Origin of the sequence: Mucilaginibacter litoreus (genome assembly GCF_042676805.1) — a bacterium.
Taxonomy (GTDB): Bacteria; Bacteroidota; Bacteroidia; order Sphingobacteriales; family Sphingobacteriaceae; genus Mucilaginibacter; species Mucilaginibacter litoreus.
Genome location: NZ_JBHTHZ010000001.1, coordinates 173,014 through 228,548 on the forward strand (window position 1 = coordinate 173,014; position 55,535 = coordinate 228,548).

General features: G+C 41.4%; 63 protein-coding genes (1 of these 63 running past the window's edge). 31 read left to right on the plus strand and 32 right to left on the minus strand.

From position 1 onward, the window contains the following. The 5 genes in view from ACFQZX_RS00785 to ACFQZX_RS00805 are tightly spaced (at most 21 nt apart) and all read right to left on the minus strand, a layout consistent with a single transcriptional unit that may run on beyond the window. Positions 1–944 carry the 5' portion of a YihY/virulence factor BrkB family protein gene (locus ACFQZX_RS00785; RefSeq protein WP_377110838.1) on the minus strand. It extends 37 nt beyond the left edge of the window, so only the first 944 of its 981 coding nucleotides appear in the window; its start codon is at positions 942–944; the stop codon falls past the left edge of the window. An 11-nt stretch (positions 945–955) separates the two neighbouring features. Then, a complete protein-coding gene (locus tag ACFQZX_RS00790) occupies positions 956–1,363 on the minus strand; it encodes an acyl-CoA thioesterase (protein ID WP_377110839.1) in 408 nt (135 codons plus the stop codon). Further along, positions 1,363–2,382: an endolytic transglycosylase MltG gene (gene mltG / locus ACFQZX_RS00795; RefSeq protein ID WP_377110840.1), complete on the minus strand. Its 1,020-nt coding sequence runs from the start codon at positions 2,380–2,382 to the stop codon at positions 1,363–1,365. The genes ACFQZX_RS00790 and mltG overlap by 1 nt, the downstream gene beginning before the upstream one ends. Before the next feature lie 21 nt (positions 2,383–2,403). Beyond that, entirely contained in the window at positions 2,404–2,709 is a 306-nt protein-coding gene (locus ACFQZX_RS00800) for a rhodanese-like domain-containing protein (protein ID WP_377110841.1), read from the minus strand. Then, positions 2,696–3,487 (minus strand): PASTA domain-containing protein, encoded by a 792-nt coding sequence (locus tag ACFQZX_RS00805; protein WP_377110842.1) that lies wholly within the window; start codon positions 3,485–3,487, stop codon positions 2,696–2,698. The genes ACFQZX_RS00800 and ACFQZX_RS00805 overlap by 14 nt, the downstream gene beginning before the upstream one ends. 202 nt (positions 3,488–3,689) lie before the next feature. On the opposite strand from ACFQZX_RS00805, the gene ACFQZX_RS00810 reads away from it, so the two are divergent. The 3 genes from ACFQZX_RS00810 to ACFQZX_RS00820 all read left to right on the plus strand — a co-directional run bounded on the left by ACFQZX_RS00810 (position 3,690) and on the right by ACFQZX_RS00820 (position 6,552). Further along, entirely contained in the window at positions 3,690–4,673 is a 984-nt protein-coding gene (locus ACFQZX_RS00810; protein WP_377110843.1) for a D-alanine--D-alanine ligase, read from the plus strand. Positions 4,674–4,722: 49 nt separating this feature from the next. Next, entirely contained in the window at positions 4,723–5,625 is a 903-nt protein-coding gene (locus ACFQZX_RS00815) for a helix-turn-helix domain-containing protein (RefSeq protein ID WP_377110844.1), read from the plus strand. Between the two features lie 75 nt (positions 5,626–5,700). Beyond that, positions 5,701–6,552 carry an oxidoreductase gene (locus tag ACFQZX_RS00820; RefSeq protein WP_377110845.1) on the plus strand — a complete coding sequence of 284 codons (852 nt, stop codon included), beginning with the start codon at positions 5,701–5,703 and terminating at the stop codon, positions 6,550–6,552. A 96-nt stretch (positions 6,553–6,648) separates the two neighbouring features. On the opposite strand, the gene uxuA is transcribed toward ACFQZX_RS00820, so the two are convergent. From uxuA to ACFQZX_RS00835, 3 genes are all read right to left on the minus strand, one after another. After that, complete coding sequence (gene uxuA, locus ACFQZX_RS00825) at positions 6,649–7,836, minus strand: mannonate dehydratase (protein ID WP_377110846.1); 1,188 nt, start codon at positions 7,834–7,836, stop codon at positions 6,649–6,651. Between the two features lie 108 nt (positions 7,837–7,944). Further along, positions 7,945–8,280 carry a YhcH/YjgK/YiaL family protein gene (locus tag ACFQZX_RS00830; RefSeq protein ID WP_377111276.1) on the minus strand — a complete coding sequence of 112 codons (336 nt, stop codon included), beginning with the start codon at positions 8,278–8,280 and terminating at the stop codon, positions 7,945–7,947. Then, entirely contained in the window at positions 8,270–8,566 is a 297-nt protein-coding gene (locus ACFQZX_RS00835; RefSeq protein ID WP_377110847.1) for a hypothetical protein, read from the minus strand. Before ACFQZX_RS00835 ends, ACFQZX_RS00830 begins: the two co-directional genes overlap by 11 nt. A gap of 247 nt (positions 8,567–8,813) precedes the next feature. Between ACFQZX_RS00835 and kduI the strand changes: the two genes are divergently transcribed. The 7 genes from kduI to ACFQZX_RS00870 are packed head-to-tail and all read left to right on the plus strand — an operon-like array spanning position 8,814 to position 14,527. After that, on the plus strand, positions 8,814–9,644 hold the full coding sequence (gene kduI / locus ACFQZX_RS00840; protein ID WP_377110848.1) for a 5-dehydro-4-deoxy-D-glucuronate isomerase: 831 nt from the start codon (positions 8,814–8,816) through the stop codon (positions 9,642–9,644). A 7-nt stretch (positions 9,645–9,651) separates the two neighbouring features. After that, positions 9,652–10,467, plus strand: coding sequence for an SDR family oxidoreductase (locus ACFQZX_RS00845; RefSeq protein WP_377110849.1), 816 nt, complete (start codon positions 9,652–9,654; stop codon positions 10,465–10,467). 16 nt (positions 10,468–10,483) lie between these two features. Next, on the plus strand, positions 10,484–11,512 hold the full coding sequence (locus ACFQZX_RS00850; RefSeq protein WP_377110850.1) for a PfkB family carbohydrate kinase: 1,029 nt from the start codon (positions 10,484–10,486) through the stop codon (positions 11,510–11,512). Beyond that, complete coding sequence (locus ACFQZX_RS00855) at positions 11,502–12,167, plus strand: bifunctional 4-hydroxy-2-oxoglutarate aldolase/2-dehydro-3-deoxy-phosphogluconate aldolase (RefSeq protein WP_377110851.1); 666 nt, start codon at positions 11,502–11,504, stop codon at positions 12,165–12,167. The genes ACFQZX_RS00850 and ACFQZX_RS00855 overlap by 11 nt, the downstream gene beginning before the upstream one ends. A 6-nt stretch (positions 12,168–12,173) precedes the next feature. After that, a complete protein-coding gene (locus ACFQZX_RS00860; protein WP_377110852.1) occupies positions 12,174–13,472 on the plus strand; it encodes an MFS transporter in 1,299 nt (432 codons plus the stop codon). Between the two features lie 15 nt (positions 13,473–13,487). Continuing rightward, the gene (locus ACFQZX_RS00865) at positions 13,488–14,273 is read left to right on the plus strand and encodes a DUF4350 domain-containing protein (RefSeq protein WP_377110853.1); all 786 of its coding nucleotides are present in this window, start codon (positions 13,488–13,490) and stop codon (positions 14,271–14,273) included. Between the two features lie 53 nt (positions 14,274–14,326). Then, positions 14,327–14,527, plus strand: coding sequence for a KTSC domain-containing protein (locus ACFQZX_RS00870; protein ID WP_377110854.1), 201 nt, complete (start codon positions 14,327–14,329; stop codon positions 14,525–14,527). A 1-nt stretch (position 14,528) separates the two neighbouring features. On the opposite strand, the gene ACFQZX_RS00875 is transcribed toward ACFQZX_RS00870, so the two are convergent. Continuing rightward, on the minus strand, positions 14,529–16,685 hold the full coding sequence (locus ACFQZX_RS00875) for a GH92 family glycosyl hydrolase (RefSeq protein ID WP_377110855.1): 2,157 nt from the start codon (positions 16,683–16,685) through the stop codon (positions 14,529–14,531). A 79-nt stretch (positions 16,686–16,764) separates the two neighbouring features. Here ACFQZX_RS00875 and ACFQZX_RS00880 point away from each other — a divergent pair, with 79 nt between their 5' ends. Both ACFQZX_RS00880 and ACFQZX_RS00885 read left to right on the plus strand, forming a co-directional pair. Beyond that, positions 16,765–16,947 carry a hypothetical protein gene (locus ACFQZX_RS00880; RefSeq protein WP_377110856.1) on the plus strand — a complete coding sequence of 61 codons (183 nt, stop codon included), beginning with the start codon at positions 16,765–16,767 and terminating at the stop codon, positions 16,945–16,947. Between the two features lie 220 nt (positions 16,948–17,167). After that, positions 17,168–18,307 carry a hypothetical protein gene (locus tag ACFQZX_RS00885; RefSeq protein WP_377110857.1) on the plus strand — a complete coding sequence of 380 codons (1,140 nt, stop codon included), beginning with the start codon at positions 17,168–17,170 and terminating at the stop codon, positions 18,305–18,307. A 2-nt stretch (positions 18,308–18,309) separates the two neighbouring features. Here the strand turns inward: ACFQZX_RS00885 and ACFQZX_RS00890 are convergent, their stop codons facing one another. From ACFQZX_RS00890 to ACFQZX_RS00925, 8 genes are all read right to left on the minus strand, one after another. Further along, positions 18,310–19,065: a ThuA domain-containing protein gene (locus ACFQZX_RS00890; protein ID WP_377110858.1), complete on the minus strand. Its 756-nt coding sequence runs from the start codon at positions 19,063–19,065 to the stop codon at positions 18,310–18,312. A gap of 29 nt (positions 19,066–19,094) precedes the next feature. After that, complete coding sequence (locus tag ACFQZX_RS00895; RefSeq protein ID WP_377110859.1) at positions 19,095–20,510, minus strand: serine/threonine protein kinase; 1,416 nt, start codon at positions 20,508–20,510, stop codon at positions 19,095–19,097. Beyond that, the gene (locus ACFQZX_RS00900; RefSeq protein WP_377110860.1) at positions 20,511–21,290 is read right to left on the minus strand and encodes an FHA domain-containing protein; all 780 of its coding nucleotides are present in this window, start codon (positions 21,288–21,290) and stop codon (positions 20,511–20,513) included. It abuts the gene before it with no gap. 54 nt (positions 21,291–21,344) lie between these two features. After that, positions 21,345–25,424, minus strand: coding sequence for an FtsW/RodA/SpoVE family cell cycle protein (locus ACFQZX_RS00905; protein ID WP_377110861.1), 4,080 nt, complete (start codon positions 25,422–25,424; stop codon positions 21,345–21,347). Beyond that, a complete protein-coding gene (locus ACFQZX_RS00910) occupies positions 25,411–26,874 on the minus strand; it encodes a PP2C family protein-serine/threonine phosphatase (protein ID WP_377110862.1) in 1,464 nt (487 codons plus the stop codon). The genes ACFQZX_RS00905 and ACFQZX_RS00910 overlap by 14 nt, the downstream gene beginning before the upstream one ends. A gap of 95 nt (positions 26,875–26,969) precedes the next feature. Next, the gene (locus tag ACFQZX_RS00915) at positions 26,970–27,917 is read right to left on the minus strand and encodes a hypothetical protein (protein WP_377110863.1); all 948 of its coding nucleotides are present in this window, start codon (positions 27,915–27,917) and stop codon (positions 26,970–26,972) included. 63 nt (positions 27,918–27,980) lie between these two features. Beyond that, positions 27,981–29,375 (minus strand): serine/threonine protein kinase, encoded by a 1,395-nt coding sequence (locus ACFQZX_RS00920; RefSeq protein WP_377110864.1) that lies wholly within the window; start codon positions 29,373–29,375, stop codon positions 27,981–27,983. A gap of 158 nt (positions 29,376–29,533) precedes the next feature. Further along, positions 29,534–30,565: an LLM class flavin-dependent oxidoreductase gene (locus ACFQZX_RS00925; RefSeq protein WP_377110865.1), complete on the minus strand. Its 1,032-nt coding sequence runs from the start codon at positions 30,563–30,565 to the stop codon at positions 29,534–29,536. A 213-nt stretch (positions 30,566–30,778) separates the two neighbouring features. On the opposite strand from ACFQZX_RS00925, the gene ACFQZX_RS00930 reads away from it, so the two are divergent. Together ACFQZX_RS00930 and ACFQZX_RS00935 are read left to right on the plus strand one after the other, a co-directional pair. Further along, positions 30,779–31,366, plus strand: a complete 588-nt coding sequence (locus tag ACFQZX_RS00930; protein ID WP_377110866.1) for an HD domain-containing protein — start codon at positions 30,779–30,781, stop codon at positions 31,364–31,366. Continuing rightward, positions 31,363–32,238 (plus strand): YitT family protein, encoded by an 876-nt coding sequence (locus tag ACFQZX_RS00935; protein ID WP_377110867.1) that lies wholly within the window; start codon positions 31,363–31,365, stop codon positions 32,236–32,238. Before ACFQZX_RS00930 ends, ACFQZX_RS00935 begins: the two co-directional genes overlap by 4 nt. A 150-nt stretch (positions 32,239–32,388) precedes the next feature. Here the strand turns inward: ACFQZX_RS00935 and ACFQZX_RS00940 are convergent, their stop codons facing one another. The 11 genes from ACFQZX_RS00940 to ACFQZX_RS00990 form a co-directional block, all read right to left on the minus strand. Continuing rightward, positions 32,389–33,435: an adenylate/guanylate cyclase domain-containing protein gene (locus ACFQZX_RS00940; RefSeq protein ID WP_377110868.1), complete on the minus strand. Its 1,047-nt coding sequence runs from the start codon at positions 33,433–33,435 to the stop codon at positions 32,389–32,391. Next, positions 33,435–33,818 (minus strand): response regulator, encoded by a 384-nt coding sequence (locus ACFQZX_RS00945; RefSeq protein WP_377110869.1) that lies wholly within the window; start codon positions 33,816–33,818, stop codon positions 33,435–33,437. The genes ACFQZX_RS00940 and ACFQZX_RS00945 overlap by 1 nt, the downstream gene beginning before the upstream one ends. Positions 33,819–33,871: 53 nt before the next feature. Further along, positions 33,872–35,200: a sensor histidine kinase gene (locus ACFQZX_RS00950; protein ID WP_377110870.1), complete on the minus strand. Its 1,329-nt coding sequence runs from the start codon at positions 35,198–35,200 to the stop codon at positions 33,872–33,874. Between the two features lie 66 nt (positions 35,201–35,266). Continuing rightward, positions 35,267–35,713: a phosphatidylglycerophosphatase A family protein gene (locus ACFQZX_RS00955; protein WP_377110871.1), complete on the minus strand. Its 447-nt coding sequence runs from the start codon at positions 35,711–35,713 to the stop codon at positions 35,267–35,269. Beyond that, on the minus strand, positions 35,710–36,492 hold the full coding sequence (locus ACFQZX_RS00960; RefSeq protein WP_377110872.1) for a TerC family protein: 783 nt from the start codon (positions 36,490–36,492) through the stop codon (positions 35,710–35,712). Before ACFQZX_RS00960 ends, ACFQZX_RS00955 begins: the two co-directional genes overlap by 4 nt. A 44-nt stretch (positions 36,493–36,536) precedes the next feature. Next, the gene (locus ACFQZX_RS00965) at positions 36,537–37,316 is read right to left on the minus strand and encodes an N-acetylmuramoyl-L-alanine amidase family protein (protein ID WP_377110873.1); all 780 of its coding nucleotides are present in this window, start codon (positions 37,314–37,316) and stop codon (positions 36,537–36,539) included. 177 nt (positions 37,317–37,493) lie between these two features. Next, a complete protein-coding gene (locus ACFQZX_RS00970; RefSeq protein ID WP_377110874.1) occupies positions 37,494–37,943 on the minus strand; it encodes a Fur family transcriptional regulator in 450 nt (149 codons plus the stop codon). A 34-nt stretch (positions 37,944–37,977) separates the two neighbouring features. After that, positions 37,978–38,409 carry a MerC domain-containing protein gene (locus ACFQZX_RS00975; protein ID WP_377110875.1) on the minus strand — a complete coding sequence of 144 codons (432 nt, stop codon included), beginning with the start codon at positions 38,407–38,409 and terminating at the stop codon, positions 37,978–37,980. 56 nt (positions 38,410–38,465) lie between these two features. Further along, complete coding sequence (locus ACFQZX_RS00980) at positions 38,466–38,948, minus strand: inorganic diphosphatase (RefSeq protein ID WP_377110876.1); 483 nt, start codon at positions 38,946–38,948, stop codon at positions 38,466–38,468. Between the two features lie 3 nt (positions 38,949–38,951). Beyond that, entirely contained in the window at positions 38,952–39,431 is a 480-nt protein-coding gene (locus ACFQZX_RS00985; protein WP_377110877.1) for a CinA family protein, read from the minus strand. Continuing rightward, entirely contained in the window at positions 39,421–39,687 is a 267-nt protein-coding gene (locus ACFQZX_RS00990) for a hypothetical protein (protein WP_377110878.1), read from the minus strand. The genes ACFQZX_RS00985 and ACFQZX_RS00990 overlap by 11 nt, the downstream gene beginning before the upstream one ends. Positions 39,688–39,836: 149 nt before the next feature. Between ACFQZX_RS00990 and ACFQZX_RS00995 the strand changes: the two genes are divergently transcribed. From ACFQZX_RS00995 to ACFQZX_RS01005, 3 genes are all read left to right on the plus strand, one after another. Then, complete coding sequence (locus ACFQZX_RS00995; protein ID WP_377110879.1) at positions 39,837–42,119, plus strand: ATP-dependent helicase; 2,283 nt, start codon at positions 39,837–39,839, stop codon at positions 42,117–42,119. 162 nt (positions 42,120–42,281) lie between these two features. Next, the gene (locus ACFQZX_RS01000; protein ID WP_377110880.1) at positions 42,282–42,656 is read left to right on the plus strand and encodes a helix-turn-helix domain-containing protein; all 375 of its coding nucleotides are present in this window, start codon (positions 42,282–42,284) and stop codon (positions 42,654–42,656) included. Positions 42,657–42,888: 232 nt separating this feature from the next. After that, positions 42,889–43,164: a hypothetical protein gene (locus ACFQZX_RS01005; RefSeq protein ID WP_377110881.1), complete on the plus strand. Its 276-nt coding sequence runs from the start codon at positions 42,889–42,891 to the stop codon at positions 43,162–43,164. Here the strand turns inward: ACFQZX_RS01005 and ACFQZX_RS01010 are convergent. Next, positions 43,161–44,597 (minus strand): tetratricopeptide repeat protein, encoded by a 1,437-nt coding sequence (locus ACFQZX_RS01010; RefSeq protein ID WP_377110882.1) that lies wholly within the window; start codon positions 44,595–44,597, stop codon positions 43,161–43,163. The genes ACFQZX_RS01005 and ACFQZX_RS01010 overlap by 4 nt on opposite strands. Before the next feature lie 305 nt (positions 44,598–44,902). Here ACFQZX_RS01010 and ACFQZX_RS01015 point away from each other — a divergent pair, with 305 nt between their 5' ends. From ACFQZX_RS01015 to ACFQZX_RS01045, 7 genes are all read left to right on the plus strand, one after another. Beyond that, entirely contained in the window at positions 44,903–45,049 is a 147-nt protein-coding gene (locus ACFQZX_RS01015; RefSeq protein WP_377110883.1) for a hypothetical protein, read from the plus strand. A gap of 119 nt (positions 45,050–45,168) precedes the next feature. After that, positions 45,169–45,312: a hypothetical protein gene (locus ACFQZX_RS01020; RefSeq protein ID WP_377110884.1), complete on the plus strand. Its 144-nt coding sequence runs from the start codon at positions 45,169–45,171 to the stop codon at positions 45,310–45,312. 52 nt (positions 45,313–45,364) lie between these two features. Next, a complete protein-coding gene (locus ACFQZX_RS01025; protein WP_377110885.1) occupies positions 45,365–45,553 on the plus strand; it encodes a hypothetical protein in 189 nt (62 codons plus the stop codon). A 48-nt stretch (positions 45,554–45,601) separates the two neighbouring features. Further along, complete coding sequence (locus ACFQZX_RS01030) at positions 45,602–45,811, plus strand: hypothetical protein (protein WP_377110886.1); 210 nt, start codon at positions 45,602–45,604, stop codon at positions 45,809–45,811. Between the two features lie 56 nt (positions 45,812–45,867). After that, positions 45,868–46,077: a hypothetical protein gene (locus ACFQZX_RS01035; protein WP_377110886.1), complete on the plus strand. Its 210-nt coding sequence runs from the start codon at positions 45,868–45,870 to the stop codon at positions 46,075–46,077. Positions 46,078–46,132: 55 nt separating this feature from the next. After that, a complete protein-coding gene (locus tag ACFQZX_RS01040; protein ID WP_377110887.1) occupies positions 46,133–46,339 on the plus strand; it encodes a hypothetical protein in 207 nt (68 codons plus the stop codon). A gap of 55 nt (positions 46,340–46,394) precedes the next feature. Then, the gene (locus tag ACFQZX_RS01045; RefSeq protein ID WP_377110888.1) at positions 46,395–46,604 is read left to right on the plus strand and encodes a hypothetical protein; all 210 of its coding nucleotides are present in this window, start codon (positions 46,395–46,397) and stop codon (positions 46,602–46,604) included. Between the two features lie 55 nt (positions 46,605–46,659). On the opposite strand, the gene ACFQZX_RS01050 is transcribed toward ACFQZX_RS01045, so the two are convergent. Further along, positions 46,660–47,166, minus strand: coding sequence for a hypothetical protein (locus tag ACFQZX_RS01050; protein ID WP_377110889.1), 507 nt, complete (start codon positions 47,164–47,166; stop codon positions 46,660–46,662). A gap of 265 nt (positions 47,167–47,431) precedes the next feature. Between ACFQZX_RS01050 and ACFQZX_RS01055 the strand changes: the two genes are divergently transcribed. Then, a complete protein-coding gene (locus ACFQZX_RS01055) occupies positions 47,432–47,650 on the plus strand; it encodes a hypothetical protein (protein WP_377110890.1) in 219 nt (72 codons plus the stop codon). A 51-nt stretch (positions 47,651–47,701) separates the two neighbouring features. Here ACFQZX_RS01055 and ACFQZX_RS01060 read toward each other — a convergent pair whose 3' ends face one another. Further along, complete coding sequence (locus ACFQZX_RS01060; RefSeq protein WP_377110891.1) at positions 47,702–48,172, minus strand: CYTH domain-containing protein; 471 nt, start codon at positions 48,170–48,172, stop codon at positions 47,702–47,704. Positions 48,173–48,348: 176 nt separating this feature from the next. On the opposite strand from ACFQZX_RS01060, the gene ACFQZX_RS01065 reads away from it, so the two are divergent. The 3 genes from ACFQZX_RS01065 to ACFQZX_RS01075 all read left to right on the plus strand — a co-directional run bounded on the left by ACFQZX_RS01065 (position 48,349) and on the right by ACFQZX_RS01075 (position 52,534). Further along, on the plus strand, positions 48,349–51,069 hold the full coding sequence (locus ACFQZX_RS01065; protein ID WP_377110892.1) for a carboxypeptidase regulatory-like domain-containing protein: 2,721 nt from the start codon (positions 48,349–48,351) through the stop codon (positions 51,067–51,069). A 152-nt stretch (positions 51,070–51,221) separates the two neighbouring features. Next, entirely contained in the window at positions 51,222–52,091 is an 870-nt protein-coding gene (locus ACFQZX_RS01070) for an aldo/keto reductase (RefSeq protein WP_377110893.1), read from the plus strand. A 53-nt stretch (positions 52,092–52,144) separates the two neighbouring features. Then, a complete protein-coding gene (locus ACFQZX_RS01075) occupies positions 52,145–52,534 on the plus strand; it encodes a hypothetical protein (RefSeq protein ID WP_377110894.1) in 390 nt (129 codons plus the stop codon). Positions 52,535–52,538: 4 nt separating this feature from the next. Here the strand turns inward: ACFQZX_RS01075 and ACFQZX_RS01080 are convergent, their stop codons facing one another. Beyond that, positions 52,539–52,829 (minus strand): YciI family protein, encoded by a 291-nt coding sequence (locus ACFQZX_RS01080; RefSeq protein ID WP_377110895.1) that lies wholly within the window; start codon positions 52,827–52,829, stop codon positions 52,539–52,541. A 133-nt stretch (positions 52,830–52,962) separates the two neighbouring features. On the opposite strand from ACFQZX_RS01080, the gene ACFQZX_RS01085 reads away from it, so the two are divergent. The 3 genes from ACFQZX_RS01085 (at position 52,963) to ACFQZX_RS01095 (ending at position 55,428) form a co-directional block, all read left to right on the plus strand. Further along, positions 52,963–54,132: a galactokinase gene (locus tag ACFQZX_RS01085; RefSeq protein WP_377110896.1), complete on the plus strand. Its 1,170-nt coding sequence runs from the start codon at positions 52,963–52,965 to the stop codon at positions 54,130–54,132. Between the two features lie 23 nt (positions 54,133–54,155). After that, positions 54,156–54,689, plus strand: coding sequence for an RNA methyltransferase (locus ACFQZX_RS01090; RefSeq protein WP_377110897.1), 534 nt, complete (start codon positions 54,156–54,158; stop codon positions 54,687–54,689). Between the two features lie 70 nt (positions 54,690–54,759). Beyond that, the gene (locus tag ACFQZX_RS01095) at positions 54,760–55,428 is read left to right on the plus strand and encodes a YdeI/OmpD-associated family protein (RefSeq protein ID WP_377110898.1); all 669 of its coding nucleotides are present in this window, start codon (positions 54,760–54,762) and stop codon (positions 55,426–55,428) included. Positions 55,429–55,535: the final 107 nt, after the last annotated feature.

Here is a 55,535-nt window from a genome sequence, read left to right on the forward strand (position 1 = left end):
GTATTAAATCGGGGTTTTTCTATTCTAATCGTACGCTTTGAAAGGTCAACACTGGCGTTTAATTCAAACCCAATCAGCAAAATCAGAGAGTTTAGGTAAAGCCAGATCATCACAACTATCAGTGTACCTATGGCGCCATATACGTTGTTATAGGATGAAAAGTTATTAGTGTAATAAGTAAATCCTATAGAAGTAATAATAGCCAGGGATGTAGCCAGTATAGAGCCAGGGTTCACAAACTTCCACTTTTGCTTATTAGCCGGCCCATAACGGTATAAAATAGCAATGCTTACAAAAAAAATAATCAGTATGATCAGCCAGCGGGATAGCGCTATCAGGAAAAACCAAAAATAAGCATCGCTATGTAGTTTATGTTGTATATAATGTATTACCCCCTGCCCTGCTATCATTATTACAATAGCTATTAGTAATGCCAAGCTTATTACTATAGTTAAAACAAGCGCTACCAGGCGCCTTTTAAACCATGTACGCGTTTCCAGTATCAGCGATGATTTATTGAAGGCCTGCATCAGGTTACTTACGCCGTTTGTAGCAAAATACAACGCGGATATGACGCCAATGGATAGTAACTGGCCGTGCTGTATTTTAATAATGTCTACTAAGGTTGTTTCAAAAGCCTCAAACGCGTTATGCGGCAGTATCAAAGCTATCAGGCTTAATAAGTAGTCTTGAAAATCTTTTACCGGTATATAGGCTATAAGCGTAAATAAAAAAATTATTGCCGGGAATAGCGCCAGCATAAAGTTATATGCCAGTGCAGCCGCACGGTTGGTTAACGAAGATTTTTGTATCTCCTCAATAAAAAATACAATAACCGTATAAAGTGGAAGCGGCCTGAAACCGGGAATATACACCGTTTTGGCCCAGTCGGTTATATACTGGTAAAACCTAAAATGAAGCAAAAAACGGTGTATCCATTTCATTATGGATAAAATTACTCAAAAAAAGGCTTCAGTTTTTCAATAAAATCCTGCGGGGGCAGGCACGGGCGATTGGTTTTCATGTTCACAAAGGCCAGCAGTGTTTCGCCAATGTGTATCAGTTCCTGCCGCTCGTTAAATAACTCATATCTGAAGTGAATTTTCACGCCCGGCATTTTATCCATCATTACATTGATAGTAATCTCCTCGTCATACCGTGCGGGCTTCAGGTACTTACATTTCATTTCCAGCACGGGCATCATTACGCCCTGCGCTTCCATCCCGCTGTAAGTAAGCCCCAGGCTACGCAGCATCTCTACACGGCCTACTTCAAAAAACTCGGCATAATTGCCATAGTACATATAACCCATCTGGTCGGTTTCGCCGTACCGCACCCTTAGTTTTGTCGCGTTCTGAAACATCAGCGTTTTATATTCCTTTCATTAAGCGCTTGCTGAAACTTGCGGGCGTTTATTTTATGCTCTGCCTCGTTATTGGCAAAGTTATGATAACCGCTAAAATCTTCCTTAGCGCACATATAAAGGTAATCGCTTTGTTTGGAGTTCAAAACCGCATCGATGGCAGCTACTGATGGCATCATTATAGGGCCGGGCGGCAAGCCAGTGTATAAGTAGGTATTGTATGGCGAATTAGTGACCAGGTAACGGTTAAGCACACGTTTTATGGTAAAATCTTTTACTGCAAATATAACCGTTGGGTCGGCCTGCAATTTCATCCCCCTTTTTAACCTGTTTAAGTATAGGCCCGCTATAGAAGGCATTTCATCGTCGTGCAAAGCCTCTGCATCAACAATAGATGCCAGGATAGAAACCTCCTGAGGTGACAGATTTAAAGCTTTTGCTTTTTCTTTTCGCCCGGGCGACCAAAATTTTTCATAATTGGCATACATTCGTTTAAAAAGTTTTTCGGGCGAGGTGTTCCAATACAATTGGTAAGTATTGGGGATGAACACGGTATAAATATTATCTGTAGTCAAACCGTATTGCTCTGCAAACTTAGCCGAATCAAGCAGGCGCAGCATCGATACCGAATCGGGTTCCAGTTTTTTGGCTACAAACCCCGCAAACTGCTCTTTGAGCCGGATATTATGAAACGAGAAATTAACCGGCTCCTGGTTACCGGCCTTCAACATGTTAATAAAGTTGCGGTTGCTCATGCCAGATGTAAGGCGGTATTTGCCCGGCTTGACATTGCGGTACTTCATGCTTTGTGCTGCATGTAAAAATGAGGTAGTATCCTTTACAATACCCTGTGAGGTGATGATTCTATATACATCATCAATGTTTGACCCCGTTTTAATATACAGGTATTGCTGCTTATCAGTAACGTTAGGGCCAAAAAAGCGCAGATAATAAAATACGCCTGTACCTATAAGTGATAGTACGATAATAACTACCAGCGCTATCAAAAATTTCTTCATATATCTATAGGAGGATGTCTTTTAAATTAAACCTTGTTTTTGCAGAGCTATCAAACCGCCTTTAAGGTTAAGTACATTCTTAAAACCATTTTCAAGTAATATCGCCTGAGCTGTTTTGCTTCTGATACCTGCACTGCAAATAACGATTATCTCATCTGTTTTGTTATAAGCTATATCGTCAATGTTCTGTTGTAATCTGTTTACCGGGATATTCAGCCCACCTATATTATACGTGTGATATTCGATGGCTTCGCGTACATCCAGAATATCTAACCGTTCGTCACGTTGAAGCCGCTGATATAATTCAGAAGCGTTAATACTGCACATCTGATGCCTTACCCTGTGAAACTGTTAAATTAATACGAGTGCCAATACTGGTTGTACTCAGCGAATCGCTTTTCATTGGCGATTGAGATACGACTACAACATTTGTAGAATCGGTAATGGTACCTTCATATGTAATTGTTCCTACCGTTAGTTTAGCTCCGCGGATAGCAAATTTAGCAGCATCCAGATCCAGGTTTACCAATTCGGGGATCTCTACCTCGCTTGCACCCTCGCCATTACCCAATACCAAATCCACTTTTGAACCTTTTGGTAATTTTGCGCCGGGCTTAATTACCTGCCCGCCAAACCGTACTTCCAGTACCCTGTCGCGGGCAATATCAGATACATAAGTAGTATCACCTATTTTTAGACCATAATTAGATAAAGTAGCCACCGCCTCCCGGTAAATGTTTTGTTCCGTAATTACATCGGGCAGGGCAACATCCGGCGCCTGCTGGGTCACCATTGTAAGATATATGGTACGGTTCTCCTTTACATTTGTACCGGCGTCCGGGTCCTGCTCTACAATGGTACCCGGGGCTTGGTCGGCAATAAACACAGAGTCGATTTTATAGCTAAAGCCTTGTTCCTTTAATAGCTCCATGGCTTTATCAACATTAAGGCCCTTTAAACGCGGCACAGGTATACCTTTGCCGTGGCGTGTATAATAGCTAAGACTAAAAAAAGCGATCAGCACAATGCTGATAGTAGTAGCTATTATTAATAGAACCGTGTTTCTGAAATGTCTTGTTTTTAAATAAGCCAAAAAATTGCTCATGTCGGTTAATAAGAAATTTACCTTTCAAACATAGTGAATTGCGGGCGCAAATATAGCCTTTGTTACTAATTTAGATACGGAGCACAATTTCTATAAACGTATACAATCCTTATTTAGCCCTACCACCAATCATATATGCCAATGATTTTTTTCCATTTGTCCACCTTTTCCACCTCAACCTAATCACCTATCTTTGGCTATCATGAAACCCATTACAGTAGCGCTCCTGGCCGGCGGTTATACCGGTGAATATGAAGTATCCATAAACAGTGCAAAAAACATTGCGAATAACCTGGATGCTTCAAAATATAAAGTTTACACCATACTTATTAACCGCGACTCTTGGGTTTATGAAGATAACGGCAACGCGGTAGAAATTGATAAAAACGATTTTAGCCTGCCACTGGGTAACGAAAAGATTAAATTTGATTTTGCCTTTATCACAGTACACGGCACCCCGGGTGAGGATGGAAAGCTACAGGGCTATCTGGATATGATAGGTATACCTTACAACACCTGTGATGCAACAACCTCAGCCATCACCATGAACAAGGCTTATACCAAAGCCATTGTTAACGGCATACATGGCTTAAACACGGCAAAATCTGTCCAGTTGCATCAGAAAGATGAGCATGATACGGCTACCATCGCAGCAAATTTAAGGTTCCCGCTTTTTGTAAAGCCAAACAATGGCGGCAGCAGCGTGGGCATGAGCAAGGTTTACAATGTAAGCGGTCTGCACGATGCCATCGAGAAGGCTTTTAAGGAAGACGACCAGATCTTGATAGAAGAGTTTATAAAAGGCCGCGAATTTAGTATAGGTATAGCACGCCTTAACGGTAAGCTGATAGTTTTACCTGCTACAGAGATCATCAGTTCTAAAGACTTTTTTGATTATGACGCTAAATATACACCTGGCGTGACCAATGAAGTTACTCCTGCCGATTTACCTGAAGAAAAGAACCGCGAAATAGCAGAGATTGTAAAGCAGGTTTACCTACGCCTTAATTGCCGCGGAATGGCACGGCTGGACTTTATACTTTTAGAAGGCACCAACGACTTTTATTTCATAGAGATCAACACAACACCAGGGCAGTCGGCTAATAGTTTAGTGCCTCAGCAGGTACGTGCCGCCGGCATGAACGTGGGCGAATTTTACGGACAACTGATAGATGGCGCATTATAGAGAGGCGCTGCTTCACATAAAATTAGTTTGAATTATGTAACTTTGCCTTATGGCAGGTACAGAAACACTCGAAGATTTTTATCAGAATAAATTCAACTGGCTTCCGGATAATTTAGGTAACGACATCGGGCACTTCAATGTATTCGACCTGGAAGAATGTCGTAAACCGGATGCCGCGCCTATTAAATACAGCCGCCGCGATTTTTACAAGATCAGCCTTACCCGCGGCAGGCACATTATTCATTACGCCGATAAAAGCATCGAGATCAAAGGTTCTACACTACTCTTCTTCAACCCGAATGTAGCCTATACCATTGAACATCTGGATTATAGTAACACAGGATACTTTTGCATCTTCAGAGAGGCATTTTTTCAGGAGACACTCAGGGGCAGTATTCATGAATTGCCTATGTTTTCTATTAACGGGACACCCTCTTATTCACTTACTGCAGAACAGGATGATGAGATAGCAAAGATTTTTGTAAAAATGGTTGGCGAGATCAAAACCGAATACCGCTACAAGTATGATCTGCTGCGCAATTACGTGACGGAGCTGATTCACTATGCCTTAAAAATGCAGCCCAACGAAACGCTGTACCACCACACAGATGCCAACTCGCGTATCACAGCCATATTTACAGAGTTACTTGAACGTCAGTTCCCAATTGAAACGCCTGCGCAGCGGTTCAGTATGCGTTCGGCAAGTGATTTTGCCAATCACCTGGCAGTACACGTCAATCATTTAAACCGTGCTGTAAGGCAAACTACGGGTAAAACAACTACTCACCATATTACCGACAGGTTGGTGAGCGAAGCAAAAGCCCTGCTTAAACATACTAACTGGAATGTATCAGAAATTGGCTACAGCTTAGGTTTTGATGAACCCGCTCATTTCAATAACTTTTTCAAAAAACAAACCACACTCACTCCCACCAGCTTCAGAATTGTTTGAATTTTGTAAGTATTGGTTTGATAAACGCAACCGCTTGCCCTGGCTGCTTCCCTAATTTTGTACCATTAAATTACGATGGCAAAGATTATGGAAAACAAGAAAACATGGTTTATAACAGGCGCCTCTAAGGGGTTTGGGCTCGCACTGGTTAAGCAATTGCTGGCCGCAGGCGAAAATGTAGCTGCCACGTCGAGAACGATCAAAGCTTTACAGGATGCGGTTGATACAACTTCTCAGAACTTTTTACCGCTTGAAGTGGATCTTACCGATGAATGCAGTGTTGAAGATGCATTGATGCTGGCCCATCAAACATTTAACCGTATTGATGTAGTAATAAATAATGCCGGTTATGGCATAGGTGGTAGTATTGAAGAATTAACTGACCGTGAAGTGCGTGATAGCTTTGATGTAAACGTTTTCGGCATGTTAAACGTGATACGCAGAGTAATGCCCTACCTACGCAAGCAACAATCCGGGCATATCATCAATATCTCATCTATAGCAGGTATTACAGGTGTTACCGGCTGGGCGGTTTATGCGGCCACAAAATTTTCGGTGATAGGATTATCAGAAGTATTGGCCGATGACGTACGCGATTTTGGTGTTAAAGTTACTGTAGTAGCACCGGGAGCTTTCCGTACCAGCTTTCTTACAGATGAATCATTAGTATTAGCAAAAAAACCGATGGAAGAATACAAAAATGTACGCGAAACACACCAGCGTTTCCAAAACATGAATGGAAATCAGGCTGGCGATCCTGAGAAGGCAGCCAAAGCTATAATTGATGTAGCAAACAGCGAAAACCCGCCTTTATACCTATTGCTTGGTGCTGATGCCTATGAGCGGGCAATGAGCAAACTGGATAAACTGGAGAAAGAATTCAAACTGAACGAAGCAATCAGCAAGGCAATGGCTTACGGCGCCTGATAAAATCAAAAGCCGGACATGTAACCTGTCTGGCTTTTTACACTGCTATGCATCTTAACCCAATCAGCACAGCATTAAAATGTAAGGCCTTCCGTTTTAATAATCAAAAGCTCTTCTTATACCTAACTCCAGTCCGCGCAGTTCGGCTAAGCCTCGTAACCGGCCTATGGCCGAATAGCCGGGGTTGGTTTTCTTATACAAGTCATCCAGCATTTTATGGCCATGATCTGGCCGGAAAGGCATACTTATATCTGTTCTGCCTTCGGCAATACGTTGCCTTTTTTCTTCCAGCAATGCTTTCATAACAGCGTACATATCTACGTCGCCCGCCAGATGGTCGGCTTCATGGAAGTTTCCAAGTTCATCCCGCTTGGTACTGCGCAGATGAATGAAATGTATCCGGTCGCCGAGCCGTTTAACCATGCCGGGCAAATCATTACTTTTAATAACGCCGAATGATCCGGTACAAAAGGTAAGGCCATTATTGGGGCTGTCAACAGCGTCATAAATATCAATTATATCCTGCTCATTACTAACCACCCGGGGCAAACCCAGTATAGGGTAAGGCGGGTCATCCGGATGAATGCACATCAGTACGCCTGCCTGCTCTGCTGCCGGGATAACCTGCTGCAGAAAATAAGCCAGGTTATTTTTAAGGGCTTTTGCATCAATATCATGATATGATGCAAGCACTTGTAAAAACTCATTGAGGCTATAACCCTCTTCGGCGCCTGGTAAACCGGCAATAATGTTCAGTGTAAGCTGTTGTTTCGCCTCATCGCTTAAGCTTTCATAATACGCTTTTGCGGCCCGGCTTATATTGTCTGGATAACTGGCTTCAGCATTAGGACGTTTAAGAATATGAATATCAAAAGCGGCAAAAGCGCCCATGTCAAAACGCAGTGCGGTTGAGCCATCGGGCATAGGGTAATTAAGATCGGTCCGTGTCCAGTCGAGCACCGGCATAAAATTATAACAAACAATATTAACACCGCATTTCCCAAGATTAAGCAACGATTGTTTGTAATTTTCTATGTATAGCTCATAATTACCGGTCTGTTTCTTGATATCCTCATGTACCGGCACACTCTCCACCACAGACCAGGTTAGCCCTGCATCCTCGATAATTCTTTTCCGTTCGATAATATCATCGACCGGCCAGATCTCGCCGTTGGGTATATGATGTAAGGCGGTTACAACACCCGTAGCGCCCGCCTGTTTAATATCACTCAAAGATACCGGATCTTTAGGCCCGAACCATCGCCATGTTTGCTCCAAACTCATGCATTTGATTTTTTATGATAAATTAAGCGTTATAGTGTATAATTGTCAATCTTTGTTTATAAAATCCAGACGATACCAGTATTGGTTTTACACAACGCCTACATATGCTTATCTTGCGGTCTTTATTTTAATCACCATTTTTTTCACCACATCATATCCAGCCACTTTGATATTGGGGCGATGTGCATCCTGAGGAAAGAACAGAAAAAAGATACCCGGTTCCGCGGTATAGTATTTACCTTCTGCTCTATAGTTAGCTACATCTTTTGCCGCATCATACGGTTTGGTTACAGTTGCCGTAGCTATATCTGCAACGCCAATCTGTTCTTTGCCGTTAATTACATACTGCAAATCAATATAATTTTTATGCGACTCCCAATTGGCATTATCCAGTTCTTTAGAGGGCGACCGGGTAATGTTTGCATAGGCATTTTCACCATCTATCTATAGGATATTTGCCCGGCGCAAGGGTATTCAGATCCTGCTCTTTAATAAATTGGAAAACCTTATCCCATACAGTTCTGTTGGCGTGGTATTGCCTGTAAAACTCAATTGTATTAGTTGATTGGTGCAGCTTCAGATCGGTGCCTCCACTCCAACTTTTTGCTTTAGCCCATTCGGTGGCCATTTCTTGAGTGACATTATCTTTTACCTGTGCATAGATAACTGGCGTAATGCCTTGCAGGATAAAACATATGGCAAACAACCGGATTAAATACTTAGTTGTCATTATAGTTAATTTTTGGTAAACGGCAAACCGTCTATATTAATCATTACATACCGATCAATTATCAATTATACGATGTAATGCGATATATTATTCAAATTTTAACTAACTATTTCCACGATAAATTTTAGTAAGTGTCAAAAAAGATCAAGACAACACTTGCGTAAAAATTGCACCATATTTCTTTTGAATAAAAATGCATTGTATTAAAATTGCCCTACCTTTACAATAAACCATATTTTACTAAGCTTTGAGAGTAATACACAGTGTCCATCCTGAGGATTTCAGGACATACCAAACCGAAAAAATACGCGAGCGCTTCCTGATAGAAGATCTGGTGCAGCCCGATAAACTGAACTGTGTATATACACATTACGACAGGATGATCATAGGCGCAGCCAGCCCGGTTAACCAGACCCTTAAACTGGAGACCTATCCCAACCTGCGTGCAGAATATTTTTTGAAACGTCGTGAAATTGGTATCATCAATGTAGCAGGAAATGGTAAAATTGTGGCCGACGGACAGGAATATGCTATCAAAAAGCTGAATTGCCTGTACATTGGTAAAGGCATTAAAGAGGTAACTTTTTCAAGCGACGACCCGGGCCAACCTGCTGTATTTTATTTGCTCTCCGCACCTGCGCATATTACCTACCCAACTACGCTGATGACCATTGAAAAAGCATCAAAGGTACAAGCGGGTGATGCCAGTACTGCCAATAACCGCACCATTAACAAATACATACATGCCGATGGTATACAGAGCTGCCAGTTGGTGATGGGCCTTACCATTTTGCATGGCGGCAGCGTATGGAACACCATGCCGCCCCACGTGCACGATAGGCGCATGGAAGCTTATTTTTATTTTGATATACCACAGGGGCAGCGCGTATTCCATTATATGGGCGAAGGACAGGAAACAAGACATATTCTAATTGATAATTATGGCGCTGTAGCATCCCCGCCGTGGAGTATTCATGCTGGTGTGGGGACTGCTGCATACAGTTTTATCTGGGGTATGGCAGGCGAAAACCTGGATTATACCGATATGGATGCCATTAAAATTGAAGACATCAGATAATAATTAAATGGACAATATATATTCCTTAGAGGGAAAAGTAATAATTGTTACCGGTGGCACCGGTATTTTAGGCAATTCGTTTATAAACGGAATTGTTGAAGCCGGTGGTGCCGTAGGTATCCTTGGCCGCAACAAACAGATTGCCGAAGACCGTGCCGCGGCTATAAATGCAAAAGGCGGACAGGCCATCGCCCTGATTGCTGATGCGCTTGATGAGACTGCATTACAGGAAGCAAAAGCCAAAACCTTAGACCGCTTTGGCCGTATCGACGGCTTAGTTAACGGTGCTGGCGGCAATATGCCAGAAGGTGTTTTACAACCCGAAGACGATATTTTTAAAATGAATTTGGAGGGCATGAAAAAGGTTCTGGATATAAACCTTTGGGGTACCATTCTGCCTACACAGGTATTTGGAGAAGCCATTGCTAAAACCGGTAAAGGCAGTATCGTTAATATATCCTCCATGAACTCAAAACAGGCTGTTACCAAAGTTTTGGGCTATAACATAGGCAAAGCCGCGGTTGACTGTTATAACGAGTGGTTTGCAGTTGAACTGGCAAACCGTTATGGTGACGCTATACGCATGAATGCATTGGCTCCAGGATTTTTCCTGACCGAGCAAAACCGAAATTTGCTTACTACGCCTGACGGCGGCTATACCCAACGCGGCGAATCGGTTATCCGTAAAACTCCCTTTAAACGCTTTGGCCACCCCGATGAACTGATAGGTGCCCTGGTTTGGCTGCTAAGCGATGCGTCAGCATTTGTAACAGGATCAATGATATGCGTTGATGGCGGTTTTTCGATATTCAGCGGTGTTTAAGTAAGTTAGTGTAACAATGGCAATCAATACAGGTAAAGTTTTAACATTTGGCGAGTTGCTGCTTAGGTTTTGCCCTGATGCAGGTGGCACATGGCTCGGCAGGAATGTAATGCCCTTTCATGTTGGTGGCGCCGAACTCAATGTTGCTACTGCCCTTGCCTTGTGGGGTATACCAACCAAATATTTTACCGCCCTGCCTGATAATGGTATATCAGAACAAATAATAGCGTATCTTGATAAAAGAAATCTCGATACTTCGGCCATTGTTAAAAGTGATGGCCGTTTAGGTACCTTTTATCTAACCAAAGGCCGTGACATGAAGCATGACGCGGTTATTTACGACCGTGCAGGATCGGCCTTTGCCCAACTTAAATTCGGAATTGTAGATTGGGACAGTGTGCTGCATAATGTAAGCTGGTTTCATTTTAGCGCCATTTGCCCGGCTTTAAGCAACGAGGCAGCCGGGTTATGTGAAGAAGCATTAAAAGCTGCTTCTGAACGGGGTATATTCATATCAGTAGATTTAAATTACCGGGCTAAATTATGGCAGTATGGCAAAGAGCCTAAACAGATAATGCCCGGGCTTGCCCAATATTGCGATTTAATAATGGGTAACGTCTGGGCCGCTGAAAAGCTGCTGGATATCCCTGTTTTAGGCGACATACATGAATCCGGACAAAAAAGCATTTATCTTAAAGAGGCTTTACGATCGTCGGAAGAGATCCTTAAGAAATTTCCTAAATGCAAGGCTGTGGCCAATACCTTTAGGTTTGACGAGGATGAGGGTATAAAATACTACACTTCAATTTTCACCGATGATCAGTTCCATTCATCGGCAGAGTATAGGGCTGATCATGTAATTGATAAGGTAGGAAGTGGTGATTGCTTTATGGGCGGCCTGATTTACGGCTTTTATCATCAGCTTTCTGTTACAGAAACACTTGATTTTGCTACCGCCGCCGCTTTTGAAAAATTATTTATTGAGGGCGATGCCACAAAAAGCACTGTAGACGATATTTTAAATGCCATCCGCTATGAAAACTAAACAGCATATAACCGACAGCATCATCAGCCAGGGTATGTTACCGCTTTTTTTTCATGCGGATACGCAGGTAAGCCTGGATGTGGTACGGGCGCTGTATCGTGCGGGCATAAGGGTTATAGAATACACTAATCGCGGCGAGGCGGCGCTTGAAAATTTTAAAGCGCTTAAGCAATTACAGCAAACAGAATTAACCGACCTCCTATTAGGTATCGGCACCATAAAAACTTTACAGCAGGCTAACGACTATGTAGCAGCCGGGGCCGATTTTATTATTTCGCCGATTGTAAACCCACAGGTTGCACAGGCAGCTGCTGAAAATGGACTGATGTGGATACCCGGCTGCATGACCCCTACCGAGATACACCAGGCAACAGAATACGGAGCTTCTTTTGTGAAACTTTTCCCCGCTAATGTGTTGGGGCCGGGTTTTGTGTCGGCTGTAAAGGAGTTATTCTTCGGGATAAAAATGATGCCGACAGGTGGTGTGGATATGGATGCACAGAATATAGCATCCTGGTTTACTGCAGGTGTTGCAGCTGTTGGGATGGGCAGCAAGCTGATAACACGTAACGTGCTCGATAACAAAGATTATAACCAATTATATACCGATACCCTGCTTACCTTACAACTGGTGAAACAAGCAAGGAACCGATAACCAATTATGATGAGCGAATCAAAAAAAACCAACTACCGCTGGACGGTGGTTGTGCTGCTGTTTTTTGCTACTACCATTAATTATCTCGACAGGCAAGTGATTGGCCTGCTAAAACCCACTCTCGAAAAACAATTTAACTGGACCGAAAAAGACTATAGCGATATTGTAATGGCCTTTCAGGCAGCTTACGCTGTAGGATTGATGGCATTTGGCAGGTTTATTGATCGCCTTGGCACAAAATTAGGTTATACCATTTCTCTTATTTTATGGAGCCTTGCAGCAGCACTACATGCTGCCGTAAAAACAACGTTTGGCTTTGCAGCAGTAAGGGCCGGTTTGGGCTTAGGTGAAAGCGGTAACTTCCCCGCCGCAATAAAAGTAGTTGCAGAGTGGTTCCCAAAAAAGGAACGTGCCCTGGCAACCGGCATATTTAATTCAGGCGCTAACATTGGAGCCGTAGTGGCCCCTATAATGGTACCCTGGATTCTTGGCGTTTACGGCTGGCAAATGGCCTTTATTATCACCGGGGCAATAGGCTTTGTATGGCTGATATTCTGGTGGATTTATTATGAAATACCTGCGAGGCATAAAAAGATTAATAACGCGGAACTTGTACATATAGAGAGCGATGTTGAGGACGAACCTGCTGTCACGGACGCTGCAGCATCAAAAGTGAAATGGTCAAAACTCTTCAGCTTCAGGCAAACATGGGCATTTGTGGTTGGTAAATTATTAACCGACCCGATGTGGTATTTTTTCCTGTTCTGGCTTCCCTCCTATTTTTCCAGCACCTTTAACCTCGATCTGAAAAAACCCACCCTGCCCCTAATCCTTATTTATACGGCTACTACAATAGGCAGTATTGGCGGCGGTTATCTGTCATCCTGGTTTATTAAAAGAGGTATGCCTATATTCAGAGCCCGCAAAACCGCTATGTTCATTTTCGCGCTTTGCGTAATGCCCATATTTGCAGCAAGATATGCAACAAATATATGGCAGGCTGTGGCCCTCATTGCCCTTGCAGCGGCTGCCCACCAGGCATGGAGCGCTAACATTTTTACCTCAGCATCTGATATTTTTCCTAAACGCGCTATAAGCTCGGTTGTAGGTATAGGCGGCATGGCAGGTTCTGTTGGTGGCATAGCCTTTCCGTTCTTTATCGGCTGGATACTGGATTCAGCAAAGGCATCCGGAGATATCACTGCCGGTTATAATATACTGTTCATTGTTTGCTCATGCGCCTATATATTGGCCTGGTTTATTATGCACCTGCTTGTGCCGCGTAAAAGAGCTGTGAATTTGTAAACAAAATTTAAATTTATGCGATATACAATCGGCTTCATATTCATCATTATACTTTCAAGCCTGAGCACCGCCCTAAAAGCACAAACTGTCGCGCTCGACTATTATTTTAACCACGAGAGCCGTAAAGCAGAAAACGGCGCCATAGAGCGTTTCCATTATACCTGGGAAGATGAAACCAATACAGGCTTTTCGTTATGGAGTGATGAGTTTAAAAAGCTCGGCGCAAAACTAACAGCAATTGAAAGCAAACCTACCGCACAAAACCTTTCAAATGTTGATGTTTACATCATAACAGACCCCGATTCAAAAAAGGAAAATCCTAATCCTAACTATATCAGCTCTACCGATGCAAATGTGATAACAGAATGGGTAAAAAATGGCGGCGTTTTGATACTGATGGCTAATGACAGCGCTAATACGGAGCTTAAGCATTTCAACATTCTCGCCGAAAAATTCGGGATGCATTTTAACGATGACCTGCAAAATCATGTAATTGATGACGCCCACTTTGATGACGGCGCTGTCGCTTTAAAAGATAACATGGTATTTACTACCGCCAGAAAGATATTTATGAAAGATGTTTGCAGCATTGGTTTACAGGGCAACGCCAAGCCTTTAATCAGAGCAGTAAACGGCTCTGTTATTGCGGCAATCGCTCAATATGGCAAAGGCACTGTTATAGCCGTTGGCGACCCCTGGTTGTACAATGAATATGTAAATGGCCGCTTGCCTGCCGGATTTGAAAACGATAAGGCAATGAGCGATTTGTCGAAATATGCTATCTCACTGAAAACAAGATAATAGCGCAAAAAAAATCAGTATGCAGTGGCTATTAACCCTATAAACAGCCCGTTATGCCATCAACGGTTATTAAGGATATAAACTACAATAAGGAGCGTAATGAGCTTACAATAAATTACGTTTCCGGGCAAGTGTATGTATATAAACACGTGCCCGAAAACGTTTATAAAGAGCTTAAAGCATCACGGGTAAAAGGCAGGTATTTGCACTTTTTTGTTAAGGATAAGTATAAGTTTGAAAAAATAGCGGGTTAGGCTATTTTGTGATCACTTCAATTGTACCACCATTGGTAAACAAGCTGTGCGGCACAAAGTATCCTTTAATTGCTTTTCCATTTACTTTTATAGCAGTAAGATTACGGCCCTTGCCCGGTTTTTTAATGGTCAGCGTTTTGCCGGTGCTGGTATGCCAAGTAACCTCATCAAATAACGGTACTGTTACCAGGTATTGCGGATCAGTAGCCGAAAATGTATACAAGCCCAGCGCGGTGAAGGTGTACCATGCAGACATCTCACCTGCATCATCCATACCGCTTAACTCTAAGCCTTGCTTGCCTATACCATACAGGTTGTTCATGATATAATCTAACTTTTGCTGAGATTTCTCAGGTTTGCCGATGAAGTAATAAGAGAATGGTGCCTCATGATCGGGCTGGTTACCCTGGCAATACTGGCCTACCATGGTCTCTACGTTACGAGCTATATAGGTAGGATTCCATGGAACGGTGAATAGCGAGTCGAGTTTGACTTCAAATTTTTGTTTACCACCATAAAGCTCTATTAATCCCGGCATATCATGCGGTGCATAAAAAGAAACCTGCCATGCGTTGGCCTCCCTGAACATATATTCGTAATATGGATACTGTGGATTAAAATTTTTGATCCACTCGCCATTTGGCTGTCTGCCGCGCATAAAATTTACAGATTTATCAAACACATTACGATAATTTTTAGAGCGGGCCATTAGTACCCGGTAATTAGCCGTATCGCCTAAAGCTTTGGCAAGCTGAGCTACAGAATAATCGTCATAAGAGTATTCTAAAGTTTTTGATACCGAAGCTTTACCTTTTGTTTCAACATTTGGGTTTTCCTTTTCTGGCTCGGCAATGTAGCCGTTTTTGATATACTCTGATATATATGGACGGGTACCTCCTTCAACATTTGCGTTCTTTAATAAAAGCTCGTAAGTACCTTTTACATCAAACTGGTTGATACCACGCAGATAAGCTCCTGTTATAGAAGAAGCCGCATGGTCACCATGGAAAAACGTAGGTATAAATCCTGTTTTATCGCCTACATCTTTAAGCGATTTAATAACATTCAAGGTAACGTTTGGAAAGATCAACCCTAAAAATACATCTTTGTTACGGTAAGTATCCCATAAAGATGGCTCGGTATAATAATCAAAGCCTGGCTTTACAACCTGCTTTTTAGCATCAGTAAATTCGCCGTTAACATCACTGCGCAGGCAAGGCCATAATAATGAACGGTAAAAGCATGAATAAAATAATTGCTTTTGCTTTTCTGTACCGCCTTTGATCTGTATTTTTTCTAAAGTGTTTTCCCAAAGCTGGTTGGCAGCGCTACGTACCTGTTCAAATGACTTGCTCCCTATCTCCTGCTGCAGGTTTAACTTTGCATTCTCGGCGCTTACAAAAGACAGTGCTATTTTAACCTCTACAGGGCCTTTGCTGTTGTTGTTGATGTGTAATAGGGCGTAACCCTGCCTTTTGCCTTCGTCCTTTTTCTCAAGACTGTCTATTTTGGCATTAACGGTTGCATAAAAATATATCTGATCGCCACCTACACGCTGATATCCCTGTATGGTATTGCCAACCTGCTCAATCTTCCAATCCGACACCCGGTTGTTGGCCTTTGCCAGGTCGAAAAGTACCGCCTTGTTTGTATTGTTTTCAAACTCATAACGATGGTAGCCGCAACGTAAAGTTGATGTAAGGCTTACCTTTACTTTATAATCATCCAGGTAAACCTGGTAAAAACCCGGTGAGGCAGTTTCCTTTGTATGCGAAAAACGCGAACCGAACTTTCCGGCAGCGTTTGAAACAGGCAACAATGGTACATTACAAAGGTTCCAGTGACCTTTGTTGGTATGCGTAAAACCGTATATCATATCGTCCTCATACTCATATCCCGCGCCAGATCCATATTCGGTTATCGGGCTAAGCTGTACCATTGCATTTGGCAAAGCACTTCCGGGAAAGGTTAAACCAGCCCATGAGCGCCAACCTTCGGGCAATTCATACCCTAATATTTTAGGGTCGGTCATGGGTGCTGTCCCAAGAAAGGTATTAACGTAGCCGGTAAGTTTTTTTGCCTGCTGGGCTTTTGTAATGCTATATGAGCAAAGCAGCAGCAAAGCCACCGCAATAAAAGAAGTAGATTTAATTTTCATTATAGAGGTTTATATGTGTAAGATGTTTTTAAGAGGCTTAACCCCTAAAACTTTTTATAAAAATGGCTATTATATCTATATGAGTAAGCAACATAACACTATTCCTAACGAGCCGGAAGAAATGCCGGAAAGGAATGATAAGCCAGAAATAAACAAGCCCGCTGACCCAAGTATGCCTGAAATCCCAAAAGAAGCGCCTGATGATATACCGCCGGAAATTACTCCGGATCAAAATGACGAAGGCGCCGTTCATCCGGGATGAAAGCGATTAGCATAAGTTGATATTTAACAGTTACTATCCCTTTTTAAAGTAAATATTTTACCAAATGTCAAATTCTTATGACATCCTTGCGCCTGCATGATTAGTTAGTATATTTATTGCACATGTTTAGCTACATACTCAGGCTTTAACATTAAGTATTGTCATTGCTGTAAAGGGCTTTGCTTTAAGCGTTTTATTTAATCAGTTACAATATAGGTATATGAAAAAATCTACCCGTCTTTCGTTATCAATGCCGATTTTTGTTGTTTTACTTTTCACAGGTATCAATACCCGGGCACAGCTTTCTGCGGCTTTGGCTTACAAACCAGAAAGGACTGATACGCTGCTTAACTACCCCTTTGCAAATAATAAATTTACGGCTTTTACAACACCTGATGCCAAAGCCTTAAGTGTATATGACCAGGAAGACGAACTGGAATTACAAAAAACGGTGGCAACGAATCTTTCAAAAACCGAAGAAAGAAAGCAGTTGATGGAATATCTTAAACAACTGGAGCTTGGAAATCAGACACAAAGCAACGAATCGAAAAATAAAACGCTGTTTAAGTTTGCCAATTTATTTGCAAGGTTAAAGTTATATCCGCTTGCCATGAAATGTTTTTTTAAAACACTGCAGAACGGTAAAAAAAACGCTCATGTTAATGCTACAGATAGTACTTATAATACCTACGATGATTTTAACTACGATCTTCCGATAACAACAAAGGATGATTCTCTTACATTCATACAAAGCCAGCAGGTAAAAAACGAAAAATCAGAACGTACTACTTATGAACATATAGCCGGTACCTTTAATGATGGCAAAACTGCCATTGCTTATGCATTGCTTTTTCATATTAAGCAGCCGGTACCGGGTAAACGCAAAATATTTGTTTTAAGCAATACCGGGCATGCTTACATTACATTGATAAAGTATAATACTGATTCTACTTATGTATCCTGCTCGTTCGGCTTTTACCCTAAAAAGGATCATTTATTTTCCGGAACGCCGTGGTTTCCGTCCAGTTCATCTCAGTTAAAAAACGATGGAGGGCATGCCTGGGACGAGGTAATAGGCAAATTTATTTCGAAAAAGAAATTTGATAAAATACTTACCCTCACTAAAAAATATGGCGATGTTCAGTACCACCTGAATAAAAATAATTGTACAGATTTTTCTTTAAATGCGGCTATGCTTGCAGGTATAAGTATATCAAACACTACGGGCAGTTGGCCACTGGGCCATGGTAATAATCCTGGTGTTACCGGCCAGAGCCTTATAAATGGCAATTACAGCAATACTGATGGCCATGCGGCAACAACCTTGTTTAAGAGCATAAATACCTCTGTGGCACAATAATGTTACTTACCTGCCGCCCAAAAAATGGCATTGGCAAATAGTTTGGTATATATGGGGTTATTAAACAGGTCTGGAGAATGCCCCATAAAGATGTAAACATTACGTGCTTTATAATCAGGATTTGTCCATACTACAGGATGATCTCCCATTTTGATATTACTGTGCGGATGGTAGGTAGCTTCTCTTACAGATGCTAAAACATGCACATTTTTTCGGGGACTTTTATCATAAGTATACCACTCTTCCTTTTTTATCTTGAAATCCTTAGGTATACCTTTCATTACAGGATGCATCCTGTCTTCGGTTTTCACACTGGCATCGGCAAAAGTGGCAATATAATTTTTAAATTTTATCTGGCCCATAAACTGCCAAAACCAGTTCCATATTGGATAACCATCAAACTCGCCTAATAAAGTTGCATGATGAAAGCCAATCCAGCCACCACGCCCTTCGTTGATATATTGCTCAAACGCTTTTACTGCTTTATCTTTCCAACCGTAAGGAGGATAATCAAGCTGGATGAACAACTGGTAGTTTGATAGGAAAGCCGAATCAATGCTGTCGGTGTTTTGCAGGTAATCAATACTGAAATTTCTTTCTTTTGCAAGGCTATCCAGCCATACTATTGCCCTTTTTGAATACTCCAGATGGTGTCCGCCATTTTCATATAATGCCAGTACATGAAATTGCGAAGATATTTGGCTATAACAATTAAGGCCTGAAAAGGCCAAAACCAAAATATAAAAGAGGGTTTTCATTCTGGATGTAATAGTTTATGCTAAACTACTTAAAATATCCCCAGAAACTTTTTACGCTTTTTCTTTTTAGCTTTCTCTTCCTGCTTTCCTTTAGCAGGAGCTACTGTAGCGGCCTTTTTAGGTTTCAGGGCAGCTTTTTTCTTTAAAATTGCGGCTTGTTGAGCTTTGATAACGCTATCATAATTGTAAGCCCTGCCCATAAAAGGCGGTTTCATAAAATCTGCCGGCTTTACATATACTGGTACAATACTTTCAGGTGCAGACTTTTTACAAAAAAAAGAATATGAAAACAAAGCCATAAACACTAATGCTGCAATTACAACGGTGGTGAATGTACCCCTTGATATCAGCATTAAAGATTTGGGGCGCACATACATGCCTTTTTGAGGATCATAGTAGGCGGCAGTTTGTTGAGTAAGGTTTTGAAATGCTGTTAGCTCTTTGTTTTTTTCAGCTTCACTTTTCTCAAGTTTATCAACAAGCGTTTGCAGCCTTTCATTTTCTGCCAGCAAAGCAGCGTTATTTACTTTAGTATCTGCCGCAAAACTATTGCTTACAATATCCTCGTATAATTCAACTCCGCTCGGGTACCGGTTTTCCGGGCGTTTCTGAAGGCATTTATTAATCACAGCTAACAACCAATGTGGCACTTGCATTTCCTGCTCGCGCTTCTCATTGTTCCAGTTGGCAGGCATAGCGTTAGCCCTTGCGATACGCAAATCAGGTACCGGCGATTCGATATGTGCCAGCCTTACGTTGTTACGTGCCGTTTCGCCATTGCCAGTAAGTGGGAAAGGTACGTTGCCGGTAAGCATTTCATATAAAATAATGCCATAACTATACACGTCCGATTGGGGCAGCATTAGGCCATCATGTTGCTCGGGCGCCATAAATTCTATCGCACCTGCATGACGGATACTTGTGCGTCGCTCCTCATCAGTAAGTACGGCAAGCCCGAAATCTATCAGAATGTAATTACCTGTCCCTGCATTATATTTTACATTATTGCTTTTAATGTCGCCATGCTTTACGCCAACTTTATGGCAATGGGCAAGTGCCCCGGCCAATTGGTAGGCCAGTCGAATCACTTCTTTCAAAGTAAATACTTTGTCATTCGGCTGCTGTAGCAGGTCGCACAGGTCGGGCCCATCGATATACTCCATCTCGATGTAGGGAAGCGAACCGCTTTCTGTGATGCCTGAACTTAAAATCTTTACAACATTAGGGTTAGGTTCTTCATTTACCTTTCGCAGTTTGACAACTTCATTTCTGAAATTAAGGTAGTTTTTATCCTCTTCGCTTTCGGCGTATATTGGTGTGGGCAACAGCTTTACTGCAGTAAGCATTGGCCCCATCCTGCGGCCTTTATAAACAGACCCCTGCCCGCCCGTTCGTAATGCGCCCAGATTTTCTAAACCCTCGGTTATGGTAAAAACTTTACTCATTTATTGTTGCTGATAGCTAAACTCCAATACTGCAGACTCACCCAGGATAATCTGATCGCCTTCCTGTAACTGATGCCCGATGTGTGTAGAACTTAACTTTATAATATCATCACTTTTTTCTGAACGTATTTTGATCTTGTTGCGCGGCGGGATGCCACCTTCATCGGCATAAATATAAAATCTCCCTGCTTCATCGCTCCACTCGATATGCGCGTGTTGGCGGCTTACATATTTGTTGCCCTCGTTTGTACTATCACTTGGGAAAGCGATGTGATTGGTACGGAAAAAACCATTATCGCCCTGTGCTTTTTTATCGCGGCCAATATTTATTTTATCCTTACCTGATTGTATATGATATTCCTGCTGATCTGTTTCTCCATTCAAAACACGTATATAAGCCGATGCCGATTGCCTGATGAAATTACTTGCTGTTTTAATAAAAAATGCCGCATCTACCTTGTCTGCTTTAACTGCTTCATCAGGAAAGGCCAAGTCAAAAACCACATCCAGTTGCCATGCCTGGGGCAAATTTACCGCGTAATCATCTGCAATACGTTGTACTTCATCTTTAAATATTTCCGGGCTTTCCATATATACCGCCGCCTCATACAAAGGCTTATCAGCAGCAGATGTATTTAGGTAGAGTGTAAGCCCACGTATATTGCCGCCTTCGCCCCCTTCAGCCCTTTGCAATTCGTGTTTAATAAACTGGAGCAACTCATAACGTATGCCTTTTACGTCGGTTGGTCGGTTGGCTTTATCTCTAAAAAAATCAAACATTGGCGGCTCGTACTAATATTTATAAAGAATTTAATTAATTTGTTAACCCTTGCTTTACAGAGTTGTTTTTTCGGTAATGCTTTTAATGTAACCTTTTTCCTTTAAAAACGGAATAACATGTTTACCAGCCAGCTTAACGGCATCTGAAGATCCTTTGGTTGATTCGATACGCACACAAACCACCATATTACCCGGGCCATTTGCCTTAGGCGCAAAAAAAACATACCAACCGTCATTAATTTGCTGGCCTTTCCATATACGCTCCGGGGTACCCGTTTTACCGGCAACAGCAAGGCCAAGTGTCCACTCTTTTGGCGCACTTTGTTCTATCATGTAACGCCGCATCAGTTCGGCATATTTTACATCGTTTGTCAATTTTATTCCGTTGCCTATGGCAGTAGTAGAATCGCTTACTTTCAATACGTACCTGTTTTGCGGTATTACCCCGCCATTGGCTATACCTGCAGCCATACGTGCAACAGCACCTGGTGTAGCTATCAGCTCGCCCTGGCCCCAGGCCATGCCCGATATACCCTTGGCCCTGGTTTTACGGATGTTATTAGGATTGTATCTTGGCTTGGTTTTAAACTCGGTTTTGCGCCATAATTCACGCCATTTTTCTTCCTGGGCGGCGTTTTCTTTTCCTCTGTTATAGTAGTAACCGCCCACACCATGCAAAAACATACCGGTTTTAAGGTACACTGTCGCCATCTCTTCCTGAAGATGCTCTTCGTTAGCCAGTTTAATAAAATAAACGTTATTTGATTTGGCAACTGCTCGTTCCAGGGTGATTAATCCTGTTTCGTCTGGCTCCAATCCTTTGGTACGGATCCGTTCTGCGCTTGAAACGTAAAATTTACGGTTTGCCGCAGCAAGGCCCAGTTTATTGAACGAGGCAATTGAAGTAGCAAGCTTTGCAGTTGAACCAGGTTGTGTTGCCAGGGTAAAACCAAGGTCTTGCGTGGTCATCCAACCCGCCAGTTGATTTTGGTCGGGGTAAGTCATGGTAAGTTTTTCCCAGTCGTGCACAGGCGGCAGCGGGTACACCGCAGAGGTCAGCACATCACCGGTGTTTGATTCCATTATTACAACCGATACACGGTTATCCAAAAGCGAGGTGTCCTGCGCAATTGAGTTTTGTATCTCGGTTTGCAGTTGAGCATCCATTGTTAATTTTACATCGCGGTTGCGCTTTTTGAAGGCTTCTACCTCTTTGCTATTAATGCCAGCAATTAGTAGTGGCGCTATCTCGCTGTAATCGCGCTTTACAACGGCCATTTCTTTTACACCCTGCGCCAGGAACCTGTCCTCACGGTACCGGTGAGCAGTAACATTGTATTTCTCGGTTGGCATTTTAAAGCCGCGCAACTCTGCCGCATGTTCATATTCTGCAAAGTAACCGTTCGGGCTTCCGTTGAACACGCCGGTATTGGCATCGCCTGTCCAAAAGAACATCTGTTCATCAAACGGGTAGTATCTGTCCAGTCTTTTGTGCATGGCCGAATCAATATTATAGCTAATAGCACCTGCAAGCACCAACTTGCGGTGTTGTTTTTTTACGAGGTTAGGGTCGCTGGTAGCCAGTAGCACGCCATCCCTGTCGTAAAGGTTACCCGCCTCCAGTTTATTCATGAGGATGGATATGCGCGGGTTATAACTAAACATCCTGGCCCCGCTCCTGTCTGCAACCAGCGAAGGCTTTACCACCCATTTTTTGTTGTTGAAAGAGTAGCGCGAAACACTGAATGACAACAGTACTACCCCGGCCAAAGCAGCCATGAGTGCAGGCACCAGATTCTTATCCTGCTGGCGAGATATATAATTCATTTGCACCGGTGTACCCTTTACTCTTGATACGGACAACAAAAAGCCCGAAGCAAACAGGTTGGCCACCAGCGATGAGCCGCCATAGCTTTGAAATGGCAATGAAACGCCAGAAAGTGGTAATGCTCCCGTAGAGCCACCTGCTATCAACAGGAACTGTACAAATGTTGATACGCCAATGCCCGCACATAAATAAAACAGAAATGGTGCCCCCGTTCGCCGGCCTATGATGATGGAACGATGCAGATAAAGCAAAAATAGAATGAAAATACAGGTCATGCCTGTCCAGCCAAACTCTTCGCCCATGGAGGGTAAGATCATGTCGGTATGTGCCTCGGGGATGGTTTTGGAAAAGCCCTCGCCTACTCCCTGGCCAGACAGGCCACCGCCAGACATAGCCCAAAGACCATTAGCTACCTGGTCGCCGCCGTATACTTCGTTGTTCCAGGCATCTTGCCAAATAGCCTTGCGATCCACCAATCGCTGCACCGGCCCCGGAAACAGTTTACCTAAATAAGGTATTTGGTCAATAGTGACAAAGGCAGCCATAATCACCAATACCATAACTGCCGACTCGCTTAATGAACGACGCTTAAACAGCATTACCAGTGCGACAACGGCAGCAGTTATTAACGCAGATAGCCAAACGTTATTTACAAACCAGCTTACCAGCACATACAATACTACTGCTCCGGCCATAAACATAAAATCGCCACGCGAAAATGAGAACAATACAATAAATGTAAAGCACACAACCATTGCGGGGCCTAAATCGCCTAATAAAAGGAACAGTAACAGCGTTAATAATATAGCGATGAGTGCGAACGAAAAGAATGACCATCGTTTGTTCCAACTGGTATACTCACTGATCAGCTTTTCATTCGCGGAAAAAAAGCCTGCCAAAAACAGAATAATCAGATATTTTACTATCTCGCTCGGCTGAAAGCCAAATAGGTTTACTTTAACGCCGCTACCCTCCGGACCGGTACCAAATTGAATAGTCATGGCTAATAGGCCTGCTGCCAGAGCGACCCACGGCCATCCGTTTGCTGCACCGCGGTTATTTTTAAATATCACCATCCGGTAAACCCATGAGTCGGTGTTAAAGCGGCGCAATTTTAAAAACAGCATCAGCAGCATAGCGGCTAAACCAATGCCCAGATACATCAGCATATCTTTAGCCAAAAAGCGGTCGCGCAGCGGATCCTGCAGACTTAATAGCGTCAGAAAAGAAAGGCCCGTCAAGATCATCACTACCGGCAATATCAACTGGTCAGCTTCTTTAAAGCCGATTGACAAGACAATGTGAGTTAGCAAAAACGCGCCTAAAAAGCTGCCGACAATAATGTAAAACCAATGATTAAAATCGGCAGGTGTGCGAATAATTAGTGACTTTTCCTTTTTTAGGATATTGAAATCGCGTGTTGAAAACAGCCGGATGGTATGCGGCTGACGGTTGAATTTAAAACTAACATCTTCATCCAACTGCTGCACCCCTTGTGATGTACCAAATTGATACCCTGGCTGCAGCGGTAACACTTTAAAGGCGGTAGCTGCAGGCAGGTTATTAAAGCGTGCTGCACCCTGTCCATTTGTCCGGCTATAGGCAATAAGTTGCTGCAGGTGACGTTTACCTGCACTGTCCGGTACAAATACCCTTTGGTAGCCATTGCCCTTTTCTATTACCTTTTTTACACCCTCAATTTCTTCGTCGTTATAAATGCTGTCTTGTGGCAGCACCATTTGCAGTCTTATCAATACGCCTGCAACAGGTTGCTTGTTATCAGCAATGTTCACGCTTAAAGAGTACTCTCCCATTGCCAAATCAGTGGCTTGGGGTACATTAACAGGATTTTGCCTTTCGCTTGAAAATAATAACGAGTCGTTGCCGGTATATCCTAACAGCGAACGCGACGCTTCTACCCTGTTCTTAAACGATTTTCCTCCTTTTTCAAAGGCTTCATCAGCAACTATAAAGTAACGCCGCTTGTTTAGTTCACCAATATTGTCTATCTGTCCGGCTATTTCAGCACTATTTGATGCGTTTGCAACGGTTTGAGTGATCAGGTCGATATCTTTTTTATCCTCAAAATAATAACCTTTTGTAAGAAGTCTTCTTAGTTGCCCTGAAGGATCGCCGGCATTGAGGTTAATCATAGTGCCATCCTGCAGGCGCCTGTCCACATCGGCAAAGCGCGTTTGCAATACATTGTAAAGCCTGAAGAAAAGGCATAGAAATAATGCTGTTATCAGCACCAGAAATATTCGCTCTATCCACCTGCCTGATGATTGTACCTTATCTGCTTCCATTAGGCTTAGTAGTAGATTTAGTTTTAACGGTTTGCTCTGTATGTTGGCTTATCAAAGGAAAATCAACAGATATATTCTTATCAGAAGGTAATATATAACTACCTTGTACAGGCAAACGGCAGTTGTTAAATTGTACGTTCCGTAACGATAATGCATTATCTTGTTTATTAATAGCAACAGCGAACCCGTTGAATTTAATATTTTCGAGCACAATCACACGGCTTTCGGGCCCAAAAGATAAACCGGGGCCACGATAGGCAGTATCCGGCTGCAATACAAAATTACCTTTTGCTTTTATATACAGCGTATCCTGGTCTATATGCAGCGTATCGCTTAAAATTACAGGTTGTTTAAACGCGGTGTCAACCAGAACCAGGGTATCGCCTTTAAAAGCATCTATGGCATCCTGCAACTTTACTTCGTTATCATTCCTTAATTTTTGTGTTGTATCTGTCAAAGGCAATGCTGCCTTGCCTCCACCCTGCTGTTTCATAAACAGCCAAACGGTGGTCCCTAAAAACAAAAGGCAAAGCAAACCTAAAACAATTGTTAAAGCGTTGCTTCTGTTATTGCTCATGTTTTTTGATTTTTTTGATTGAAATTGTTGTGCTATAGTTGCATCCTCAGCATCCTTAATAGTACTGCTGGCTGAAGCTTTCTGCTGATTGCTTACCGGCATAGTGGCCTGCGGCTGTTGGCGGGCTTTGTTATTTTCAACCAGTACAACGGTCACATTATCGTTACCACCGTTATTATTTGCAGCGGCAATAAGGGCGGTGGCTTTTTGTTGTAAAGTCAGGTCCTGATTAAGTATACCCAATATGCCATTACGGTCAACCATATCGGTCAGTCCGTCGCTGCACAGCAAAAGTAAGTCGCCCGGTAAAAACGGCGATTCGCCGGTTTCTATAAAGCTCTCGTCAGTATCTATTTGCTGGGTAAAGCCAAGCGCTTTATTTATTTCATTTCGCTTGGGGTGGTTCATGGCTGCGTCTTCCGTCAGCCGGCCGCTATCTTCCAGAAAACCAACAAAAGAGTGGTCTTTTGATATCTTTACCAGCGAACCATCCCGCAGCAGATACAAGCGGGTATCCCCTACATGCGCATAGTAAAAGCGGTTGTTATCAATATCAGCCAGGGCCATGGTAGCCACACAAGCCATACTGTCCAGATCTGTATCGCCTGCTTTTTTTTCAGTTATCTTCCTGCTGGCTATCCTGAAGGCGTCGGCCATTGTGCTCAAAGGTTCTGAGGGCAGGGTTTGTAAATGCTCAATAAAAACATCATGCGCTATAGCCGCGGCAACTTCGCCTCCGTTATAGCCGCCAACGCCATCAATCACAGCGGCAAGCACCGTGTTACTGCGGCCGATGTTACGCGCTATAAAAGTGTCCTCGTTATTATTGCGTACCCTGCCGGTATCGGTATGTCCAAAATAGTTATCAGCCATTGCGTTTTCCCGATCTTTTGATATCAATAAAATGAGTTACCAGCAGGCAACCTCCAATCACTAATAAACCTATCGATAATATTTGCGACATGTTGTTAACCTTTAAACAGATTTAATCCTATAATACCATTAAGTAGCATACGCGAGTTTACAGGCAACTCTATCCATTTGGGTGAATTGATATCGCTGCGTTCCACACGCTCTTCGTTCAGGGTGGTCATCTCACCAAATGATGCCAGGTAAAACTTACCGTCAGATTTATTAAAACGGATCTGCAAATGCGGCGTATTTACCCATTCAGACGGAATAGTGAATATGTTTGAATCTTCTCTGGTTTCGTCACTGCCGGATACGATAATGTCATCATCCTTTATCAGGTATTCTACCTTTTTACCAGCAAACTGCTGATCGGGAATAATAGTTTCCAGCCTGGCGATGCTATCTTTCAACGGTTGTACGGCCTTTCCTTCATCGGCCTGCAGGTTATCTTCATAAGGTATTTCAAAGTAACCTTCACTGTAATAGTTAAAGCCTTTGAGTACATCCTGGCTTACATCAAAAGTTTGAGCGATACCTGTTTGTCTTGGAATAAACGTTACACGCAGGTTTTGCTCTTTCTGATTGTTATCAGGCAGTAATTTACCTATAAAGCCTTTATCGCCACGCGCATAATCGGGATGAGATACCAGCCTGAAAACCCATTTTGAACCGGAGGGCTTTACTGTTTTTCCCGAATCGCGGTATTCTTTAAGTATCTCATAAAACTTTTTGACTGTCTCCTGTACTATCAATCCAAAAATTCCTTGTTTATCCGCAACAAACTCCTTGTAATCATCCGGATTGAAGCTAATTATAAATTCATGGTAAAATACTACTCTGTCGGCAAAGGAAAGATCCTTTATCGAGTCCCTGAATTTCTCAACGATATAACTATAAACCGTATCTGGTGTAAGCGCTTTGGCCTTTGCCTTTTCGGTTGACTCGTTTGTTAAAAACCAATCCTGTAAACCTATACGTTGCCAAAAATTTGGTGTTGATGCCATTAAAGTATGTCTTCGCGATAAATGTTTTTTGTGTATTTTAAACATTGAAAATACACAGATGTTTTATTGATCGGGTTGTGTTGTTGTATCAGTTTGTGTTGCAGGTATGCTATCTGTGACCGGCTTGGTTGGTATAACAACCGGCTTTTTAACGGTCACCGTATCTTTTGGAACCCTTTGTTGTACCGTATCCGGATCAATGGCATTATCACCGGGTGTATTTTCGGGATATTTAGAGCCGTAATCTACCTGGCTACCGGTATCTGCTTTATTTTGTAATGAATCCTGGTTGACCACTTTTGATGGCCCCTGCCTTTTTAAAAGTGTAGAGTAGACCGAAAACCCCATAAATAACAACAGCAAAGTGATTAAGGTATAATAATATGGCTTGGATAGCGATATACGCGACGTGTCTTCTGTAGTTTCGGCTTGTTCAACCTGGGGCGGCGGCCCGGTTTGCTGATACTGCAACAGCAGGTTATGAAGACGCTCGTTCTCGCTGCGTAATGCGGCATTGCTTAACCCGCCATTAAAATCGTGACTTTCTGCAGCTGCAAGGCTTCCACGAATAATAGCATCGTGCAACTCAATACCGTTTCTGAACCTGTTGGCCGGGTCTTTTTGTAAACACTTTTTAATTACCTGCAACAACCATTGCGGCACCTGCATTTCCTGGGCCTTTTTCTCATCAGACCAGGTGTGTGGCATTGCTGCCCTGCGTGCATTAAGCAAATCAGGCACGGGCTGTTCAATATGGGCAAGCATAACGGCGTTTCGCCCCGCATCATTATTGCCATGCAGCGGGAAAGGTACCTGGCCTGTCAGTAACTCGTAGAGTATAATACCATAACTATAGATATCTGTCTCGGTAAGCATTTTACCTTCGTGCTGCTCTGGTGCCATAAATTCTGCCGCACCCGCATGCCGTATGCTTGTGCGGCGTTGTTCTTCGGTCATTACAGCCAGGCCAAAGTCAAGCAATACATAATTACCGGTACGCACATTATACTTAACGTTGTTGCTTTTAATATCTCCATGCTTTACGCCTACCCTGTGGCAATGGGCCAGGGCATTGGCAAGCTGGTCGGCCACGCGTATAGCCTCTTTTAACATAAATACATTGTCGTGAGGGTCGCGTAGCAGTTCGCAAAGGTCTGGCCCTTCAATATACTCCATTTCTATAAAAGGAAACGAGCCGCTATCTGTAAGCCCATAGCTTAAAATTTTGACAACATTAGGGTTAGGCTCCTTATTTACCTGCTGCAGTTTAGTTACCTCGTTAAGAAAGTTACGGTAGTTCCTATCATCCTCACTCTCGTTAAGTATAGGTGTTGGCATTAGCTTAATGGCCGTTAAAACAGGCCCCATGCGCCGGCCTTTATATACCGAACCCTGGCCGCCGGTGCTCATGGCCCCTAAGTTCTCGAGCCCCTCAGTTATTGTAAATACTTTACTCATCGGCTAATAATAGTGCAGTTTGGTTTAAACACCATTTTTAATGACTAATGTACAGTTAAAACCCTCACTTTGTTGCAGCTTTTTATTAAGAATTTGACAAATATCCACAAAAAAGCCCGACATCACTTATGATGGCGGGCCACATAAATTACTTAATTCTATTGGTTTAAGGGCGCATAAGCAGCGCTTTTAATAATCTCTGCAAAAAGTTTTAAAGAATACATGCGCGACTGATGATCATAGATATGCGAGGTAGTCATGATCTCGTTTACACCTGTTTGCTCAATAAAGCTTGTCAGCTTGTTTTTTACCGTTTCGCCACTGCCGATAAATGAGTAGGCCAGCATTTGCATAACGGCTTCTTCCTCATAAATACTCCATATATTATCCATGCTTTTGACCGGCGGAGGCAATAGCTGACGTTTACCCGTAACTACGCCTATAAACAGCTGCTTTACAGATGTAGCCAGGTATTCAGCTTCATAATCGCTATCTGCAGCCACTACGTTTACACAGGCCATTACATAAGGCTCTTTTAATTGTGCAGACGGCCTGAAGTTATCACGATATATCTTAATAGCCTCCATAAAGTAAGTCGGCGCAAAATGGCTTGCAAAGGCATAGGGTAACCCCATAGCTGCAGCAACCTTGGCGCTATCCGTGCTTGACCCTAATATCCATATCGGGATATCTAACCCTTCGCCGGGGATAGCCCTTACCTTACTGCCGGCATTCTCTGCCGAAAAATAGGTTTGCAGCCTGATTATATCCTTTGGAAAATTATGCACTGCGTTGAAGTTTTCACCGCGGATAGCCAAAGCTGTGAGCTGATCAGTACCCGGGGCACGCCCTAACCCAAGATCAATACGGCCAGGGTAAAGCGACTCGAGCGTACCAAATTGTTCGGCAACTACCAGCGGCGCATGATTAGGTAGCATAATACCACCAGAGCCAACCCTGATTTTGGAAGTACCACCGGCTACATAACCAATTAAAACTGAAGTAGCCGAGCTGGCAACACTTACCATGTTATGATGCTCGGCAAACCAATAGCGGGTATACCCGTTTTTTTCGGCCAACTGTGCTACCTCAAGGCTTCGTTTAAAGCTATCGGCAGGCGTACCGCCCTGCACAACAGTGGCCAGGTCTAATACGGAATATTTAATATCTGATAATTTCTTAACACTCATAAATCCTTGATTTTTATGGCCAGGGTTCACCAAATTTACTGCTTAAAAGGCGCTATAGGGATTATTTGATGTTATATGACGTTCTACCTACACTGAGACACAGCGGTGACAAATTGACGCTGTTTATATCATGCTTTTCCAATTTTCAGAAAAGTGTTTCGCCATACAATGTATTTAAACGATGGTTTTTATATTAGCAACTTAAACTGTTTTATGATTGATAGCCCGGAGGGTAAATACATATTGACGAGATTGAGGTATGAGCTACCGGGTCATTTCCACTATCATAATATTGATCATACGCTTGATGTTTATCACTCTGCAGAAGCTATTGCAATACAGGAATATATTGACGGGGAAACCACCCGACTATTATTGATTGCCGCATTATATCATGATAGTGGTTATTTAAAACAAATTTCGGAACATGAAAAAGCATCCTGTGCGATTGCCCGAGAAGCTCTGGTAGACTTTGGCTACACGGCAGCAGAAATTGATGCCGTTTGCAGCATCATTATGGCAACGCAACTGCCGCAGCAACCTAAAACCTTACCGGAACAAATTATTTGTGATGCCGACCTGGATTACCTTGGCCGCACCGATTTTATTACCACCGGTAACAGGCTATTTGAGGAAATGAAAGCGCTTGGCTCAATAGGTACTATAGATGATTGGAATAAATTACAAGTAGATTTCCTGAAAACCCATCATTATTTTACCAAAACCGCTGTTGAAAACAGAGAGCCAAAAAAACAAGAAAATTTAAGAGCTTTACAAAACAAAACTTTTTCACTTAAATGAGTACAACGCCTACTTTCAGATCTATCGTGACAGACACCCTTTATACCGTTGCCGGCATACTGGTGTGCGGGTTTGCGTTAAAAAGTTTTTTGGTACCTAATGCTTTTTTTGATGGGGGCGTAACCGGCATTTCACTGCTGATACATGAGTTGTACCATTTTAATATTGCTTATGTAATTATACTTGCTAACATCCCGTTTATTATAATGGGTGCGTTTCAGGTAAATAAAACTTTTGCTGTACGTACTTCACTTGCCATAATAGGCCTGGCACTATGCCTGCTTTATATCCCATACCCGGAAAAGATCACATCTGATAAATTGTTGGTATCTATTTTCGGCGGCGTTTTTATGGGCACTGGTATTGGGCTGGCTATTCGCGGTGGCTGCGCGCTGGATGGTATAGAGGTATTGGCGCTTTATACCGGCAAACGCATCAGCTTTACCATCAGCGAGATTATTTTGGGCATCAACATCATAATCTTCCTGATAGCTGCTATTAAACTTGGATTGCCTACTTCGTTTTACTCTATCCTGACCTATTATACCGCGTCGCGAATGATTAACTTCGTAATTGAAGGTTTGGAAGAGTATACCGGTGTTACTATTATATCCGGCCAAAACCAAAGGATAAAAGAAATGCTGGTCATGCAGTTGGGCCGGGGCATCACAATTTACAAAGGCGAACGCGGCTTTTTAAAAGACAGCTTTGATGTAAGCCATCCGGTTGATATTGTATTTACTGTTGTTACCCGCCTGGAATTACGCCGGCTGAAAGACCTTGTGCATGAGATAGATCCCAAAGCATTCATTTTTACCAGCATCATTAAAGAAGCCGCTGGTGGCGTACTAAAGCGCAGGGCAAGACATTGAGTTAAGTTTAAAGTCAAAAGTCAAACGGTGTATAAGTTAACGCCGAGTAAAATTGGCTTAAAGCTCAGAAGCCTATATTAATGTTACTAACTTGAGACTGTATACTTAAGTAAGACTTAAAACAACAAACTAAAGACTAAAGACTTAACACTATTCCAGTACTTCGTAGGTGTTAACGGGTTTAGCCTTGTTTTTGAGCGTGAATTCACCGTTTTGCTGGCAATGGAAAGATTCCTTTACCTTTTGATAAACGTGTTCTGCTATAATAATTTGCCCGGCCTTTGCTACGGATTGCAGGCGCTGTGCCAGATTAACAGAATCGCCTATTACCGTATAATCTAAACGACGTAATGAAGCTGAACCTATATTGCCGGATACCATTTCGCCAGAGTTGATACCAACAGATATCTGGGGTTTAAAAGTCTTTCCATTACCGGCATCAATTTCGGGTTCGTTGGCTAACTGCTGCTTAACAGCAAGCGCCGTATCAATCGCCCTGTCTAAATGATAATCCCCTCTGAATACGGCCATAATAGCGTCGCCCATAAATTTATCAACGTGGCCACCCTGCGCAATAATTTCTTTTACTATTTTATCAAACAAACCGTTAAGCAGGTTTACTACCGTATTGGCCGCAACATGCTCTGTAATAGCGGTGAAACCACACACATCAACAAACATTACCGTAGCCTCGAGCACCTCATTTTTCATCAAACTCACCTCAGCTTCTTTGTGGGTCATGAAATTCAGAACGTTCTCATCCACATACATTTTAAGGATGTTGTTTTCCTTTATAGCGCGTAACGTTTCCTGTAGTTGCCGCACATGGCCAATGGTTTTTTGCATGGTCACATCCAGGTCGTCAAAATCAACTGGCTTCATTATAAAATCAAAAGCGCCGCGGTTCATGGCTGTTCGTATGTTCTGCATATCCCCATAAGCCGATACCACAACGGCCTTAACAGTTGGATTGGCCTCAGGTAAGCGCGAAAGTAGCGTTAGGCCATCCATAACAGGCATATTAATATCTGACAGGATTATATCCAGATCGGGGTTTTCTTTGATGCGTTCAAGCGCTTCTGCACCATTTTGTGCAAATATAAACTCGTATTCGTTCTCTCTTATTTTGCGGCGAAACTTCTGTTTAACCAGTATTTCCAGGTCCGCCTCATCATCTACAACCAGTATCTTAGCCATTATTCGCTGATGGTTTTTAATTTTTCTTTCAATAAGTTAAAATCAAGCGGTTTGGTCAAAAAATCATCTGCACCCCGGGCCATGGCCTGTTTGTAATTTTCTTCATCGCCGTAGGCCGTTATCATCATTACTACCGGCGGTGGTGGCGGGGTTTCAAAATCGTGGCGTATATGCGTAAGCAGTTCCAGTCCGCTCATGCCGGGCATATTAATATCTGATAATATCAATACCACTTCAGAATGTTTCTCTTTTAGATAATCTAACGCATCTTCGCCGGAACGGGCAAAGTCCAGCTCTATCTCATGGTTTTTTATTTCTTTTCGAAAACGCTGTAAAAACAGCGGCTGTACATCTTCTTCGTCGTCTACTACTAATATTTTCATAAGGGTGTTTAAATATAGAAAAAACCTGTTTATCGCATAAGGCAATCAGAAACTTAGTGTATGGGCAAAGTGATGATAAACTCTGCTCCCTCCCCCTCTTTACTGTTAATATTAATTGTACCCTTGTGTGTTTTCACAATAATATCATAACTAAGCGATAAGCCTAATCCGGTGCCTTCGCCTGCAGGCTTGGTAGTGAAGAAAGGCTGCATAATTTTATCCTTTATAGCATCAGGAATACCTGTACCATTATCGCGCACTACAATTTCGGCACCTCCGGTGTACTTGAGCGAAGGCGGTATAAGCTTCGTTGAAACTTCCACAAGTGGCTTAAAATCCGCACCTGCAGTTTTTTGTTTTTGATGCACCGAATAAAATGCATTGGTGAACAGGTTAAGCAACACCCGCCCTACATCCTGCGAAACCATGCTGATCATAGGCAAAGCGGGGTCCAGGTTGGATACTAATTCGGCGTTAAAAGATTTATCTTTAGCCCGCAACCCATGGTAAGCCAGCCTGAAATACTCATCTGCAATGGTATTCAAATTAGTCGGTTCTTTAACATTGCTGCTGGCACGGCTGTGCTGCAGCATGCCTTTCACTATACCGTCTGCACGTTTGCCATGGTGACGTATCTTTTCCAGGTTTTGTTTAATATCACCGGCAATTGCCTGCGCTTCTTCTATATCACCCTTTGCTATTTCCTCCTCCATCTCTTCAATAAGCTCCATGCTTACTTCAGAAAAATTATTCACAAAGTTTAGCGGGTTCTGTATCTCATGGGCAATACCCGCGGTTAATTCACCCAGCGAAGCAAGCTTTTCCTGCTGGATAAGCTGTGCCTGCGTAGCCTTAAGTTCTTTTACGGTTTCCTGTAATTCGTTACGCTGCTTCGTGATTTCTGTGGTGCGCTCTGCAACCAATATTTCCAATTCTTCTTTTCTTTCGTTAATACGCTTTAACTCGCTTTGCTGTTTTTTAGATGTCGCTATCCTGATAAAGATCCATGCGAAAGCGGCCAACTGAGCACTTTCAAAAAAGTTATTATACCGATCGTAAAATTTTTCATTGATAAGTTCTGTAGTATCGGCCAATACTGCTGCTATAACCAGCGGATAGTGGGCATTCAGCATAACATCGAACGACTTAAAATCTTCGTTCTTTTTAAAATACTCAATGATTCCCATCAGCAGCAAAGCCGCTGCTATTCCTTCCACTTCATCGCTTGGAAAAACATCATCCAACACAAAAGCCAAACCTACGGTTACCCATGCCGCTACATTCAGCGGGATATTCCATTGGCCATAAATTGGAGAAAATTTGAGCGATTTTCGGAGCCTGTGGAAGAGTAAGAAAATTGCGAGGAAGGTAAAAAAATACATGTCTACACTTATGGTTTAAATTAAAACCTAAAGTAACCATTTATGCGCACGATTGATATGCACCGGTTAAATTTTAACAAAATGCACAATTACCTGAAGAACAATATTAGCATAGATACCTGCCAGTACATCATCGGCCATTACACCAACACCGCCTTTAAATACCTCCATTTTACGCACGCCGAGCGGCTTAACAATATCAAAAAAACGAAACAGCACTAAGCCTCCAAGCAGGTAATATAAGTTTGTTGGGATAAATAATATGGAAAACAACATACCTGCCACTTCATCTATCACCACGCGGTAGCTGTCTTTACCCCAGAAAGGCTCAACCTTGTTGCCTGCATAAACGCCCAGCATTGTAATCAGCAGAGTGATTACAAGCAGGTAGACGGGATTTATAGCCCAGGGTTGTTGCCAGGCAAAGTATATAAACGGGCAGGTAACAATAGCTGCTATAGTGCCACCGCCTTTGATGTAACCGATGCCGAAAACAGATGCTATCAATTTCATTTTTTTGATCCTTTAGATGGCTGCTCATGCTTTGCCGGCACGTTAAATATAAGTGACGTTAATGTTGGCACTAAGAAAACAGCTACAGTAAATAAAGAAATAAACAGATCTACTTTTTCGCTATCTAAAAATTCAGCGAAATTTGTTTTGTAAAAATGCCCGTATACAGACGAGGTCAGCTTTAAACCCAAAACTCCTATAACAATAAAGGCAGCTACCTCTAAAAAAGCGAATTTCTCCATTAGCTTTACAAAGCCCTGGGCAACAAAACGCATAGCCAGTATACCTATAAACACACCTGTATAAATCAAGAATATATGATCTGTAAATGCTACTGCTGCAAAAACGTTATCAATAGAAAAGGCCAGATCCATTAATTCTACCAGCACTACCGTGGCCCAAAAAGGGCCTAATATGCCTTTGGTGGACCGGTAGAACCAGTTATGTTTTTTATCGATCTTTTCATCGTCATGCTGATTGCGCTTCGCCAGAAAATGATGGATACACAGATATAGCAGATATAAGCCACCTACGGGCTTTAACCACCATATTTTTACCAGCTCAGTTGCAAGTAAAAGGCATACACCTCTTAACACATAAGCGCCGATAATACCATAACGCAGAGCACGCTTGCGGTCTTTAGCAGGAAGATCAAGCACCATTGTTGCTAACACAGCAGCGTTATCAACAGACAGTAAGCTTTCAATAACAATCAGGTTAAGTATAATCAGCAACCCTGCTTTTATATCATCCCCTAAAAGGGTATGTAAAATATCCATCGGCTAAAAATATACCTTTTTAACGGTTTTCTGTAAATACTTACTCAATGTGCCGCTAAAACAGAACGGTATGCCTGTATAGAGCGGATGATAGACTGAACGATGGCTTGCTGCCCTTCGTCAGAATTAAGATATTCTTCCTCGTCTGGATTATTAATAAAACCGGTTTCAACCAACACAGATGGCATAGCGCTATTGGCCAGTACATATACCCCTTGCTCACGAACACCTAACGATAGCCTGCCGTCTGTTTCCGTAAACTCCTTCATTAAATAATCACCAAACAAAACGCTTTGCTTACGATATTTCTTGGTGAAAGCATCGAGTATTATTGCGTTTGCCGGGTCAGTTTCGTCGAGGGCCTGGTAATTTTGCTTATAATCTTTTTCAATAAGGATAGATGCGTTTTCGCGCATGGCTTCCTGCTGTTCTCTTAAACGATGCAACCCATAAACCAGCACCATTACACCGCTTTGTTTGTGTGCGCGATAAGCATTTCCTTCTGCAGATGAATTACAATGAATGGAAATGAACAGATTACCTTTTGCCTGGTTAGCAATAGCTGAGCGGCGGCGAAGCTCAATAAATGTATCATCGGTACGGGTCATTACCGTTGCCAGATCGGGCAATTGGGCATGAATTGCAGCATCTAATTTTTTGGCTATAGCTAAAGTCACATTCTTTTCATAGGAAAAAGATCCGTGCGCTCCACCATCCTTACCCCCATGGCCTGCATCTATTATTACAGTTTTTATTTTATAACCAGTGTTTTTAAGCGTATCCTGAGCTTGTATAAAGGAACTGCAGAACAAAGAACTGAACATTACAACGATTGTAAGAATCAGCTTATTTTTTTTTAAATACATTATTTGATTAGGGTACAAATTTATTTACACGGGCATTAAGGTGCAAACGCAATTCAATGCCCAGCTATTATTTGGTATGATACAAAAAGCTGCTAAAAGATTAATTAACATCGATACTGCAATTTTGTTGCAATACTAATTTGCTTTATCGCTTTTTTTATTGCATTTGGGGCATAAGCCGGATGCATATATAGTAAATGCGTCTGCCCTAAAACCGGAAGGGACTGTGAGGCGCGGCATGTTTAGGTCGTTCAAACAATAAACATTTTTACATGCTGTACAATTAAAATGCAGGTGCTCGTCATGATGGTGGTTTTCCGCACAATCAGCATGACAGATGGCATAATTGGCTGTTCCGTTAAGGTCAAACACTTTGTGTATAATCCCTTTTTCTTCAAAAACATTTAATATACGGTACAGAGTAACTCTATCTATATCGCTCATCAATGTTTCCAGATCTGGCTGAGAGGTGGCTGTGTTTTTTGAATGCATCATTGAAAGTACACGCAGCCTTGCACCGGTTTTTTTTAAATGGTGTTTATCCAGCAGGTCTTCAAAACGAAAGTTATTTTTTGCGTGTGCCATTTTATACAAATCTATATAAAATAAGGTTAAGCATTTATAAGTTAATGTGTTTGTGCGAATGCTTTAGGTGAAGAAAACGGTTACCAGAATTACAAGCACCGGCATATTTGTAATTAAAAAAATGTGCCGAGGCTATCAATATTCCACCTAAGGGTACTATAACAGCCTCAAACCATCCTTTTGTAAAAAGGTGCCCGGCAATGATAGTTATAAAACCGGCTATTAAAATAGCTAAAGGCAAAATTTTATGGTGTTCTTTAAAATAGGAATTGCCTATTGACCATATCCCGATGACTAGTGCAAATATGATCATGATCCACTCCACCCATGGGTTAGCCAAAAAACCAAGGCCCAGCAAAGGTAGGCTGGTAAAAAAAACCGGAACAGCAGCGCAATGAATAGCACAAAGCGTAGAGGCTGTCATTCCGATATTATCTAAATTCAAGGCCTTCCTGGTTGGCATCATGCTGCAAATATAATTATAAATGCAACATAATTACATTTAGATTTGTTATTGCTTTGTCAGGAAGTGTGATTTTTTATCAGGTTGTAAGCGTCTTTTGCGCCTGCACTTTCGATAACTTCGAACTTTTTGCCTGCCTGTTCATTATAATTTTTGAAAAAGCTCTGCAATTCCTCTATTATAATATCCGGTAATTGCTCAATTGAAGTTATCTCCTTATATAAATGCGAAACTTCTGGCACTACCAAAAAGCGGTCGTTACGCATAGTTTCGCCATTGCGCTCGGTTTGCCTGGCTTTTATAACGCCAATAACCCTGCAATCCATGCAACAACCCGGAAAAGTGGTTATCTCGGATATAGCTATCACATCCAGCGGATCTCCATCACCGCCCTTTGTGTCTTGTATAAAACCAAAATCAAATGGAAACACCATACCGGCGGGTAATATTTTTTTAAGTTTAAAACATTTAAGAGCGGGTTCGTAATCAAACTTATGCCCGCTTCCTTTAGGGCTTTCTATTATAGCTGTTATACTTTCCATTTGTCAGCGGTTTATTTCATTAATCAATAACTGCGCAACCCTGTCAACCGTCTGCAGCACAATGTCTTCCGGACGCCCTTGATATACTTCGCGCACGGGCAGGTGCCGGCCGTTGATAATAGCATGAATAAACATTGTACCTACAGGCTTTTCGGCAGTTTCACTGCCCCCGGGCATAGTCAGGCCGGTTACTCCGATCAGTACATCGGCCTGCATAAATTTAGCAAGCCCCTCGGCTATTGCCTTGGATACCTCGGCCGACTCAGGAGTATACTGTGCAACAAGTTCTTCGGGAACCATTAATATATCCTGCTTGATGCAGGCGTCATAACATACAACCCCACCTTTAAGCATGGCACCACAATGAGGCACTAATGAAAACTCAGCCGATAGCCTGCCTGCCGTAGCACTTTCGGCAAAGGCCATAGTCAACTTTTTTTCAATAAGGAGTTTACTGCAACGTATAACAATTTCAGAAGGCATAAGTATCAGTTTGTTTTCCTTTATTATCCCAATGGTCTTTTACAATGTTACCGCTATCATCAAGCACTAACCGGCGTGCAAAACGTTCGCCTTTTATACGCCCGGTTTCATTAGCTTTGCCTATAAATAACAAAATTGGCCTCCCGGCATCGTCGGTTTTAAAAGCAATATCATAGCGCTTAAAAGTAGTTTCTATAAAACTCATAGGTGCATAAGTTTTATTAAGTACCTTCATCATCTCATCACCTATTGTCATGGAATAATTAACATAAATTATAGCCTTAAGTTTTAGGCATAGGCTAACAACGTTACAATAGCAGTAGCGTTGAAAATTTGCTTTATTAACTTATTTAGCTTTACGACCCAAAGTGTTAATTTCGCAAACACAGAAAAGAGGAACAGGATTTGGATTATTTAGAGGGGTTAAATCCCGAACAGAAAGCCGCAGTTAAGCAAATACAAGGCCCGGTAATGATCATTGCAGGTGCAGGATCTGGCAAAACTCGTGTGATTACTTACCGCGTTGCACACCTTATACGCAGTGGGGTCGACTCGTTTAATATACTTGTACTTACCTTTACCAACAAGGCTGCAAAGGAAATGCGCGAGCGCATTAATCACCTTGTTGGCCCCGAAGCCAAAAATATATGGATGGGAACCTTTCACTCGGTGTTTGCCAAAATACTCCGTGTGGAAGCAGATAAGATAGGCTACCCTAACAATTTTACCATATACGATACCGACGACAGCAAAAGCGTTATACGTGCCATTTTAAAAGAGATGAGCCTGGATGACAAGCTGTACAATCAAAATTTTGTTTACAACCGTATATCTGCCGCAAAAAACAACCTTGTTGGCTGGCAGGAATATCAGAATAACGACCAGATACAAGCTGACGATTTTAGCAGCGGCCGCGGTATGCTGGGTAAAATATATGAAACCTATGCAAACCGCTGTTTCCGGGCCGGGGCGATGGACTTTGACGACCTGCTATTTAAAACAAACGAGTTACTAAAGAACCACCCGGATGTGCTGAACAAATATCAGCATAAGTTTAAATACCTGATGGTGGATGAGTATCAGGATACCAACTTTTCGCAATACCTGATAGTTAAACGCCTTGCCGCTGTAAACGAAAATATCTGTGTGGTGGGCGATGATGCACAAAGTATTTATGCCTTTCGTGGGGCCAACATTCAAAACATCTTAAACTTCGAGAAGGATTATCCTGACTTGAAAGTTTTCAAGCTGGAACAGAACTACCGTTCAACCCAGAATATTGTAAACGTTGCGAACAGCATTATTGCTAATAATAAAGACCAGTTAAAAAAGAACGTATTCTCTGAAAAGGAAAGTGGTGATAAGATAAAAGTAATGCGTGCCTTCAGCGATAATGAGGAAGGAAAAATGGTGGCCGATGCCATTATGCATCAGCGTACAACCAAAGGCCTTAAATGGACTGATTTTGCCATTTTATATCGCACCAACGCGCAATCGCGCTCTATGGAAGAGGCGCTGCGAAAACTCAATATTCCGTACAAAATATATGGTGGATTATCTTTTTACCAGCGTAAGGAAATAAAGGACCTGATAGCTTATTTCCGGCTTACTTTTAATCCTAATGATGAGGAAGCACTGAAACGCGTAATTAATTATCCGAAACGGGGAATTGGGGATACCACGGTAGACAGGGTTATTGTTGCTGCGGATAAGAACCAGCTGACACCTTTCGAGATCATATTACAGGCACCCCGTTATGTAGAAAAGGCGCCTGCATCGTTAACTGCATTTGCAACCATGATACAAAGTTTTCAGGTTATCACCAAAAACCTGAACGCTTATGAAGCCGCCTTACATATTGCCCAGCACTCAGGCTTACTTAAAGACTTGTATGAAGATAAATCTGTTGAAGGGCTTAACCGCTACGAAAACATACAAGAGCTGCTAAATGGTATAAAAGAGTTTTCGGAACGAGAGGATATTGAGGAAAGAGGGCTTGATATTTTCATGCAGGATGTTGCTTTATTAACCAATGACGACAACGACAAAGATAAAAATGCCGATACGGTATCGCTCATGACCATCCACTCATCAAAAGGGCTGGAATTTCCGCAGGTGCACATTGTTGGTCTTGAGGAAAATTTATTTCCATCGCAAATGTCGCTCAACTCACGCAGCGACCTGGAGGAAGAACGCCGCTTGTTTTATGTGGCCATTACACGGGCCGAATATAAACTTACCATCAGCTATGCAACATCGCGCTTTAAATTTGGCACTTTGATAAGCTGCGAGCCAAGCCGTTTTCTTGACGAGATAGACGCTAAATACCTGGAGCTGGATTTTACGGCTAAACCAGCACCTGCAGCAAGTGCATCCTACCAGGATGAAAGAGCTGCCTGGAGCCGCAAGCCCGATGCCTTTTCGAAACCTAAACCTGCCCCTGCAGCACCTGTAAAAACAACATCCATACTTGCCAAGGCGCATATACCATCGCCCGGCTTTAAACCTTCCGACACTTCTAACATCCAAGTAGGTATGGAAGTAGAACATGAACGTTTTGGTTTTGGCAAGGTAATAAGCCTTGAAGGCAACAAACCTGATATTAAAGCAACAATTTTCTTTAAAGAGATTGGCCAGAAACAACTGCTCCTGAAATTTGCAAAGCTTAGTATAATAACCGGTAACTAAGTAAGTAAAAAATACAACAGATATGTGGAACTAATTCCACATGTTATAAGGTAGATAATTAACCGAGTGTTAATTAGGGCATGTTAAGGCACATTTTACAAATGGCATTGGTATTGGTTAATAGTTAACATCCTTTTTCCTTAATTAACTATTATTATGTACATGATGAGCGAATCTATAAAGAAAAAAACGAATAAATCGGCAGGTAAAAACATACGTACCCTTCGCCATGAACACGGCTGGAGCCAGGAAGATGTAGCTAACCGTTTAGGCATCTCTATTCCGGCTTTTTCAAAAATCGAAACCGGCGTAACTGATATCAATTTATCGAGACTTGAACAGATTGCAAATATTTTTGAAGTAAGCGTTGTAAACCTTCTTTCACTTGAGTACACCGAAGAACCCGCTGTACAGGATGAAAGCTTCAACATCATACAAAAAAAGCTGCTTGACCGCGAAACCGAGATTACTAATCTCCAAAGAAAGGTTATCCTTTTATACGAAGAGCTTTTAAGCAAAAAAAATTCTATCAGTTAAAAACTAAAACTGTTCAAAAAAAACAACAGCTTGTTCTGATATTAATCAGAAATAAATTAGTTTTATTGCTTGTAAAGAAATAATTATAATAAATTAATTAATTTATGTATTATAATTAGTTAATTGAGTGGTTTTGCCACCAATTAATTGCCTTTTGTTGCATGTTATTTCATTTTGGTTTTATAATTGTGATACCTGTGTTATCATAAAAATATTACCTATGTCTAACTACATGATATCCATTTCAAATACCGACGAGCAAAGAAATGACATCATTCATGACCGCAAAAGCAATTTAAAAGTGAAAGCTTTTGATCTGTTTAAATCCCGGATGAAACAAAGAGACGGTGAGATGCGTTTTTTTGTAACAGCGGGTAACCAAACATTAGCTTTTGAAACAGAAGGATATAAAAGGCACAGGCAGTTACTTATCTTACAAATGATATCCAGATATTGTATATATCTGGGCCTTTGTGAGGCGCAGATACACAGCAGTTATCCTGGTTAATTAATTACGGTTTTGCTACCGTCATTAAGCATATCACTCATTTCAATTATTTTCTGGTCGATATCTGAAACGCATTTATCCATCATGGTAATGCATTCTTTTTCATCAACGAGGCCTTCCTTTTCAAGGTTCATTAAACCGCGTAAGGTGGCTATGGGCCCCCTTATCTGATGTGAAAGGTATGATGAGTAATCTGAAAGCTTTTTATTTTTTAGCTGCAGATCTTTGGTCCGCTCATCTATTATTTCTTCCAGGTGATGGTTAACCCTGTCAAGGTTATCTTTTTGCCTGGATACTTCTGCATTAAGTTCGGTAAGGGTACTGTTAGTAGCCGCTTTGCGCTTTACATTATTTACCAGCAATGCAACAACCACAAGCAGCAGGCCAGCAACAACCGTTACTGCCCAAAATTTAATACGGTCATTTTGCTGGCCAATGAGCAACAGCTCGGTATTTTTTTGTTTAGCCTCTTGTTTAAACTGCTCCTGTATTAAATAGATCTGAGTTGATTCATTGGAGCTGTGGATTAAACTATCCTGCGTAAATATCAGCTGAAGATAATGCAGAGCCTGTTCGTAATTTTTACGCTTGGTTTCTAACTGGTATATGGTATAATTGTAATCAGTGGTCAGCTTTTCGTCTTTTAACGCCCGGGCATAGGCCTCTCCTTCCTGAACAATCTTTTCAGCCTGATCAAATTTACCTTGCCTTACATATAATGCGGCTAATGTAAGATTGGTACTGGCTACAGGTTTATTTAGATCCTGCTGTTTGCCAGACCGGTTTGCCGCGAGCAAAAGTTTTTCCGCTTTATCATATTGACCAAGATTATAATATATCACCCCCCTGTTTTGAAGACACTGAACCAGGTTAGCAGAATCTTTAAGTTTGGCAAAAATAACATCGCTTTTATTGTAATAACTTAGCGCCTGGTTAAAGCTGTTTTTACGATAATAAACATTACCAATATTCATATACAAAGAAGCCATTAATCCCTGATCCTTAAGCTTCTCTGTAATGGCTAAAGATTTTTTAAAGTACTCTAAAGCCTTTGTATTATTATTATCCAGATATAGGTTGCCTATGTTATTATTGACTTTAGCCTCACTTCGCAAATCATTTAATTTTTCGAAAATTGCCAGGGCATTAGAATAATCATTTATAGATGCGCCGGCCTGGTTAAGGTAATAATTGCCAATACCCCGCACCCTGTATGCTTCTGCAATACCACTTTGATAATTAAGTTTAACAGCTAAATTCAATGCTTTGGTAGCATCGGCTATAGTTTGCTCAGGGCTGGTTAACCGGTTGTCATAAGCTTGTTTGTTTAAAGCAATCACCTCATTGGTATCCTGTACAGAAACTTCAGCATTACCCTTTGCGTATACGGCGGTAACCAAAAAAAAGATTAATAGGATAAAAACTTTATTCATCAGAGCTCTATACGGTTATGGCGGGCGAAAGTTAAAAAATAATTGTAAACAAATTTTACCAGATAAAATTAAAGAATTAATAAACAGTTTTTTTTAATAATTTACTTGAAAATTAAAAAACATATTTATATTTGCATTGTAATACATTGACAATCAAAGTATTATGAGAAATATTTTGTGTATTATTTTGTGCATCAATTTATTTTGAAACAAAAAAAATTAATTTTTAATAACAATTATTAGAACGAAGTTAATTGGCTTAAATAGTTATTTACAAGCCAACTAAATAATTCAACCATCTAAATATGAGAAAATACATAATTGCATCCATGTTGTTATTAAGCGGTCTTCTTTTAACATCGTGCGTAAGAAATAGCAGTACGCGTACAAGTGTAAACGTGCTTTTAAAAACAACTGTTGGCATACCGAAAGATATTGGAACTGCTGATTAATTTGTTTAGATGAATTAATCATTATGATAGCACGTACAAGCCAAATTACTGTTTACAACAAATAACATTGGAAATGCGGGCGAAACCTGCAACCAGCAATCTCTAAAGATAGTAGTAATATGAAAAAGATAATTATCGCAGCAGCACTAATATTAACATCAGGCATTTTACCATCATGTACCAAAGAAGCAGATGTGAAACCAACTGCCAGGTTTGAACACAGCACTGTATCCACAAAAAAAGATATAGGTACTGCCGATTGAGGATCTCATTTATAATTAATTGCCAACCAAACGACTATTCAAAATAAATACCATGAAAAAAGCCCTTATAGCAGCAGCATTAGTTTTATCAACAGGCATCCTATCAGCTAACGTCATTATGCACCGCGACACTGCTATTGCAACTTCTGTTACTGAGAGCAAAGACAACACCCCTGTTGTAACCACTGATTTTGACAATACACATAAAGCAACTAAAAAAGATATTGGCACAGCCGACTAACACATTATTATTAAATCTTACTAACAATATTTTAAACACATACAGATCATGAAAAAATTCATCATAGCAGCAGCATTAGTTTTATCAACCGGTTTATTTTCAGCAGCAAACGCAACAGGCACTAAAAAAGATATTGGCACCGCCGATACTAAAAAGGATATAGGTACAGCTGATACCAAAAAAGACATTGGTACCGCAGATACCAAGAAAGATATCGGCACTGCAGATACTAAAAAAGACATTGGCACTGCAGACTAATCACATAATCAATCCCGACAATAAATAAGATCAACAATATTTTAACACATACAGACATGAAAAAATTCATCATAGCAGCAGCATTAGTTTTATCAACCGGTTTATTCTCAGCAGCAAACGCAACAGGCACTAAAAAAGATATCGGCACCGCTGATACTAAAAAGGATATAGGTACTGCCGATACCAAAAAAGACATTGGTACCGCAGATACCAAGAAAGATATCGGCACTGCAGATACTAAAAAAGACATTGGCACTGCAGACTAATCACACAATCAATCCTGACCATAAATAAGATCAACAACTTTTAACACATACAGACATGAAAAAATTCATCATAGCAGCATTAATTTTATCAACCGGTTTATTTTCAGCAGCAAACGCAACAGGCACTAAAAAAGATATCGGCACCGCCGATACTAAAAAGGATATAGGTACTGCCGATACCAAAAAAGACATTGGTACCGCAGATACAAAGAAAGATATCGGCACTGCAGACACTAAAAAAGACATTGGCACTGCAGACTAATCACATAATCAAACCCGATCATAAGAACATCAACAACATTTTAACACATACAGACATGAAAAAATTCATCATAGCAGCAGCATTAGTTTTATCAACCGGTTTATTCTCAGCAGCAAACGCGACAGTCACTAAAAAAGATATTGGCACCGCTGATACTAAAAAGGATATAGGTACAGCCGATACCAAAAAAGACATTGGTACCGCGGATACCAAGAAAGATATAGGCACTGCAGATACTAAAAAGGACATTGGCACTGCAGACTAAGAATCACTTAAACAAACTGCCCGGCAGGAATATGCCAGGCAGCAAAGTCATGGGGTTACAAAGAAGGCGTACCAGGAGTTTTAAATTGGCTGCAGTTGTCAAGCTTATAAATAACACTATACTCTGCACTTTCGTCTGTTAACTGCCTGCCTGTATTAGTATCTACTTTATAAGGCTTTTGCGCAAGTTGCTGGGCAGAGAGTTTAAATTCAACTGCAATACTATCTTTAGTTCCCTCTTGCATAAAGGCCCATACTGCCTTTATAATATCGCCCTTTATAGTTCCAGATAATGTCCCTTTCCTTGCGTCCTTTTCTTTTGGTATCCACTTCATCTCGCCAGTCACATTATTTGCATTAAACTTTAAGTGCACGGCTGTTGTATCCTGGTTGCTGGTGCCTTCAGTGTGTATAAAGCAATATTCCATGTTCTGGGCGGGAGCATTTAACGCAGCCGTATCAGAAGTATGTTGTGGGCTAACCATTGTGGTATCGGTTCCTTTATTACCGTTGCCCGCGCATGATGCCATAGCAAAAGCAAATATTATAATGTATCGTTTCATAATTTGATGTTTATTGAGCAATTATTAAACAATTGCGCGCTCAAAAAGTTCAGATTCTTTATCATCTGTTACGCCAAAGGTACTACTTAGGTTAAATCAACACTATCATCAGCAGGGCAAGGCAAAATTTGTTAGTTAAGTATAATTATATATATTGCCTGCATTATTGTAAAGATGCAGTTATAGCACGTAAAAAACGCGTTTTAGCTGTAAACAAAAAATAATTTATACAGTTTACTTACAGAAAACTTTAAAAAACTAAAACATGGCAGCAAAAAAGGAAGGCGCAATTACCGCCTATTCAGTAAAAACAAAGACTAAAAATGTACCAATGATCAATCCGGTTATTGACGTAAAATCTGGCAGGTACATTGCTACAGGTAAAGATAGCGAAGGCAATAAAATGGCTGCTATAATGGGCAAAGCCACTGCCGAAGAACATATCAAAAATGGCAATGCCAAAAAAGGCACCGGTTGGGAATAAATTTGCAAAATTAGATTAAAGGCTGGCTCAAAAAAGCCGGCCTTTTTGCCCTTATCTCCATTGAGCATACGGAGTAACCGATAAACTTCCGTTTGAATAGCGTAAATCTTTGCTTACATCCTCTCCTGCCCAATCCGGTTTTTCAAATTGTTCATGCTCATGTTGCAGCTCAATTTCGGCCACTATCAAACCATTATTTTCTCCGTCAAAAACATCAACTTCCCACATATGGCCTGCATACTCAATCTTATACCGTGTTTTTTCAATAGATGACGCGGCAAAAAGTTCAAGCATTTCATTTGCCTCTGGCATAGGTATCTGGTATTCGTATTCACTCCTGCTTATTCCTGCAGTTGGGCCTTTAAGCGTTATGAAAGCAGCATTGCTTGTAAGCCTTACCCTAACCGTACACCGCTTTTCATTAAAAATGTACCCCTGCTTATAAAATTCGCCCACTGGTTTTAAAACGCTTTTCCACTTATCTTTATCAACTAAAAATTTTCTTTCAATTTCTGTAGCCATTTATTTTTGTAGCTTATAAGTTACAATAATAGTTTTATTAAAACCTCGTTTAAGAGGTACTTTGTAAAGCTTTATGCAACGTTGTTTAATGTTAAAATCCCTAACGAATTGCTCGCAGTGCAGCTAATTGTTTATCTTAGCCATGCTACTGTTCTGCGCCACTACTATTGACTGATATGAGTTCTAAAAAACTGTTATTATTATTACTGCTTTTTATATCTTCCACCTACTCTGTTTTTGCCCAAAGAGATACCATTGGCTTAAAAACGATAGTTACAAAAGCTGCGCAATATATAAATGCTTATCCCATAGAAAAAGTTTATTTACACCTCGATAAACCATATTATACTGCCGGAGATACTATTTGGTTTAAAGCGTATGTAACTATAGATAAGCATCAACCAACCGTTTTAAGCAATATAGTTTATGTAGATATTGCCAACAATCAGGATTCTATAGTAAACCTTTTAAAGCTCCCTGTTATAAATGGTGTAGCAAATGGGAGTATTATTTTACAGCCGAACCAGTATAAGCAAGGGAATTATCATTTAAGGGCTTATACCAAATGGATGCAGAATTTTGATGCTGATTACTTCTACAATAAAAATATAGCCATAGGCAATGCTATACAGGATGGGGTAAATGCATCAATTTCCTTTAACCCTGCATCCGCAGGAAAATCAAATGCGGTTATCACATATAAGCAAACAGGAGGAGCAGCGGTTGCCAATAAAAAGATAAGCTGGACAATTTATAACCCCAACGGCGATGAGATTGCAAAAGGTAAAAGCAATACAGATGCTAATGGCATGGTTAACATTTCTCTTGCCGATGCCACATCTTCGCAACTTCAAAAAGGCATGTTAACAACCATACTTGACCTTGGAGAAAGGAAACAAAAGCTTGATCGCTTTCCGCTTAAAGCAGCTGCAGAACAGCGTGATGTTCAGTTTTTTCCTGAAGGTGGAGAACTTACACTTGGCATTCGCTCCCGTGTGGCTTTTAAAGCGATAGGCGCGGATGGAATGGGTATTGATATTAAAGGTACTGTTGTAGATAACACCGGGGCAGTGGTAGCTGATTTAAAGTCGCAGCATTTAGGCATGGGCGTATTTGCTATTCAGCCCGAAGATGGAAAAACCTATAAGGCAAATATTACTTTCGCCAACGGCACATCTGGCACCTATGATTTACCACGTATCAGACCGGCAGGTATAGCTTTGGGAGTTTATAATAATGATCCTGATAATTTAAATATAAAATTGTCGGCCAACGAGTCGTACTTTAAGGTGAACCAGGGTAAAAGTTACTACATTATTGCTCAAAACGGTGGCGCTGTTTATTTTGCAGCGCAAACAACTTTAGATAATCTGACATACAGTGCCGGCATCCCTAAAAGTAAATTTCCAACCGGCATCTTACAATTAACCTTGTTATCAGAAAGAGGTGTCCCGCTAGCAGAACGTATAGTTTTCATACAGCATAATGACATGCTAAATATCGCCTTAACGCCTGATAAAAAAGTATACACCACAAGGCAAAAAGTAAAGCTTTCTGTTTCGGCAAAAAACAAAACCTTGCCTGTAGCCGGCAACTTTTCTGTAGCTGTGATTGACGAAACTAAGGTACCTTCAGATGAAAACGATGAAACTACAATTTTGTCACATCTGTTGCTTACATCAGATATAAAAGGGTATATAGAAAAACCCAACTATTATTTTTTAAGTAAAAACACAACCGCCGTTGATGATCTTGACATATTGATGCTCACGCAGGGCTATCGTCGCATTTCTTACCGTAACATTATTTTAGACAGATTACCACAAACACCTTTAATGCCCGAGCAGGAAGGCTTGCAAATAACTGGTATGCTCCGAAATAACACTGGGATGCCTATATCTAAAGGTAATCTGCGCCTGCAAATACCTTCAAAAAACTTTTATGCCGAAACTGTTACAGATATGGTGGGTAATTTTAAATTTTCAAAATTGAGCTTTCCAGACTCGGCCGAAATAGTACTAAACGCCCGTGGCAACGTAAACAGCAAAAACCTGGTAGTATCTGTAAACGGCGAACCGTACCAGCCCGCTACTCCTAACATTAACGCGCTTGATAAAGTAAGTAATATTGACAGCGCTTTTAAGGACCTGCTTGCCAACAGTAAACGGCAATATGATAACACTCATACACTTAAAGAGGTGGTTATTAAGTCTACCTCGTTAGCTAAAAAGCCCAGTCATTCAGACTACAGCGCTTTAACCGGATTACCAATGATGGCTGATCAGCAAATAAAGGGGGAAATTTTTAAAGATTGCCCTAATCTATATACCTGCATTATCGGCACGTTGCTTGGCGTAACCTCAGAAGATAATAACCTGTACTTTTCAAAGAACATTTCCAATCCCAATCGTTTACCAATACAGATTTTTTTAAATGGAAAACCAATTGATTATTCGTTCCTTAACAGTATTGCTGGTAGAGATGTAGAAACAATTGAGGTTTTTAAAACAGATGGTTTGAGCAGTATCAACAAAAATTATCAATCAGATGGTATTATATCAATCATTACCAAAAAAGTAGAAGGCCAAAAAATCACACTTGCCCAACTGCAGGATATGCTACCAAAAGGTAACATCCTTAATTTTAATGCCATTGGCTACGCTAAAACACGCGAATTTTACTCACCTAAGTATGATGCCTTAAAGCAAGGCGGAAGTTTTGGCGGCGATTTACGAAGCACCATTTACTGGAACCCAAAGGTAAAAACAGATAAAACCGGCTTAACTTCTGTAGAATTTTTCAACGCAGACGGCAGAGGCACCTATCGTGCCACTATAGAAGGTTTTGATACCGAAGGCAACCTTGGCCGCTACGTTGTACGTTACACTGTTAAATAATAACTTACGCGCATATTTTATGTATGCTTAAATGTATCTTTTTTATCGTTTGTTGATAAAAGCCGAAAATACATCACCCTTTATGACACTTTTATGAATTGATGCGCGAACATTAGCATTTGCTTAATGTTATTAAGTATAATCAGAATTTTATGAGTAACACAATCAATCAATTTCCTGCTACATATAATTTGGGAGGCGATGTTACCATTAACCGTTTAGGTTATGGCGCAATGCGAATAACCGGTAAAGGTATATGGGGCCCGCCCAAGGACAAAGACGAAGCCATACGCGTATTAAAACGCGCTGTTGAACTTGGTGTAAATTTTATTGACACTGCCGATAGCTATGGCCCTCATATATCTGAGGAACTTATTGCCGAAGCGCTTTACCCCTATCCAGCCGGTTTGGTAATTGGTACCAAAGGCGGTTTGCTGCGAACAGGGCCTGATCAATGGCCTGTTAATGCCAGCCCTAATCACCTTAAAGAAGCTCTTGAAGGGAGCCTTAAGCGCCTTAAGCTTGATCAGATTCAGCTTTATCAGTTACACCGAATAGACCCTAACGTACCTGCTGAAGAAAGCTTTGAGTTTTTACGACAGATGCAGCAGGAAGGCAAAATAGTGCATATTGGCCTCTCTGAAGTTGGTATTGACGACATTAAAAAAGCGCAGGATTACTTTGAAGTAGTATCGGTACAGAATATGTACAGCGTTGACAACAGAAAATGGGAAGGTGCTTTAAATTATTGTGAAGATAATGATATCGCGTTCATACCTTGGTTTCCTTTAAATGCGGGTAATGTCACCAGTCAGGAGATTTTACGAAAAGTTGCTGACAAACATGGCGCAACGGTTCATCAGGTTGCATTGAAATGGTTATTAAACCATTCAAAAAATATATTGCTGATACCGGGCACTTCAAGCGTAGCTCACCTTGAAGAAAATATGAAGGCCAAAGATATTTTATTAGACACCGACGATACAGACGAATTAGATAGCATATCGCCGCCTGTAGCTTAACATTTAAAAAGGATGTCTTACTGGCATCCTTTTTTTATCGGTAACTTTGTTTAATGAAAACTAAAGAACAGATACTGAATGATTACTACTCACATGGTGCCGATGGACAGCCTGAAATTACAGCTGATGGACTATTAAAGGCCATGGAGGAGTACCGCCTGCAAACTGAAGAAGCAGCTTTTAATGCAGGCCGTGAAATGCATGATACAGCTTTTAAATACCAATCATTTACAGATTACAGAGCTGGCCTCAATACCAAACCAAATGAGCCTACAGAAGCAGAGAGAATAAAGCTGGTTGCTGAAAGTATTGTGGAGCAATTTTTACCCGACGACCCAACTACCCAACATTTTGCATTTGAATTTAAAACCGATGGTAAGCAATATACCGCCCACTACATACGCAATGCACAAGGGTATTGGGAGTATGAATCATTTGTTTAGTTAATTATACTGCTGCAACTTTAAAGGGCTTTACATCAACTGTTTCCCATATTTTCTGAGTGATGTAAGGCTCGCTTTGCTTCCAGGCTTCCAATTGCTCCTCGCTTTCAAACTGCAGTATCATAACAGAGCCTATCATTTTCCCCTCTTCATCAAGCATGGCGCCGCCTAATACATAATTGCCTTTGGCTTTAAGGTCCTTTGCGCCGTCTAAATGATGAGGGCGTACATTCATGCGGCGTTCAAAAGCGCCTTCGTCGGTATAATCGTATGCGGTAATAAGATATTGGTCCATAACACTCGTTTTATGGTCAAAACAACAAATAAATACATTTGTGTTCGGTTGCCAAACTTACTTTAATTATTTTTTAATAACAGGCATAATAATAACTGTATATTTTACAATATTTGTTTTTTATAACCATCTTATGAAAGCCAACCTTCAGCAAGAATTCTTAAACAAATATAATACTCGGGCAACGGCCGCTTATTTTTCACCCGGGCGCGTAAATTTAATAGGTGAGCATATCGACTATAATGGTGGCCTGGTTATGCCATGCGCTATAACCTTTGGCACTTTCTTACTTGTTGCACCTAATAAGGATGGTGTTTTCAGGTTCAAAAGTTTAAACTTTAACGAAGAAGCTGAAGTTTCGCTTAACGATGAACACAAAAAAAGCGGCGAAGTATGGTATAACTATCCTTTGGGAGTAATTTCTTATTTTGAGAACGAAGGTAAAGAATTACAAGGGCTTGATATGCTGTTTTACGGCGACATCCCTATTGGCTCAGGGCTTTCATCATCAGCATCCATCGAGGTTGTCACCTCATATGCTCTGAATGATCTGTTCAACGGTGGTTATGACAAACTTAGTTTGGTAAAGCTATCCCAAAACGTCGAGAATAAGTTTATTGGAGTAAGCTGTGGTATAATGGACCAGTTTGCAGTAGCTTTTGGCGAAAAGAATAAAGCGCTGAAACTGGATTGCAACACACTTGATTATGAGGCGGTAGATAGTAATCTTGGGGATTATGTTTTGGCTATCATCAACACCAACAAACCACGTAAACTGGCCGAATCTAAATATAACGAGCGCGTGCAGGAATGCCAGACAGCACTTGCTGCATTACAGCAGGAGCTTGATATAAAGTTTTTGTGTGATATAGATACCCAAACATTCAATCAGCACAAGCACCTGATTACCGATAGCATTGTGCAACAACGTGCGCAGCATGTTATTGAGGAAAACGACCGTGTTAAACTTGCTGCAAAAGCGCTTAGCGAAAATAACCTGGCTGAATTTGGCCAGTTAATGTATGCCTCACATGATTCGTTGCGCGATCTGTACGAAGTGAGTGGAAAAGAACTGGACGCGGTTGTGGAGTATGCAAAAACCAATACTGATGTGGCGGGAGCACGCATGACGGGTGCCGGTTTTGGCGGTTGCGCCATTGCTTTGGTTAAAGGTAATGCCTTTGATAAATTTAGCCAGGACGTAACGGCCTATTATACGGATAAGGTAGGTTATGCGCCTTCTGTATACAGCTCACTTATTGGCGATGGCGTAGGTGTGTTGAATGAGCCTGTAAAATCGTAATTTTGCGGCTTAATAAAGCCGCTATGCGTAAGTTAAAGCTCGACGAATTAAACCGTGCCAGTGTAGAAGAATTTAAAGCGCAGGAAAAGCTTCCTGTTGCTGTTGTGTTAGATAATGTGCGCAGCATGCACAACGTTGGGTCCATTTTCCGCACATCCGACGGGTTTGCGGTTGAGCAGGTATGCTTATGTGGTATTACTGCCCAGCCGCCGCATCGCGAAATTGAAAAAACAGCCCTGGGTGCTACAAGTTCTGTCAATTGGCAGTATTTTGAAACACCGTTACTTGCTGTTGATCATTTACGTGCAGAGGGCTATAAAATAATAGCCATTGAACAAGCTGAAAGCAGTACCATGCTCAACACCTTCACTCCTACAGCCGGCGAAAAGTATGCATTGATATTTGGGAACGAAGTCAATGGCGTAAGCGACGAAGTTATGCAGCAGGTTGACACCTGTATTGAGATACCACAATTTGGTACCAAACACTCATTCAATATTGTAGTATCTGCCGGGATAGTTTTGTGGGACTTTTATTCAAAAATTGTTCATGGTTAATAGATAGCGGCTTATAGCACATTTTGTAAATTGTTTTTTAATTTGCGTTGTACTAAACATCTATACAGTTATGACCACGCCCAGCCCCCTCTCCAAAAAACTACAGATGAAAGCCGGCCAAAATTGGTTGATAATGAATGCACCTGAAGATTACCTTGCAGCACTTGAGCCGCTGCCCGGTAATATACAGCTTTCTTTTTCGCTGGAAGGCAAGGTGAATGGTATACAGGCATTTGTAAAAAATAGTAGCCAATTAAGTGCTGCCTTAGCTGAGCTGAAACCAGCACTGGCCGATGAAACCGTGCTATGGGTGATATATCCAAAGAAAAACTCAGGCATAGATACCGATCTGGAAATGATGAGCAGCTGGGATAAACCAGCCGAATATGGCTTGCGGCCGGTAGCTTCTGCAGCAATTAACAGCGTGTGGACGGCCCTTCGCTTTAAACCGGAACATCTGGTAAAAAAATCAGACAGTAGCAAGGAAGCCATTAAGCAGAACGATTATTCGGCATACATCGATCCTGATAAAAAGCAGATAACACTCCCGCCCTATTTGCATGAAGCTTTAGCCGCCGAGCCTGCAGCTATGGCCAACTATGAAAAGCTGGCCTGGTCACATCGTAAAGAGTATGTGGTATGGATATTAAGCGCCAAACAGGAACAAACCCGTGCTACACGCCTAAATAAAATGATTGAGATGCTGTTAGCAGGTAAAAAGAATCCTTCTGATAAGTAAGCCGGGAATTGATCTGATAAGATCACTCGTAACCCGTTCAAAATGAATTTGAAATTGAACATTTCAAAGGCATTTTAATCTTAATCTGTCATTTCGAAACGGTGGTG

Excerpts from the sequence above, each read along its gene's own strand:
- ACFQZX_RS01060 (WP_377110891.1), bottom strand. The coding sequence starts at position 48,172 with ATGGCTACAGAAATTGAAAGAAAATTTTTAGTTGATAAAGATAAGTGG.
- ACFQZX_RS01005 (WP_377110881.1), top strand. The coding sequence starts at position 42,889 with ATGATATCCATTTCAAATACCGACGAGCAAAGAAATGACATCATTCAT.
- ACFQZX_RS00940 (WP_377110868.1), bottom strand. The coding sequence starts at position 33,435 with ATGGCTAAGATACTGGTTGTAGATGATGAGGCGGACCTGGAAATACTG.
- ACFQZX_RS01070 (WP_377110893.1), top strand. The coding sequence starts at position 51,222 with ATGAGTAACACAATCAATCAATTTCCTGCTACATATAATTTGGGAGGC.
- ACFQZX_RS00990 (WP_377110878.1), bottom strand. The coding sequence starts at position 39,687 with ATGACAATAGGTGATGAGATGATGAAGGTACTTAATAAAACTTATGCA.
- ACFQZX_RS00870 (WP_377110854.1), top strand. The coding sequence starts at position 14,327 with ATGCCATCAACGGTTATTAAGGATATAAACTACAATAAGGAGCGTAAT.
- ACFQZX_RS00955 (WP_377110871.1), bottom strand. The coding sequence starts at position 35,713 with ATGAAATTGATAGCATCTGTTTTCGGCATCGGTTACATCAAAGGCGGT.
- ACFQZX_RS01080 (WP_377110895.1), bottom strand. The coding sequence starts at position 52,829 with ATGGACCAATATCTTATTACCGCATACGATTATACCGACGAAGGCGCT.
- ACFQZX_RS01030 (WP_377110886.1), top strand. The coding sequence starts at position 45,602 with ATGAAAAAATTCATCATAGCAGCAGCATTAGTTTTATCAACCGGTTTA.
- ACFQZX_RS00965 (WP_377110873.1), bottom strand. The coding sequence starts at position 37,316 with ATGTTCAGTTCTTTGTTCTGCAGTTCCTTTATACAAGCTCAGGATACG.
- ACFQZX_RS01045 (WP_377110888.1), top strand. The coding sequence starts at position 46,395 with ATGAAAAAATTCATCATAGCAGCAGCATTAGTTTTATCAACCGGTTTA.
- ACFQZX_RS00860 (WP_377110852.1), top strand. The coding sequence starts at position 12,174 with ATGATGAGCGAATCAAAAAAAACCAACTACCGCTGGACGGTGGTTGTG.
- ACFQZX_RS00895 (WP_377110859.1), bottom strand. The coding sequence starts at position 20,510 with ATGAGTAAAGTTTTTACCATAACCGAGGGTTTAGAAAATCTGGGCGCA.
- ACFQZX_RS00800 (WP_377110841.1), bottom strand. The coding sequence starts at position 2,709 with ATGTGCAGTATTAACGCTTCTGAATTATATCAGCGGCTTCAACGTGAC.
- ACFQZX_RS00910 (WP_377110862.1), bottom strand. The coding sequence starts at position 26,874 with ATGGCTGATAACTATTTTGGACATACCGATACCGGCAGGGTACGCAAT.
- ACFQZX_RS01075 (WP_377110894.1), top strand. The coding sequence starts at position 52,145 with ATGAAAACTAAAGAACAGATACTGAATGATTACTACTCACATGGTGCC.
- ACFQZX_RS00950 (WP_377110870.1), bottom strand. The coding sequence starts at position 35,200 with ATGTATTTTTTTACCTTCCTCGCAATTTTCTTACTCTTCCACAGGCTC.
- ACFQZX_RS00945 (WP_377110869.1), bottom strand. The coding sequence starts at position 33,818 with ATGAAAATATTAGTAGTAGACGACGAAGAAGATGTACAGCCGCTGTTT.
- ACFQZX_RS00970 (WP_377110874.1), bottom strand. The coding sequence starts at position 37,943 with ATGGCACACGCAAAAAATAACTTTCGTTTTGAAGACCTGCTGGATAAA.
- ACFQZX_RS01035 (WP_377110886.1), top strand. The coding sequence starts at position 45,868 with ATGAAAAAATTCATCATAGCAGCAGCATTAGTTTTATCAACCGGTTTA.
- ACFQZX_RS00865 (WP_377110853.1), top strand. The coding sequence starts at position 13,488 with ATGCGATATACAATCGGCTTCATATTCATCATTATACTTTCAAGCCTG.
- ACFQZX_RS01095 (WP_377110898.1), top strand. The coding sequence starts at position 54,760 with ATGACCACGCCCAGCCCCCTCTCCAAAAAACTACAGATGAAAGCCGGC.
- ACFQZX_RS00930 (WP_377110866.1), top strand. The coding sequence starts at position 30,779 with ATGATTGATAGCCCGGAGGGTAAATACATATTGACGAGATTGAGGTAT.
- ACFQZX_RS00975 (WP_377110875.1), bottom strand. The coding sequence starts at position 38,409 with ATGATGCCAACCAGGAAGGCCTTGAATTTAGATAATATCGGAATGACA.
- ACFQZX_RS00925 (WP_377110865.1), bottom strand. The coding sequence starts at position 30,565 with ATGAGTGTTAAGAAATTATCAGATATTAAATATTCCGTATTAGACCTG.
- ACFQZX_RS00835 (WP_377110847.1), bottom strand. The coding sequence starts at position 8,566 with ATGACAACTAAGTATTTAATCCGGTTGTTTGCCATATGTTTTATCCTG.
- ACFQZX_RS00820 (WP_377110845.1), top strand. The coding sequence starts at position 5,701 with ATGGCAAAGATTATGGAAAACAAGAAAACATGGTTTATAACAGGCGCC.
- ACFQZX_RS01020 (WP_377110884.1), top strand. The coding sequence starts at position 45,169 with ATGAAAAAGATAATTATCGCAGCAGCACTAATATTAACATCAGGCATT.
- ACFQZX_RS00960 (WP_377110872.1), bottom strand. The coding sequence starts at position 36,492 with ATGGATATTTTACATACCCTTTTAGGGGATGATATAAAAGCAGGGTTG.
- ACFQZX_RS01050 (WP_377110889.1), bottom strand. The coding sequence starts at position 47,166 with ATGAAACGATACATTATAATATTTGCTTTTGCTATGGCATCATGCGCG.
- ACFQZX_RS01055 (WP_377110890.1), top strand. The coding sequence starts at position 47,432 with ATGGCAGCAAAAAAGGAAGGCGCAATTACCGCCTATTCAGTAAAAACA.
- ACFQZX_RS01025 (WP_377110885.1), top strand. The coding sequence starts at position 45,365 with ATGAAAAAAGCCCTTATAGCAGCAGCATTAGTTTTATCAACAGGCATC.
- ACFQZX_RS01000 (WP_377110880.1), top strand. The coding sequence starts at position 42,282 with ATGATGAGCGAATCTATAAAGAAAAAAACGAATAAATCGGCAGGTAAA.
- ACFQZX_RS00810 (WP_377110843.1), top strand. The coding sequence starts at position 3,690 with ATGAAACCCATTACAGTAGCGCTCCTGGCCGGCGGTTATACCGGTGAA.
- ACFQZX_RS00915 (WP_377110863.1), bottom strand. The coding sequence starts at position 27,917 with ATGGCATCAACACCAAATTTTTGGCAACGTATAGGTTTACAGGATTGG.
- ACFQZX_RS00850 (WP_377110850.1), top strand. The coding sequence starts at position 10,484 with ATGGCAATCAATACAGGTAAAGTTTTAACATTTGGCGAGTTGCTGCTT.
- ACFQZX_RS00845 (WP_377110849.1), top strand. The coding sequence starts at position 9,652 with ATGGACAATATATATTCCTTAGAGGGAAAAGTAATAATTGTTACCGGT.
- ACFQZX_RS00875 (WP_377110855.1), bottom strand. The coding sequence starts at position 16,685 with ATGAAAATTAAATCTACTTCTTTTATTGCGGTGGCTTTGCTGCTGCTT.
- ACFQZX_RS01085 (WP_377110896.1), top strand. The coding sequence starts at position 52,963 with ATGAAAGCCAACCTTCAGCAAGAATTCTTAAACAAATATAATACTCGG.
- ACFQZX_RS00905 (WP_377110861.1), bottom strand. The coding sequence starts at position 25,424 with ATGGAAGCAGATAAGGTACAATCATCAGGCAGGTGGATAGAGCGAATA.
- ACFQZX_RS00790 (WP_377110839.1), bottom strand. The coding sequence starts at position 1,363 with ATGTTTCAGAACGCGACAAAACTAAGGGTGCGGTACGGCGAAACCGAC.
- ACFQZX_RS00815 (WP_377110844.1), top strand. The coding sequence starts at position 4,723 with ATGGCAGGTACAGAAACACTCGAAGATTTTTATCAGAATAAATTCAAC.
- mltG (WP_377110840.1), bottom strand. The coding sequence starts at position 2,382 with ATGAAGAAATTTTTGATAGCGCTGGTAGTTATTATCGTACTATCACTT.
- ACFQZX_RS00985 (WP_377110877.1), bottom strand. The coding sequence starts at position 39,431 with ATGCCTTCTGAAATTGTTATACGTTGCAGTAAACTCCTTATTGAAAAA.
- ACFQZX_RS00980 (WP_377110876.1), bottom strand. The coding sequence starts at position 38,948 with ATGGAAAGTATAACAGCTATAATAGAAAGCCCTAAAGGAAGCGGGCAT.
- ACFQZX_RS01010 (WP_377110882.1), bottom strand. The coding sequence starts at position 44,597 with ATGAATAAAGTTTTTATCCTATTAATCTTTTTTTTGGTTACCGCCGTA.
- ACFQZX_RS00880 (WP_377110856.1), top strand. The coding sequence starts at position 16,765 with ATGAGTAAGCAACATAACACTATTCCTAACGAGCCGGAAGAAATGCCG.
- ACFQZX_RS00900 (WP_377110860.1), bottom strand. The coding sequence starts at position 21,290 with ATGTTTGATTTTTTTAGAGATAAAGCCAACCGACCAACCGACGTAAAA.
- ACFQZX_RS01065 (WP_377110892.1), top strand. The coding sequence starts at position 48,349 with ATGAGTTCTAAAAAACTGTTATTATTATTACTGCTTTTTATATCTTCC.
- ACFQZX_RS00920 (WP_377110864.1), bottom strand. The coding sequence starts at position 29,375 with ATGAGTAAAGTATTTACAATAACTGAGGGGCTCGAGAACTTAGGGGCC.
- ACFQZX_RS01015 (WP_377110883.1), top strand. The coding sequence starts at position 44,903 with ATGAGAAAATACATAATTGCATCCATGTTGTTATTAAGCGGTCTTCTT.
- ACFQZX_RS00855 (WP_377110851.1), top strand. The coding sequence starts at position 11,502 with ATGAAAACTAAACAGCATATAACCGACAGCATCATCAGCCAGGGTATG.
- ACFQZX_RS00805 (WP_377110842.1), bottom strand. The coding sequence starts at position 3,487 with ATGAGCAATTTTTTGGCTTATTTAAAAACAAGACATTTCAGAAACACG.
- ACFQZX_RS01090 (WP_377110897.1), top strand. The coding sequence starts at position 54,156 with ATGCGTAAGTTAAAGCTCGACGAATTAAACCGTGCCAGTGTAGAAGAA.
- ACFQZX_RS00890 (WP_377110858.1), bottom strand. The coding sequence starts at position 19,065 with ATGAAAACCCTCTTTTATATTTTGGTTTTGGCCTTTTCAGGCCTTAAT.
- ACFQZX_RS00935 (WP_377110867.1), top strand. The coding sequence starts at position 31,363 with ATGAGTACAACGCCTACTTTCAGATCTATCGTGACAGACACCCTTTAT.
- ACFQZX_RS00885 (WP_377110857.1), top strand. The coding sequence starts at position 17,168 with ATGAAAAAATCTACCCGTCTTTCGTTATCAATGCCGATTTTTGTTGTT.
- uxuA (WP_377110846.1), bottom strand. The coding sequence starts at position 7,836 with ATGAGTTTGGAGCAAACATGGCGATGGTTCGGGCCTAAAGATCCGGTA.
- ACFQZX_RS01040 (WP_377110887.1), top strand. The coding sequence starts at position 46,133 with ATGAAAAAATTCATCATAGCAGCATTAATTTTATCAACCGGTTTATTT.